Annotated in this window: 40 protein-coding genes; 19 read left to right on the forward strand and 21 right to left on the reverse strand. The window is 58.3% G+C overall.

Annotated elements, in window-relative coordinates:
* A partial coding sequence (locus HUJ17_RS07200) for a PhzF family phenazine biosynthesis protein (protein WP_290510060.1) occupies window positions 1–898 on the forward strand: 898 nt, incomplete at its 5' end.
* Between the two features lie 238 nt (window positions 899–1136).
* On the opposite strand, the gene HUJ17_RS07205 is transcribed toward HUJ17_RS07200, so the two are convergent.
* The 6 genes from HUJ17_RS07205 to HUJ17_RS07230 all read right to left on the reverse strand — a co-directional run bounded on the left by HUJ17_RS07205 (window position 1137) and on the right by HUJ17_RS07230 (window position 8664).
* The gene (locus HUJ17_RS07205) at window positions 1137–2180 is read right to left on the reverse strand and encodes a 3-deoxy-7-phosphoheptulonate synthase (protein WP_290510061.1); all 1044 of its coding nucleotides are present in this window, start codon (window positions 2178–2180) and stop codon (window positions 1137–1139) included.
* A 536-nt stretch (window positions 2181–2716) separates the two neighbouring features.
* A complete protein-coding gene (locus HUJ17_RS07210; RefSeq protein WP_290510062.1) occupies window positions 2717–3337 on the reverse strand; it encodes a hypothetical protein in 621 nt (206 codons plus the stop codon).
* 64 nt (window positions 3338–3401) lie between these two features.
* Entirely contained in the window at window positions 3402–5168 is a 1767-nt protein-coding gene (locus HUJ17_RS07215; protein ID WP_290510063.1) for a DUF1302 domain-containing protein, read from the reverse strand.
* Between the two features lie 526 nt (window positions 5169–5694).
* Window positions 5695–6897 carry an acetyl-CoA C-acyltransferase gene (locus HUJ17_RS07220; protein ID WP_290510064.1) on the reverse strand — a complete coding sequence of 401 codons (1203 nt, stop codon included), beginning with the start codon at window positions 6895–6897 and terminating at the stop codon, window positions 5695–5697.
* Between the two features lie 77 nt (window positions 6898–6974).
* Window positions 6975–7895 (reverse strand): SDR family oxidoreductase, encoded by a 921-nt coding sequence (locus HUJ17_RS07225; RefSeq protein ID WP_290510065.1) that lies wholly within the window; start codon window positions 7893–7895, stop codon window positions 6975–6977.
* Between the two features lie 298 nt (window positions 7896–8193).
* Complete coding sequence (locus tag HUJ17_RS07230; protein WP_290510066.1) at window positions 8194–8664, reverse strand: MaoC family dehydratase; 471 nt, start codon at window positions 8662–8664, stop codon at window positions 8194–8196.
* A 214-nt stretch (window positions 8665–8878) separates the two neighbouring features.
* Between HUJ17_RS07230 and HUJ17_RS07235 the strand changes: the two genes are divergently transcribed.
* A complete protein-coding gene (locus tag HUJ17_RS07235) occupies window positions 8879–9505 on the forward strand; it encodes a TetR/AcrR family transcriptional regulator (protein ID WP_290510067.1) in 627 nt (208 codons plus the stop codon).
* Between the two features lie 156 nt (window positions 9506–9661).
* Here the strand turns inward: HUJ17_RS07235 and HUJ17_RS07240 are convergent, their stop codons facing one another.
* A complete protein-coding gene (locus HUJ17_RS07240; RefSeq protein WP_290510068.1) occupies window positions 9662–10435 on the reverse strand; it encodes an enoyl-CoA hydratase-related protein in 774 nt (257 codons plus the stop codon).
* Window positions 10436–10616: 181 nt separating this feature from the next.
* On the opposite strand from HUJ17_RS07240, the gene HUJ17_RS07245 reads away from it, so the two are divergent.
* From HUJ17_RS07245 to HUJ17_RS07265, 5 genes are all read left to right on the forward strand, one after another.
* Complete coding sequence (locus tag HUJ17_RS07245; RefSeq protein ID WP_290510069.1) at window positions 10617–11294, forward strand: histidine phosphatase family protein; 678 nt, start codon at window positions 10617–10619, stop codon at window positions 11292–11294.
* 51 nt (window positions 11295–11345) lie between these two features.
* Window positions 11346–12554, forward strand: a complete 1209-nt coding sequence (locus HUJ17_RS07250) for an acyl-CoA dehydrogenase family protein (RefSeq protein ID WP_290510070.1) — start codon at window positions 11346–11348, stop codon at window positions 12552–12554.
* 77 nt (window positions 12555–12631) lie between these two features.
* The gene (locus HUJ17_RS07255) at window positions 12632–13678 is read left to right on the forward strand and encodes a phosphotransferase family protein (RefSeq protein ID WP_290510071.1); all 1047 of its coding nucleotides are present in this window, start codon (window positions 12632–12634) and stop codon (window positions 13676–13678) included.
* Between the two features lie 134 nt (window positions 13679–13812).
* The gene (locus tag HUJ17_RS07260; RefSeq protein WP_290510072.1) at window positions 13813–14577 is read left to right on the forward strand and encodes an SDR family oxidoreductase; all 765 of its coding nucleotides are present in this window, start codon (window positions 13813–13815) and stop codon (window positions 14575–14577) included.
* A gap of 164 nt (window positions 14578–14741) precedes the next feature.
* The gene (locus HUJ17_RS07265) at window positions 14742–15512 is read left to right on the forward strand and encodes an SDR family NAD(P)-dependent oxidoreductase (protein ID WP_062817951.1); all 771 of its coding nucleotides are present in this window, start codon (window positions 14742–14744) and stop codon (window positions 15510–15512) included.
* Between the two features lie 243 nt (window positions 15513–15755).
* On the opposite strand, the gene HUJ17_RS07270 is transcribed toward HUJ17_RS07265, so the two are convergent.
* The 3 genes from HUJ17_RS07270 to HUJ17_RS07280 all read right to left on the reverse strand — a co-directional run bounded on the left by HUJ17_RS07270 (window position 15756) and on the right by HUJ17_RS07280 (window position 20552).
* On the reverse strand, window positions 15756–17804 hold the full coding sequence (locus HUJ17_RS07270; RefSeq protein WP_290510073.1) for a TonB-dependent receptor: 2049 nt from the start codon (window positions 17802–17804) through the stop codon (window positions 15756–15758).
* Between the two features lie 196 nt (window positions 17805–18000).
* Window positions 18001–18939 (reverse strand): metal-dependent hydrolase, encoded by a 939-nt coding sequence (locus HUJ17_RS07275; RefSeq protein ID WP_290510074.1) that lies wholly within the window; start codon window positions 18937–18939, stop codon window positions 18001–18003.
* A gap of 188 nt (window positions 18940–19127) precedes the next feature.
* Window positions 19128–20552, reverse strand: a complete 1425-nt coding sequence (locus HUJ17_RS07280; protein WP_290510075.1) for an aldehyde dehydrogenase family protein — start codon at window positions 20550–20552, stop codon at window positions 19128–19130.
* 286 nt (window positions 20553–20838) lie between these two features.
* Between HUJ17_RS07280 and HUJ17_RS07285 the strand changes: the two genes are divergently transcribed.
* Complete coding sequence (locus tag HUJ17_RS07285) at window positions 20839–21639, forward strand: IclR family transcriptional regulator (protein WP_290510076.1); 801 nt, start codon at window positions 20839–20841, stop codon at window positions 21637–21639.
* A gap of 24 nt (window positions 21640–21663) precedes the next feature.
* The gene (locus tag HUJ17_RS07290) at window positions 21664–22119 is read left to right on the forward strand and encodes a PaaI family thioesterase (protein ID WP_290510077.1); all 456 of its coding nucleotides are present in this window, start codon (window positions 21664–21666) and stop codon (window positions 22117–22119) included.
* 365 nt (window positions 22120–22484) lie between these two features.
* Here HUJ17_RS07290 and HUJ17_RS07295 read toward each other — a convergent pair whose 3' ends face one another.
* The 11 genes from HUJ17_RS07295 to HUJ17_RS07345 form a co-directional block, all read right to left on the reverse strand.
* The gene (locus HUJ17_RS07295) at window positions 22485–22931 is read right to left on the reverse strand and encodes a chemotaxis protein CheX (protein ID WP_290510078.1); all 447 of its coding nucleotides are present in this window, start codon (window positions 22929–22931) and stop codon (window positions 22485–22487) included.
* A 10-nt stretch (window positions 22932–22941) separates the two neighbouring features.
* Window positions 22942–23766 carry a protein-glutamate O-methyltransferase CheR gene (locus tag HUJ17_RS07300; RefSeq protein ID WP_290510079.1) on the reverse strand — a complete coding sequence of 275 codons (825 nt, stop codon included), beginning with the start codon at window positions 23764–23766 and terminating at the stop codon, window positions 22942–22944.
* Window positions 23763–24878 carry a chemotaxis response regulator protein-glutamate methylesterase gene (locus HUJ17_RS07305; RefSeq protein WP_290510080.1) on the reverse strand — a complete coding sequence of 372 codons (1116 nt, stop codon included), beginning with the start codon at window positions 24876–24878 and terminating at the stop codon, window positions 23763–23765. Before HUJ17_RS07305 ends, HUJ17_RS07300 begins: the two co-directional genes overlap by 4 nt.
* Window positions 24875–25267 (reverse strand): response regulator, encoded by a 393-nt coding sequence (locus HUJ17_RS07310; RefSeq protein WP_290510081.1) that lies wholly within the window; start codon window positions 25265–25267, stop codon window positions 24875–24877. Before HUJ17_RS07310 ends, HUJ17_RS07305 begins: the two co-directional genes overlap by 4 nt.
* A gap of 15 nt (window positions 25268–25282) precedes the next feature.
* Window positions 25283–26485, reverse strand: a complete 1203-nt coding sequence (locus tag HUJ17_RS07315) for a methyl-accepting chemotaxis protein (protein WP_290510082.1) — start codon at window positions 26483–26485, stop codon at window positions 25283–25285.
* Window positions 26486–26524: 39 nt separating this feature from the next.
* Window positions 26525–27301, reverse strand: a complete 777-nt coding sequence (locus HUJ17_RS07320) for a group 1 truncated hemoglobin (RefSeq protein WP_290510083.1) — start codon at window positions 27299–27301, stop codon at window positions 26525–26527.
* Window positions 27302–27327: 26 nt separating this feature from the next.
* Window positions 27328–27801: a chemotaxis protein CheW gene (locus tag HUJ17_RS07325; RefSeq protein WP_290510084.1), complete on the reverse strand. Its 474-nt coding sequence runs from the start codon at window positions 27799–27801 to the stop codon at window positions 27328–27330.
* Entirely contained in the window at window positions 27791–30022 is a 2232-nt protein-coding gene (locus tag HUJ17_RS07330) for a chemotaxis protein CheA (protein ID WP_290510085.1), read from the reverse strand. Before HUJ17_RS07330 ends, HUJ17_RS07325 begins: the two co-directional genes overlap by 11 nt.
* A 55-nt stretch (window positions 30023–30077) precedes the next feature.
* Complete coding sequence (locus HUJ17_RS07335; protein WP_290510086.1) at window positions 30078–30473, reverse strand: response regulator; 396 nt, start codon at window positions 30471–30473, stop codon at window positions 30078–30080.
* A gap of 388 nt (window positions 30474–30861) precedes the next feature.
* On the reverse strand, window positions 30862–33993 hold the full coding sequence (locus HUJ17_RS07340) for an efflux RND transporter permease subunit (RefSeq protein WP_290510087.1): 3132 nt from the start codon (window positions 33991–33993) through the stop codon (window positions 30862–30864).
* Between the two features lie 27 nt (window positions 33994–34020).
* Complete coding sequence (locus tag HUJ17_RS07345) at window positions 34021–35217, reverse strand: efflux RND transporter periplasmic adaptor subunit (protein WP_290510088.1); 1197 nt, start codon at window positions 35215–35217, stop codon at window positions 34021–34023.
* 159 nt (window positions 35218–35376) lie between these two features.
* Here HUJ17_RS07345 and HUJ17_RS07350 point away from each other — a divergent pair, with 159 nt between their 5' ends.
* From HUJ17_RS07350 to HUJ17_RS07395, 10 genes are all read left to right on the forward strand, one after another.
* The gene (locus tag HUJ17_RS07350) at window positions 35377–36021 is read left to right on the forward strand and encodes a TetR family transcriptional regulator (protein WP_290510089.1); all 645 of its coding nucleotides are present in this window, start codon (window positions 35377–35379) and stop codon (window positions 36019–36021) included.
* 316 nt (window positions 36022–36337) lie between these two features.
* A complete protein-coding gene (locus HUJ17_RS07355; RefSeq protein WP_290510090.1) occupies window positions 36338–38029 on the forward strand; it encodes a long-chain fatty acid--CoA ligase in 1692 nt (563 codons plus the stop codon).
* A 125-nt stretch (window positions 38030–38154) separates the two neighbouring features.
* Window positions 38155–39018 carry a branched-chain amino acid ABC transporter permease gene (locus tag HUJ17_RS07360; protein WP_290510091.1) on the forward strand — a complete coding sequence of 288 codons (864 nt, stop codon included), beginning with the start codon at window positions 38155–38157 and terminating at the stop codon, window positions 39016–39018.
* Entirely contained in the window at window positions 39018–40082 is a 1065-nt protein-coding gene (locus HUJ17_RS07365; RefSeq protein WP_290510092.1) for a branched-chain amino acid ABC transporter permease, read from the forward strand. Before HUJ17_RS07360 ends, HUJ17_RS07365 begins: the two co-directional genes overlap by 1 nt.
* Window positions 40075–40842: an ABC transporter ATP-binding protein gene (locus HUJ17_RS07370; RefSeq protein WP_062817931.1), complete on the forward strand. Its 768-nt coding sequence runs from the start codon at window positions 40075–40077 to the stop codon at window positions 40840–40842. The genes HUJ17_RS07365 and HUJ17_RS07370 overlap by 8 nt, the downstream gene beginning before the upstream one ends.
* Window positions 40829–41536, forward strand: a complete 708-nt coding sequence (locus tag HUJ17_RS07375; RefSeq protein WP_103917936.1) for an ABC transporter ATP-binding protein — start codon at window positions 40829–40831, stop codon at window positions 41534–41536. Before HUJ17_RS07370 ends, HUJ17_RS07375 begins: the two co-directional genes overlap by 14 nt.
* Before the next feature lie 60 nt (window positions 41537–41596).
* Window positions 41597–42784 carry an ABC transporter substrate-binding protein gene (locus HUJ17_RS07380; protein WP_290510093.1) on the forward strand — a complete coding sequence of 396 codons (1188 nt, stop codon included), beginning with the start codon at window positions 41597–41599 and terminating at the stop codon, window positions 42782–42784.
* Between the two features lie 406 nt (window positions 42785–43190).
* Window positions 43191–45278: a 3-hydroxyacyl-CoA dehydrogenase NAD-binding domain-containing protein gene (locus HUJ17_RS07385; RefSeq protein WP_290510094.1), complete on the forward strand. Its 2088-nt coding sequence runs from the start codon at window positions 43191–43193 to the stop codon at window positions 45276–45278.
* Between the two features lie 128 nt (window positions 45279–45406).
* Window positions 45407–46603, forward strand: coding sequence for an acyl-CoA dehydrogenase family protein (locus tag HUJ17_RS07390; RefSeq protein ID WP_290510095.1), 1197 nt, complete (start codon window positions 45407–45409; stop codon window positions 46601–46603).
* A gap of 10 nt (window positions 46604–46613) precedes the next feature.
* Window positions 46614–47756 carry an acyl-CoA dehydrogenase gene (locus HUJ17_RS07395; RefSeq protein WP_103917933.1) on the forward strand — a complete coding sequence of 381 codons (1143 nt, stop codon included), beginning with the start codon at window positions 46614–46616 and terminating at the stop codon, window positions 47754–47756.
* Window positions 47757–48083 lie beyond the last annotated feature (327 nt).

The following is a 48083-nucleotide window of genomic DNA, read 5'->3' on the forward strand; positions in this document are numbered from 1 at the left end:
TCTCGATTATGCGCTGCTTGATGTATTTGCCGATGCTCCATTTCAGGGCACACAGATTCCTGTGGTGAAGCTGGAGGGTGTGGACACTAGTGATGCCAGCAAGATCGCGATTGCCAGTGAGTTTCAGCAGACGGAAACGGTGTTTATCGAGCCGGGCAAGGATATGCCGGTGAGTGTGTTCAATGGCAAGGGGCAGCAGTTGTTCGGGGCCCATACCATTCTGGCGGCGTCTTTTGTGGCCCATGAGATGGGGCTTGCCAAGGATGAAGGGGCTTTTGCGTCGTTTCTTTTCAGGCAGAATCAGCAGTTGATCGAAAGCTTTATTGATACCGGAAACAGTACATCAGGCTCGATCCAGTTTGCTCGGGTGCTGACGCCCACGGTTGATCGCTATACCCCGGAAATTCCCCGCCTGGCCGCGGCACTGAATATTGATGAGAAGCATATCTCGTTCAGTAAGTACAAGCCCATGGTGGTCAGTGTGGATACGCCTACGTTGATCATTCCGGTTACCAAACCCGAGCATGTGTTGGCGGCGAGTTTGAATGCGGAGCGGTGGGCCGATCTGTTTGGTGGTGTCTATACCTCGGAATTGTTCCTGTTTGCACCCGGGACTATTACTGGCAGTTCGGAATTTCATGGGCGCTTGCTGAACCCGAACCTTCCTCGGGATGTATTTCCGCCCATCGGTAATGTGATGCCGGAATTTATTGCTTATCTGGCGGAGCAGCAGGATACCGCTGCGGGGACGCACACTCTGTCTATTGATCGCGGAAGCCCTGATACCAGAAAGAGTATTCTGCATGCGGAGTTCGACAAGAAGCCGGGCAAGGAAGTGAAGTGCCGCATCGGCGGTAACGTGATCAAGATGGGGGTAGGCGAGCTGCTTTACAGCTGATTTCAGTGACCTGCTATTTATCGTTCGTTGGACTGGTTCTTCAGATAAACAATAAATGCCACCACGGCAATGCCGCAGAGAAACAACACGAAAGCGGTAATTAATTGTTCCAGTGTCATGGTGCAGCCCTCCTGTCTGTTATGTCGACATTATCACGGCACCGGCGCCTTTACCGAATAGGCGCCGGTTTCGTGATTTGCATCAATCTTTTCCGGTAAATTCGTCCCTCCTGACCTCTCTAATCAATGCCACAGAGTAACTGCTCCGTCCTGTCCCAGCCCAGGCAGCCATCGGTGATGGAGAGGCCGTATTGCAGGGGTTTCTGCAGTGGCTGTTTGCCGTCTTGCAGGTGACTTTCCAGCATCACGCCGGCGATAGGGTTTTCGCCGCTGGCGCGCTGTTGAAGCAGATCATGGAGTACCTCTGGCTGTCTCAGTGGGTCTTTGCCGCTGTTGGCATGGCTGCAATCCACGATCAGTCGGTGGTTGCGACCTTTGGCTTGCAGGGCGCCCACGGCTTGGCGAATGCTGTCGGCATCGTAGTTGGGGCCATGGTGGCCACCGCGCAGTACCAGATGGGTGTCCGGGTTGCCGGCGGTTTGTAGCAGCGCACTGTGCCCATTGTCGTCGATGCCCAGGTGCGTGTGTGGATGCTCGGCGGCGCCCATGGCGTCACTGGCCACGTCGATACTGCCGTCGGTGCCGTTCTTGAAGCCCACTGGTATGGGCAGGCCGCTGACCATTTCCCGGTGGATCTGGGATTCGGTGGTGCGGGCGCCGATGGCAGCCCAGCTGAGCAGGTCGCCCAGGTAGTCGGCAGCCATGGGATGCAGTAGCTCGGTGGCAAGCGGCAGGCCCAGCCGGGCCAGGTCCAGCAACAGGTGGCGAGACACGTTCAGGCCGGTGGCGATATCGTTGCTGCCATCCAGGTGCGGGTCGTAGAGCATGCCTTTCCAGCCCACGGTGGTGCGGGGCTTTTCCACGTAGGCGCGCATTACTAGGAAGAGCTTGTCGTCCAGCTGACGGGACAGTTCGCTCAGACGATGGCCGTATTCCAGCGCTGCTTTCGGGTCGTGAAGCGAGCAGGGGCCAGTAATAACAAGCAGGCGGTCATCGGTGCCATTGAGAATATCGCGTACGGTTTGGCGATGTGCCTGAATCTGTGCTGCCAGCCTGGCGTCCACCGGCAGGCGCTCACGCATTGCGCTGGGGGAGGGCAGTGGTAAGCTGCGGCGCGAATTGATGTCGGAGGGGCTAGCGATGTTGCTCTGTGTCTGTTGCATGGTCGTTCCTTAACGTTCTGTGCGCAATTATCGTCGCGCGTGATTCGATCGTAGTGTTCGCTGGAGCGGGCGTTGCCACTGGCTAAATCGCGATTCTTTGTGGTGCTGGCTATATCGATACATGCTGTTTGTCCTCTGCGGTGCTGTTGTTTGGGCAATAAAAAACCCCGGGCGGGATACCGACCGGGGTTTTCATGATTCGGCAGGCGTCCCGTAGCGGGCGCGCCTGGGTAACGGTCAGGCGCGCGAGCGGCTAAACCAATACCCATAACAGAAGGCAGCGGGCACAACCGTGCCGACCGGCTTGCGGTCTGCATTGATGCTGTGATTGTGCAGGGCTGCTTTCATGGTGAAATCTCTTTGAATTCAGTTCTCAAGCCTAGCGATGGCGCCGGCCAGAAGCAAGAGGGCGGGCCTCTCTCCTTGATAGGTGGTCAATATGCCGGGTCGGCATGACAGGATCGTGACAGGACAAGGCAAAAAAATGCCCACCGAAGTGGGCAAGGAAGGTGGAGACAATCAAGGAGAAAACAGGATCAGAAGATATCGGCCTTGCCGATGGCGTTGGTGATGACCTGGGCAAAGTGGTCTGCCCCTTTTTCCAGGCCCTTGAAACCGCCGGTGTTGAAGCTGACGGTGTTGCCCTGCCAGATAATCGCTTGCTGGTCCACGTCCCACAGGTCCAGCCGGACCTCGTAGATGTCCTCATTCACGAAGAAGTCTTCACTGTACACCTGAGGGCGCATGGTCATGGTCCCGGCGACAGGTACCGCGGCGCCGGGATCACCTTTTACTTCCAGGGTTTCGCTGCGCTGTTCTTCCAGGTGAATGGCTAGGGCGCTGTCGAAGCCGTTTTCCTTCATGCGTTCTGCCAGATAGTCACGGCTTTTGCCCTCGATGCCTTTGTCACCAAAGACCGTATGGGCGGCGGTGGCCTTGATGCCCCGTTCGGCAAACTTGGCGACGATGGCATTTTCCAGGTGACCACGCAGTTCATGGGCTGCCAGAACGCCAACCACCACTGATTGATAAGGCCCTTTGGGATCTTTCTCCACCCCGGTCTGGGTACTGACCACGCGGGTGTCATGGTAGCCGGTGGCACAGGCGGCGAGCAGCGCAGCGAACAGGGCCACCATGGCGAATTGCAATTTTCTCATCGTTCCATCCTCATTCTGTTTGGCAGGCCCCCTTGGCGCGAGGCCTGCAGTGTCCGTTGCGTTCTCAGAAGTTGTAGGTTGTGCTCAAGGACAGGTAATCCCGGTCGTTGACTACGCTATAGCTGGCATCGTTATAGGTGGTGTAGGACAGGTCGGCGCTGAGCTTCTTGTAGCCCATGCCGATACCCAGGCCCAGGCTGCGCTGGTCTTCCTGAAGGGCGTCATCACTGGAGTAGCCTTCTACACCGTGCTGCAGGGTCAGTGACGGAGTCAGTGTCACCGGGCCAATGGCATTTGCATAGGTGGATTTCAGCGTCAGTTGGTAGCCCCAGCTGAAGTCAGTCACATAGCCGTCCTCGCCCAGCTCACCGACACCGAAGTTGGTGTGGCGGCGAAAACGCATGTCTTCCTGGTCCGGCAAATCCTGAATGAATTCCGAGCCGACCTGGGCAGAAACGATGGTTTTCTGGGCGCCCAGTACTTTGGGGATAACCGTGGTAAAGGTGAATTCGGCACGCTGAATATCGAACTCCTTGAAGCCGGTCACTTCGTTGCCCGAGCCATAGACATAATCAATGGTGTCCTGGGGAACGGTAGCGAACCCCTGGGCTACTGCGGCAGGCACGCCGTTGGCTTCCAGTACCCGGGCGGTGGTCATGTCCGGAGTGTTGATCTGGACCGGCATGTCAGGCAGGTAGCTCAGGTTCATGGCTAGGTTGCCGACCCCTTCAAAGGTCTTGTCGGCGGTCAGGCCGATCACCTGGATGTCTTCCGGATACTCATAGAAGTAGGCAATGTCGTTGCCGGCTGTAATCCCCTGTGCCAGCGGGCTGTCTTCCTTGGTCACCGAGTAGATTGGCAGACGCATGTGGTAGTTAAGGAAGTAGGCACCCACCTTGGCCTTGGATTTTGGGAAGGCATAGTCGAATTTCAGCCCGTACTGACCACCATCATCAGGCTCTTTTTCGTCCCGGCGTGGAATGTAGACGCCATTTTCGTAGGCGGTCTTGTTGGGAATAATCACCGAGCTGGAGAAGGTGGCATCACAACCGACAGCGGTGTTGTCGAGAGTGGAAAAGAAGGTGCCGCAGCCATCCAGGTTCGCGGCCCGCCACTCATACTGGTAGAAGGATTTCATGGAGAGCCGGTCGGTAAACTTGTAGTCAGCGGTCACCATGCCAGAGGGCTTGAGGAACTCGGTGTACTCGGCACCGGGGCGATGCAGGGCCGCCAGGTCGATGGCGTTCAGTGCACTGAGGGAGCCCCGGGAATACAGGCTGCGTCCCCACAGCAGAGTCTGACGACCCGCCTTCAGCTTCAGAGGCTGCTCATTGACCTGAAAGGTGCCGTGGACAAAGACATCCTGAAAGGTGGCTCCCTGGAATTTGGAGTTGCGATCAAAGCCGTCGTCGCTGAGCGGCTCGCCGCCGACAAATTCATTGGGGAAGTTGCCGTGGGGAACATCCTTCTCTTTCTGCACGTAGTCATACCAGCCTTTGGCTCGCACAAAAAGACCATAGTTCTTGTACTGCAGGTTGACGTCGCCCACTGCCTTGGCAACGGCAGATACCACTTCACCACCATCATAGTTCAGGTTGCCATCGTCAGAGACGGCGGAACCGGAGGTGCCGCCGGGGGTATCACCAGCAAACAGGTTTTCCTTGCGGGCAGACTCCATACGGGAAATAGCGCCCACGGAGGCTTTCAGGTTCCATTTGACGCTGAGGTCTTCATTGAACTGTTTTTCGCCAGCCATGGCCGGGGCTGCGGCTGTCAGCAGGCCCAGAGCCAGGGCACTGCTGCAGCCAACAGCGATCGCTTTACTTCGCATTATTTTGCTCTCCCACTACCCGGTGATGAGCCGGGTAGAAATTCCGTTTGTTGTTGTGAACGTTGTTGTAGCGCACTTGTTGTCACGCCCGGTCCCATCGGGCGTTAAAATCTTGACCCTCGCTTTTTATTTTTTTGAACCATTATTTCAAAAAGCGATGCGTCGGATTCAATTCATACATACCGGTGGGTATGTGGTCAAGACAGACCAACGTCGAAGTTGGGGGTAAATAGGGGGCGAAAAGCCTGTTTCTGGAATAAGAGCGCGAGTTTTTATGGGATTTTCGTGATCCAAGATCAGGGGAGAGAAACGATATCAAAGGTCGTGTTTACTATTTTCGGCGATTCGTTACCCAGGGTAACAAATAAAAGAAGATTTCATTTTAGCGTTATTTGTGAGCTTTGACACATTTCCTAAAGAATTCCATCGCAGAAAACACAGTAAGGTTTAGCCCGGCAGTGGACCCTGATCATGAAGAAAAAAAGGGCGCCGTGTGGCGCCCTGAAGGGGAAGTCAGAGACAGAAATCAGAACACTTCAAACAAGCCAGCGGCACCCATGCCGCCGCCAATGCACATGGTCACCACCACATACTTCACGCCTCGGCGCTTGCCTTCGATCAGGGCGTGGCCGGTCATGCGGGCTCCGGACATGCCGTAGGGGTGGCCGATGGAAATGGCGCCGCCGTTCACGTTGTATTTCTCCGGGTCGATGCCCAGGCGGTCGCGGCTGTACAGGCACTGGCTCGCGAAAGCTTCGTTAAGCTCCCAGATGCCGATGTCATCCACGGTGAGACCGAAACGCTTGAGCAGCTTGGGTACCGCAAAAACCGGGCCGATACCCATCTCGTCCGGGTCGCAGCCAGCGACGGCCATGCCGCGGTAGGCCCCCAGTGGTTGCAGGCCCAGGCGCTCGGCTTCCTTTGCTTCCATCAGCACGCAGGCGCTGGCGCCGTCGGAGAGCTGGGAGGCGTTGCCCGCGGTGATGAAACCGCCTTCCTGGACCTGTTGACCCCCTTTGAAGACGGGCTGCAGAGATTGCAGGCCTTCCAGGGTGGTTTGCGGTCGATTGCCTTCGTCTTTGCTCAGGGTGACTTCCTGATCGGAAATCTCTTTGGTCTCCTTGTTCATCACTTTCATGACGGTGGTCATGGGCACGATTTCGTCGTCGAACTTGCCGGCTTGCTGGGCAGCCGCGGTGCGCATCTGGGACTGGTAGGCGTATTCGTCCTGGGCATCGCGGGAAACGCTGTAGCGGTCTGCGACGATCTCGGCGGTTTCCAGCATGGACATGTAGATGTCCGGGCGGTGCTGTTTCAGCCAGGGATCGGCGGCACGGAAGGTGTTCATCTTGTCGTTCTGTACCAGAGAGATGGACTCCAGCCCGCCGGCCACGGCCACATCCATGTTGTCGACGATGATTTCCTTGGCGGCGGTGGCGATGGCCATCAGGCCGGAGGCGCACTGGCGGTCCATGGACATGCCGGACACGCTGGTGGGCAGTCCGGCGCGCAGGGCGCATTGGCGGGCCACGTTGCCACTGGTGCTGCCCTGCTGCAGGGCGGCGCCCATGATCACGTCCTGAATAGTCTCCGGGTCGATGCCGGCGCGCTCCACGGCGTGTTTGATGGCATGGCCACCCAGCGCCTGGGCCTGGGTGTCGTTGAAGGCGCCCCGGTAGGCTTTGCCAATGGGGGTGCGGGCGGTGGAAACGATGACGGCTTCTCTCATGATGCCTCTCCAGATTGATATTCGGTCGATGTCTCGCTGCAGGAGTTTGCCTGCAGCCGGTTGATCAGCAGCTGCGTTTAACCCAGCTTGATGCCCTTGGCCTGGGCTGCCTTGGTGAGAATCTTGGTCACATGGTCGCCGCCGGCGAGAATTTCCCGGGCGTTGTCCATATTGCCGATCTGCTCGAAATGGGCGGCGACGCCATCCACATTTCGCTCGTCTTCATCAAGGTAGACGCCTTCGCTTTCCATCAGGCGAACCATGGCGTAGCAGCCGGCACCTGCCAGTACGATGCGGTGGGTCGGTGCTTTGTTACTACACAGGAACAGGACCGCTGGGGTGATTTCCTTTGGCTCCAGCATGGCCAGGACTTCCGGGGGCATCAGGTCTTCGGTCATACGAGTGGCAGCGGTGGGCGCAATGCAGTTGACCTTGATGTCGTACTTTTCCCCTTCGATACAAAGTGTATTCATCAAGCCGGCCACGGCCATCTTGGCAGCGCCGTAGTTGGCCTGACCGAAGTTGCCATACAGGCCAGAGGTGGAGGTGGTCATGACGATACGGCCATAACCCTGTTCGCGCATGATCGGCCAGACCGCGCGGGTACAGATTTCGGAGCCGGTCAAATGCACGGCGATGACCTTGTCCCAGTCGTCCTGGGTCATTTTCACAAAGCTCTTGTCGCGCAAAATACCGGCGTTGTTGATCAGCACATCAATGCGCCCCCAGGTATCCATGGCCTGTTTCACCATGGCGTCCACCTGTTCCGGACTGGACACATCGGCGCCGTTGGCAATCGCTTCACCACCGGCGGACTGGATTTCCGCGACGACCTGCTCGGCCGCCTCGCTGGAGCCGCCGCTGCCATCGCGAGCACCGCCGAAGTCATTGACCACGACCTTGGCGCCCAGACGCGCCAGCTCTAGCGCATGGCATTTTCCCAGGCCGTTACCGGCGCCGGTGACGATGGCTACCTGGTTATCAAAACGGATTGTCATGCTTCTCTCTCCCAATAATCTTCATAAAATACCCTTTTGTAGGAGCGTCGCTCTCGGCGCGAACCGGAACGAAGTGCATAAACCCAAAACCTGAAAGGCGGACTTACCACAGAGGGCACAGAGATCACTGAGGAAAAGACAGGTTTTCTCGGTGTGCTCTGTGTGCTCTGTGGTGAAAAGGCTTTTGATTCTGGGTTCGGTTATCGCGCCGCGAGCGACGTTATGCGCTTCGCTTACCCTACGAGCCGACCTACGGTCGTTACTCCGCTGCGCTACGTTCCTACAGCGGCCTGTTAAATCAAGCGGGTACAATCGCCAGGCTCAGCCATTCGGCGATCAGGGCGGGTTTGTCCTGGCCTTCGATTTCCACTGTCACACCATGGCGCAGTTGCCATTCGCTCTTTGAGCGTTGCTTCACTTCCAGCAGGGTAAAGGTGCCGCGCACCTTGCTGCCTTCACGCACCGGATTCATGAAGCGAACCTTGTCGAAGCCGTAATTGATGCCCATCACTTGGCCCTCGATGGTAGGGAGCACATCCATGGCCATGGCGGACAGCAGTGACAAGGACAGGAACCCGTGGGCGATGGTGGTGCCGAAAGGGCTTTCCTTTGCGGCGCGTGCCGGGTCCGTGTGGATCCATTGGGGATCTTCGGTCAACTCAGCAAAGCCGTCGATGCGCTGCTGATCCACGGCTCGCCACTGGGACACACCCACAGCTTCACCGGTTTTTGCCTGCAGCTCCTCAATCGTAATTTGCGCTCTGCTCATGTGGCTCTCCCTGTAGAGGCGCGAGCGCGCCATATTTTCAGAATATAGTTTTAAAAATAACAGTATGGAGGCGGCGTAATTGGCCGTAAAGGGTGAAAAACGCCATGAAGGGCGAGAATTCCGTCACTGGGGTGCGGGAGGGTCAATGGTGGGGCGCGTCGGTTATGTCACTATTTTCCTCTTAAACGGGTCTGCACCGTGATTGAGGAGCACCATGCCAGAACAAAGCGACGCCCTGCTGACCGACCCCCGCGATGCCATTCTTGACGCGGCGGCCCTGTGCTTTATGGAGCGGGGCTTCAATGCCACCAGTATTGACGACATTGCCCGGCGACTTTCTGCCACCAAGGGCATGGTCTATCACTACTTTGATTCCAAGGCGCAGCTCTTCTTCGAAATTCATCATCGGGCCATGGATGCGCTGTTTGAAGAGCTGGAGCCGGTTGTCGGTTCCGATCTGCCGGCCGCGGAACGTTTTACCGAAATGGCTCGCTGCTATGTGCGCACGCTGATTCGTACCCAGCCTTATCAGCGAACGGTCTCTGAAGCGGTGCAGATGTTGCTGCGCAGCAGCACCACCGAGGCCCAGCGGGCCCAGCTAGAGCGCCTGCAGGAACGACGCAAACGCTGCGAAGGGCTGTTCCTGACAGTGCTGGAAGAGGGCATTGCCAACGGTTCCATGCGTGCGGCTCGTCCGAAGATGTCCATCAAACCTGTATTCGGCGCCATGAACTCGGTGATCAATTGGTACCAACCCCGCGACACGGAAACGCCGGCTCAACGGCAAGATGTGGTGGATGAAGTGGTGCTTGTGGCGCTGCGGGGAGTGATGGCGAGTTAATAATGGACAATTGAGAATGGATAATGGATAACGGCGCGAACAACGCTGGTCATTGTATCCAGTTTAGAGGCCGCGCCCAGCCTATGGGCGCGGCCTTTAATATTTGCAAAACACGAGGGGCTTAACCGCGCGTTATCAATTATCAATTCTCCAATATCAATTGCCTTTCAAGAACCCCGCAAACCGCTCCCTTGTGTCCTCGCTGAACATCCGCTCCGCAAACAGCACACTTTCCTTTTCGATCTGTGTCTTGATGGCTTCATGGCTCTGACGCAGTAGTTGCTTGGTCATGGCCATGGCGGTCGGCGATTTCTCGGCCAGCCGGTGCGCGAGGGTCAGGGCAGTGGTCTCCAGTTCATCCGCAGTTACCCGGTAGGCGACCAGGCCGCAGCGTTCCGCTTCCTCTGCTGTCAGGGTATCGCCGGCCAGCAGCAGGCGGTTGGCATTCTGGCGACCGATCAGGGCAGGAAGCAGCAGGCTGGAACCGGCTTCCGGGACCAGCCCCAGGTTGATAAAGGCAGTCTGGAAGCGGGCATCGTCGGCGGCCACCACCAGGTCCGCATGGAGCAGCAGGGTGGTGCCGATACCGGTGGCATTGCCCTGCACGCCAATCACCACAGGTTTGTCCAGGGCCATCAGGGCGTGCACCAGCACCATGGCGGGGCTGAGCTTGCCGCTATCCCGGCTGGCCGGGTCCGCATTGAGAAAATCGCCGATATCGTTGCCGGCACACCAGGCCCGACCATTGCCGGTGAGCAGTAGCACGTGCAGATCGTCCCGCTTTGCCAGATGTTCAACGCCTCGGGTCAGGTCCTGGTACATGCTGGCGGTCATGGCGTTGAGCTTGGCAGCCCGGTCCAGCACCAGATGCAGCACGGCACCCTGTTCCCGGGCCTGGACGCAGCCGCTGGTGAGAGTCAGATCGGTCATGGAAGTCTCCGGCAAGTGGGGAAGCTACCGAAGATATCGAAACAGCATTTCGAATAACAGCCAAATCGTCATGCATCATATTCATTCTGCCAGATTCAGAATATCAATTTCACTAACTCGCGGGCCTGCACTAGGCTGGGGTCATTGCGAATTGCTCTCTTGCCCGTTGTAAGGATTCCACATGGCCCAGTTCTATCTTGTCCGCCACGGACAGGCATCGTTCGGCACCGATAACTATGACCGTCTTTCTGAGCTTGGCCATCAGCAGGCCCGGTGGCTTGGCGAGTATTTTGCCGAACGGGACATGGGCTTCGATGCGCTGGTTTCCGGCGATCTGGTGCGCCATCGGGAAACCGGTGCTGGAATCTGTGAAGGGCTGGGCGTGGCGTTGCCGGAAGATATTCACGCCGGGCTTAATGAGTTCGATTTCCAGTCTATCGTCGATGCCTACCTGACCCAGTACCCGGAACAGGCACCCGGGGAAGGGGCGCCAGTGGCGGCATTCTACAAGGCGCTGAAAACGGCCATGAAGCATTGGCGTCTGGACGAACTCACCGGTGATCTGCCGGAAAGCTGGCAGTCCTTTTCTGACCGGGTACTGGCGGCTCGCCATCATATTCAGCAGCAGTACAGCGACAGGGATCGCATTCTGATTGTCAGTTCCGGCGGTGCCATGGCCATGTTTCTCAAACATGCCCTCAACGCCGCCGATGACACGGTGGTGGAATTGAATCTGCAGATTCGCAACAGCAGCGTTACCCACGGTTTCTTTAATAACAAGGTGGTCCGTATGGCCAGTTTCAACAATGTGCCGCACCTGGACCGTCCGGATCGGTTCGAAGCCATTACCTATTTTTAATTTTTAACGCAGCACCAAGACTGTAACGAACAAGCGATAAGGGAGAGTTTCATGGATTTTCAATACACGGAAAAAGTGCAGGACCTGATCAACCAGGTTCGCCATTTCATCAATACCGAGATCCGTCCGGTGGAAGGCCTGTACCACGAACAGCTGGAAAAAAGCCCGTGGGAAACGCCGCCGGTGATGGAAGAGCTGAAAGAGAAAGCCCGCGCCAAGGGCTTGTGGAACCTGTTCCTGCCCAAGGAATACGGGGATTACAGTGCCGGCCTGAGCAATCTGGAATACGCTCCGTTGGCCGAGGAAATGGGGCGAAGCCGGATCGCTTCCGAAGCGTTCAATTGCGCCGCCCCGGATACCGGCAACATGGAAGTGCTGGCCAAGTACGGTAACGAGCAACAGAAGAAAGACTGGCTGCAGCCGCTGCTGGAAGGCCGTATTCGCAGCGCCTTTGCCATGACCGAGCCGGAAGTGGCGTCATCCGATGCCACCAATATCGAAACCCGCATTGAGCGTGACGGCGACGACTACGTAATCAATGGCCGCAAGTTCTATATCAGCGGTGCCATGCGCAAGACCTGCGAAATCATGATCGTGATGGGCAAGACCGACCCGGACAATCCGAATCGCCATGCGCAGCAGTCCCAGATTCTGGTGCCCACCAATACACCCGGGGTCAATATCGTGCGCCCGATGCAGGTATTTGGTTACAACGACGCGCCGGAAGGCCACGCGGAAGTGGTCTTCGAAAACGTGCGGGTGCCCAAGGAAAACATGATTCTGGGTGAAGGCCGTGGCTTTGAAATCGCCCAGGGTCGCCTGGGGCCGGGCCGCATTCACCATTGTATGCGCCTGATCGGTGCTGCCCAGGAGTCCTTCGAGCTGATGGCCAAGCGCGTCAACGAGCGTGTGGTGTTCGGCCAGCCCATGAGTAAACAGGGCTCGGTGCGTGAAGATCTGGCGCGTTCCTACTGTGAAATCGAGCAGGCACGGCTGATGACCTTGAAGGCGGCAGACACCATGGATCGCGAAGGTAACAAAGTCGCCAAGGATTTGATCGCTATGATCAAGGTGGTGGCGCCCAATATGGCGTTAAATGTCATTGATCGGGCGATTCAGGTCCACGGGGCGGCGGGCCTGAGCCAGGATACGCCGCTGGTCAACTTCTTCAGCTATGCCCGCACCTTGCGGTTGGCGGATGGACCGGATCAGGTGCACATGATGCAACTGGGCCGCAACCTGGCCAAATACTTCGCCTGAGAAGCGGTGTTTGCCCGGGGTGTTTTGCACTCCGGGCTTTGCCTATTGCGCAGCAGACAGAATAACAGGAGAGCTCCATGTCCCAGGTGGATACGCTGGATACACAGAAACTGGCCGAATACCTTGAGCAGCACATCGATGGCTTCAACGGGCCCATCGAGGCTGACAAGTTCGAAGGCGGCCAGTCCAACCCCACCTTCAAGATCACCACACCGTCCGGTGCTTATGTGTTGCGCCGGCAACCGCCGGGCAAGCTGCTCAAGTCAGCCCATGCGGTGGATCGCGAGTTCCGCGTCATGGCGGCCCTGAAAGACACGGATGTGCCGGTGCCACGGGTACTGCATCTGTGCGAAGACAGGGACGTAATCGGTTCCATGTTCTACGTGATGGAGTTCTGTGAAGGCCGCATTCTGTGGGGCGCCTCGTTGCCGGAAGTCGGTGAGGGCGAAGCGGGCAATGCTACCCGCGCTGCCATGTACCAGGAAATGAATCGGGTGTTGGCAGCTCTGCATAGCGTGGATCTGGATGCGGTAGGACTGACGGATTACGGCAAGCCCGGCAACTACTTCGAGCGGCAACTGGGTCGCTGGACCCAGCAGTACGAAGCCTCCAAGTTGCAGGACATCCCGGCCATGGACGAGCTGATCGCCTGGCTGCAAGCCAACCAGCCGGAAGACGACGGTCAGGTATCCCTGGTACACGGCGACTTTCGTCTCGACAACATGATGTGGCATCCCAGTGAGCCGAAAGTCATCGCAGTACTGGATTGGGAACTGTCCACCCTGGGACATCCGCTGGCGGACCTTGCCTATCAGTGTATGGGCATGCGCATGCCACAGCGGGGCGCCAAGATGGCGGGCCTGCAGGGTGTGGATCGCAAGGCACTGGGGATCCCCACGGAAAAAGAGTATGTCGATCAGTACTGTCAGCGTCGCGGCATAGACCGTATCGACAACTGGGAATTCTATCTGGCCTTCAGTTTCTTCCGCCTTGCTGCCATCTGTCAGGGTGTGGCGAAACGGGCCGTGGATGGAAACGCGTCCAGCAAGGAGGCGGCTCAGGTTGGCGCGCTGGTCGAGCCACTGGCGTTAATGGCCGTACAGATCATCAAAGAAGGGGCGTAAAGCAGCCTCAAGCTTCAAGGAAAACCACGTTGCCGCTGCGGCGCGGTTTTTTTCCGTTTTTCGAATGGCTACAGGGTCTGCTCGCGTTGAAGCTTGCGGCTTGTAGCCTGACGCTTTATATCGGGAGAGTAGTAATGAGTACCACCCTTTTTAATCTTGAGGGCAAGATTGCCCTGGTCACCGGCGCCAGCCGGGGAATTGGTGAAGAGATTGCCAGACTGCTGGCGGAGCAGGGCGCCCACGTGATCGTCTCCAGTCGAAAGATCGATGGCTGTCAGGCGGTGGCAGATGCGATCAAGCAAGACGGTGGTAGCGCCGAAGCGTTTCCCTGCCACATCGGCGAGATGGCGCAGATCCAGGCGATCTTTTCCCATATCCGCGACGTGCACGGCAAACTGGATATTCTGGTCAACAACGCTGCGGCCAATCCTTTCTTCGGGCATATTCTGGACACGCCGGTGGATGCCTTCGACAAGACCGTGGATGTGAACCTGCGCGGTTACTTCTACATGTCCGTGGAAGGTGCCAAGCTGATGCGCGAACACGGTGGCGGTGCCATCGTGAACACGGCGTCCGTGAACGGCCTGACCCCGGGTGATATGCAGGGTATCTACTCCATCTCCAAGGCGGCGGTGATCAGCATGACCAAATCGTTTGCCCAGGAATGTGCCCAGTTCAACGTGCGGGTCAATGCCTTGTTGCCGGGCCTGACCAAAACCAAGTTTGCCGGTGCCCTGTTTACCAACGAGGACATTTACGATTCCGCCATTAGCCAGATCCCCATGCGCCGCCATGCCGACCCGAAAGAGATGGCGGGCACCGTGCTGTATCTGGTTTCCGATGCGTCCAGTTATGTGACCGGAGAATGCGTTGTGGTCGATGGTGGGATGACCATCTAATAGCTACGAGCTACGAGCTAGAATTGGGAAAGCCAAAGAGTTCCTGAATTTGGTGTTTTCTTTTCACCTGGAAGCGCGGGCAATGCGTAATTTGGTTAGCACGGCCATGCCCGTGTTGTGGCTTGAAGCTTGAGGCTTGTAGCTGTTCGACGAAGGAGAACACAATGGATCCAATCCTCGATTTTACCGGCAAGACGGCACTGATCACCGGTGCTGCCAGCGGCTTCGGCAAGTTGCTGGCGGAAGAGCTGGGCAAGCGTGGGGCCGCGCTGGTGCTGGGGGACATCAATATGGATGCCCTGAATGCGCAAGCCGAGGGGCTTGCGGAGCAGGGTGTCAAAGTGGCGGCGTTGCGTTGTGATGTGTCCCGCGAAGCGGACTGCAAGGCCATGGTGGAAACGGCCCTGGCGCAGTTTGGCCACCTGGATATGGCGGTGAACAATGCCGGCATCGCCCATGGTTTTATCCCTTTTGATCAGCTCACCGAGGAAGTGCTGGACCAGCAGGTGAACGTGAATGTGAAAGGGGTGATGTTCGGTATGAAGCATCAGATTGCTGCCATGAAAGAAAACGGTGGCAGCATCGTTAACGTAAGCTCCATGGCCGGGCTTGGGGGAGCACCCAAAATCGGCGCCTATTCCGCTGCCAAGCATGCAGTGATTGGCCTGACCAAAACCGCCGCCGTGGAGATGGCGAAACGCAATATCCGTGTCAATGCGATCTGCCCGTTCTATACCCATACGCCCATGGTGGATGAAGGGGAGCTATCCCAGGACAAGGCAGCAATGCATGCCATGCTGGCGTCCGGCTGCCCCATGAAGCGGCTGGGCCAGCCGGAGGAAATCGTCACGGTCATGCTGATGATGTTGTCGCCGGCCAACAGCTACATGAATGGCCAGGCCATTGCCGTGGATGGTGGTGTGTCTGCGTTCTGATTGATGTTGGCGGGAAGAAAGGCAAAGCCCCTGTCGTGAAAATGTGGCCGGGGCTTTTTTATGTTCGCAAGCACCGTGGTTTTCAGCACGTAGGGTGCACTGAGCCTAGGGCGAACTGCACCGATCCGGCGTTTGATGGTGCAGTTCGCCCTAGGCTCAGTGCACCCTACGTTTTACCCAGACCTTGGCGGTCGATACACCCCATGATGTGCCATACACGTCTAGCTCCCGCAAGAACGGGAGTTACCAATCCAGCGTGATGCCAGAGTAATAGGTTGTGCCCGGGCCGGGTTCGAAGTAGCCGCGGTTTTCTACTGGCCGGTCGCTGTTGGCGTTGATGCGCAGGTTGCTGTAGTAGTCACGGTCCAGCAAGTTGTTGATGCCGGCAAACAGGGTCAGCGTTTGTTGGTTCAGTTTCCATGCCTTGCCCCCCCGCAGGTTCACCAGCCACTCGCTGCCGACCCGCGTACGATTGGTGTTTTCCGCATAGCGGTGGCTGCCCAGTATCGACTCCACTGATGCAAACAGGCCGCTTTCTGCCTGCCAGTTAACCTGTGCAAACAGCTGATGCTGCGGGATGCCAGGTAACCGGTTGCCGCTCACATCCACATTCTGCTGGCTATCGAAAAACTCCTGGAAACGAAAGTCGGACCAGGTCCACGACAGGGCCAGGGTCAACTGGTCGGTGGTGGCATGTTCCAGCCCCAGCTCCAGGCCATCGCGGCGAGTCTTTCCGGCATTCTGGTAAAAGGTGCGGCCGGCGATCTGGTAGGGGGTGATTTCGTCCTCCACGTCCACCCGGAACAGGGCGGCTTCGTAAAAGAGACGATCACCAAGCGCGCCACGGGCGCCCACCTCCCGGTTCATTGCGGTTTGCGGTTCCAGGTCCGGATTGAAACCACCCGTTCCGGAAGGGTTGGCCAGTTCGGTAAAGGTAGGGCTTTCAAAGGCAGAACTGACCGTTGTGTAGAGCGTGTGGGCGGGGCTGACTTGCCAGCTTAGCCCAGCACTATAGCTGTTTTCTGCAAATTCACGCCGACCACTGTCGTTGCCATCTGTCAGCAATGCATCGTCGATGGTCATGCGCAGTCGATCTGCGCGCCCACCGATTGTGAGCATAAAGCGGTCGGACAAGTGACTGTCCAGTTGCAGAAAAATGCCGTCGGCGCTGGCCTGTTGTTCTTCGTCAGCAGTGATGGCGGTGATGTTGCCAGTGGGGCTGACCGACCGGCGACCACGGTTGTCTTCCTGACGATCCAGATCGACGCCCAGTAACAGCCGGTGTGGTAGCGTCAATACGGTAAAGGGCAGGGTGTAATCCAGCCGAGCGCCGTAAAACAGCCGGCTGTAATCAATCAGGCTGCTACCGGGGAAGGGCAGTTGCTGGCGAAAATCCCGCTGGCTGACAAAGGTGCGGGCGTTGAGCAGGCCGTTAACGAAAGCCGTATCTCGGTAATGCAGCCCCAGCCGTTGCTGGTCCACCTGCTGACCGGCATCCAGCCGGGAGGCGAAGCGGCTGGCTTGCCGCTGGTCCTGGTGGGCTTGTTGACGGGTCAATCCACCGGGGTCTTGTGCAACAGGGGTATCCATGGCGCTGAGGAAGACCGTGATCGACCTGGTGTCCGCCAGATCCCAGCCCGCCTGACCGGTGAACTGATATTTGCGGACTTCGCTCTGTTCGCGAAACCCCTCGTAATCCAGAGCTGTCAGGCTGAGAGCGTGATGGCCCTGATCATGACGGCCTGTGGTCTGCACATTGGCTTGTTTCAGCCCGTGGCTGCCGCCGATCACCGACACGCTGGCGCTATCATTGCGGGTTTTCCCGGAGTGAGTGGTGATGTCCACCACGCCACCGGTGGCGTTGCCGTAGAACAGGGAGCTGGGGCCACGCAATACGGTGAGTTGTTCCACTGCAAACAGATCAATGCTGTCCAGTTGCGACTGTCCGTCCGGCAGGGTTTCCGGGAAACCATCCACGTTAATGCGCAATCCTCTGACCCCGAAGGGTGAACGGGAACCAAAGCCCCGTGATGAAAGACGTAACCCCTGGGCAAAGTTGTAGCGGTTCTGCAGATACAGGCCGGGCACCTGGTTGAGACTTTCATCCAGTTGCAGACGGGGCTGGCCCCGCAGATTGCTGTCGGCATCGACAATGGTCACTGCAGCCGGGGTGTCGGCCAGGGGCCTTTCCATGCGGGTGCTGGTGACGGTCACCGGCTCGAGTGTGGTTGGTTCGGCAAACAGGCTTAACGGAGCCAGTAGCGGGAAAACGGTTAAATAACAACGCTTCATGAATCTCATCCCAGGGTTGCTACTGTTCTACAGGACGCTGCTGTGGAAGCAAGTGAAGAAACACAGAAATAGCTGGGTGGATAGTAGGGGGCACTGAGCCTAAGGCGAACTGCGCTCTACATGTTCCGTGGAGCACAAAGCTTGCAATAAAAAAGGGCCGCATAAAGCGGCCCTGAAAGGAGAGAAACAGAATGGGTCAGTGGGCTTTCTTCTTGCCCTTGCGCTGGCTGGCCTGGGCGTGTTGCTCGGTGAGAAGGCCCTGGTCGCCGAAGAGTTTTTCCCGCCATTCGTCCAGCAGCGCGTCGGTGTCATGCTGGGACGGATGGAAATCGCGCTTGAAGAAGTCCAGGTACTGAGGGGCCAGCTTGGTGAACAGGCCCTTGCGTCCGAACAGGAACTTGATGCCGTTCCAGTTGTTTTTCACGTTCAACAGGCGACCATCGGAGGCCAGCATACGCGCCTGAAAGACACCCAGCACCGCGAAGAAAATCACCGTGGTGGGGATCATGGCGCCGGCGCGGATAGCGTAGTTGCCGCTGACTTTCTCGTACACGTCATAGGCAACGGTCTTGTGCTCGTTCTCTTCCAGAGCGTGCCACAACCACAGTTTTGCGGTGGCATCGTCGAGAATGCGGGCCTGGTGTTCCGGCTCACGCAGCAGCTGCTCGGCAATGATGGCGGTGTAATGCTCCAGGCAGACGGTGGCGGCCAGTTGGAAGATTTTCGGAGTGCGTTTCTGCACCAGGCCGAGCAGCTTGCCCAGCGACTTGTCCAGCTTGTCGGTGGGGTAGCCGAATTTCACGCCCATCTCGTTCCAGGCTTCATGCTCTTTACTGTGCATGGCTTCCTGGCCGATAAAGCCCGCTACCTGAGCTTTCAGTTTGGCGTCGGTGACCTCTTTGCGGTAGTGGCGCACGGAGTCAACGAAGAAGGCTTCGCCTTCCGGAAACAGGGCAGACAGGCTCAACCAGAAAGCGCTCAGAAAGGGGTCATTATCGTAGAAATAGCGCGTCGTGGTCTTGTCGTCGAACTGGAAGTCCAGCCGACGAGGAGGGATGTTCACGGTGGCGCCAAGCGGCACCTTCTGTGCGCTCTGCTGACCGGCTTTGATATTGCTCGATGCTGTTGTTGTCATGTGTCCTCCTGGTCCCGACCGGTTATTACCGGTGGATGTCAAACTGTGACATTAAAGAATGTCACGATACTCAGGGTTACAGCAGGACAGGTAAATGGCACTTTCGCGCCCCAGCCGGGGCGCTAGTGCCAGTACACAAAACAGGCCACTTTGTGTCCGTAAATGACGGGTGAAGCTTTGGGTCGGGATCAGCCCGGCAGGAACAGCGACTGGGTCTCTAGGAACTCTTCCAGTCCGAAGCGGCCCCATTCGCGCCCGTTACCGGATTGCTTATAGCCGCCAAAGGCGCCCTGCAGATCCGGGCCTGCTCCGTTGATATGCACCATACCGGTACGTAATCGGGCCGCCACCGCACGGGCTGCGCTGTCCTCCCCGAACACATAACCAGAGAGGCCATAGTCCGAGTCGTTGGCAATGGCGACTGCCTCGCCCACATCCTGATAGGGGATCATTACCAATACCGGGCCGAAGATTTCCTCGCGGCCAATGGTCATGGTGTTGCTGACCTGGCTGAATATGGTGGGGCGGGCAAAATAGCCGGCTTCCAGTCCCTCAGGCTTGCCAGTGCCACCCGCCACGAGTTTGGCCCCTTCTTGCTCGCCTTTTTCGATCATTGATTGCACCCGCTGGTACTGGCGGCCGTTGGCAATAGGGCCGATGGTGGTGTCTTCGTTCTGCGGGTCGCCCACCACAATACTGCTGCACGCAGCGGCCGCAATCGCCTCTGCCTCTTCCAACTGGTCGGCGGGTACCAGCATCCGCGAAGGCGCGTTACAGCTCTGGCCGGTGTTGTTCATCATCGCCCGTACCCCGTGGGTAACGGCCTTCTCTAGATCACAGCCAGGCAGCAAGATGTTGGCAGATTTGCCACCCAGCTCCAGGGATACCCGTTTGATGGTGGCGGCGGCCTCGCGACTGACGGATTCTCCGGCCCGGGTGGAGCCGGTCAGGGAGACCACATCGATACGCGGGTCACTGGACAGTAGCGGGCCGACCTTGGCGCCATCGCCGTGAACCATATTGAAGACCCCGGCTGGCAGGCCTGCCTCGTGGATGATCTCAGCCAGCAATTGCGCCGACAGTGGGGCAAATTCACTGGGCTTGAGCACCATGGTGCAGCCGGCGGCGATGGCTGGTGCTACCTTGCACATCACCTGGTTCATGGGCCAGTTCCAGGGAGTGATCAGGGCACAGACCCCGGCAGCGGCCCGCCGAATCTGGGCCTGGCCGAGCTGTTCTTCAAAAGGGTAATTGCGGGCTACGGCCAGGGTGGTTTTGAGATGGCCGAGGCCCATGGGGGCCTGTACCTTGCGTGCCATGCTGATGGGCGCGCCCATTTCCCGGCTGATGGCCTGGGCGATCTCTTCCAGCCGGGCCTGGTAGCCCTCGGCAATCCGCTCCAGATAGCCGAGGCGTACTTCCAGGGGTTCGGCGCTGAACGCCGGAAAGGCCGCCGCCGCGGCATGGATGGCTGCATCGATATCCGCTGCGCCCCCCATGGCCAACTCGCCCAACGAGCTTTCCGTGGCCGGGTTTATCACGGTATGACTGCTCGCGCCATTGACCGGGTTGACCCATTCACCATTGATATAGAACTGTTGCAGCGAGCCCATGGGGATGTCCTTTTGTCGGTTGCTTATTGAGTCAGAATACCCACAATACAATAATGAAACGAAGTTTTAAAATATTGACCGCTCGGTCCGTGGCATGACATGGTTAAGTTGCCTGCAATGCAGATCCCATTGTGCGTGAGGCCTTGGGGCATGGCCATGACTGACTTATGCAGGTGAAACCGCTTTTTGCTATATTTGCGCGGTGAATACATAACTATAAGTGGAATCTATGCCCGCTGTGCCGGGGAACGGTTCCCGATCCCGAAGCCTGAAAGGAAATACAACAATGCGCAAAGCTGTTGCCGACGTGGGCACCAACGACAAAGACCGGAATTTCGTCACCGCCCTGGCGCGGGGGCTGGATATCCTCCGCTGTTTCGGCCCGTCCGATGAATACCTTGGCAACGCGGAGCTGGCCAAGCGCACGAATATCCCTCGTCCTACGGTATCGCGCATGACAGCCACATTGACCCAGCTCGGTTACCTGCGCTATGTGCCGCAACTGGAGAAATACCGTCTTGGCCCAGGTGTACTGGATCTGGGCTACCGTTATCTGGCCAGCGAAGGGGTACGGGAACTGGCGCGTCCCTTTATGCAGGAACTGGCCGATGCCACCGATTGCATGGTGGCTATCGGCGCCCCGGATGGCGCCCAGGTAACCTACATTCAGGTCTGTCAGGGCAATGGCCCGCTGGTGCTGCGCCTGAACATCGGCTCCCGTGTGCCGATGGCCACCTCGGCGCTGGGGCGGGCTTTTCTGGCGGCGACTCCGGAATCCGAGCGCGAGCAATATTACGAACAGATCCGCCGGCAGGACCCGGCGGCCTGGCCGGAACTGGAGCGCAGCCTGCAGTCCGCCTATGAGGAGTATCAGCAGTACGGTTTCTGTATTTCTGACGGCGAGTGGAATCGGGATGTGAGCGGTGTTGCCGTGCCGCTGATTCTGGATGGCGGTGCCCAGGTGGTGCCTTTCAACTGCGGTGGTTCGTCACTGCGTCTCAGCCGTCGTACCCTGATTGAAAACCTGGGGCCCAGACTCAAGGATGTGGTAGCCCAGGTAGAACAGATGGTGCAAGGGCGGGCCTGATCCCGCTTCTGCCGAGGACAATACATGCCAGCAGTACCGCCGTCCGTGTTTTCCATGGAAGACGCCAATGCGCGTTTCAATAACGGGTTTCCTGCCCTGATCGGGCTGCATTTCCTGGAGTGGGAAGAAGGCAGGGCGGTACTGGGTCTTCAGGTACGCCAGGAGCACTTGAATCTCGGCAACGTGATTCATGGTGGTGTGCTCGCCACGTTGATGGATGTGGCCGGTGCCTGTGCGGGCACCTACTGTCCCTACCCTGAGAGAGTCCGCAAGGCGGTTACCCTGTCCATGACCACCACCTTTACCGGCCAGGCTGGTGAGGGCTTGATCCGTGCTATCGGCACACGTCGTGCTGGGGGTTCCAGAATCTATAACAGCACCATGGAAGTGTTTGATGAGCAGGGGCAGCTACTGGCAATCGGGGAGGGCACGTTCCGGTTGCGGTCGAGTAGTGCGGGGCCGGATGGTGAGCCGGTCTGATGCGAGCAACACTCGTTGTATAAGGAACGACAGAGCGCTTCTCTGGATTTCTACGAAGCCGCTGTAGGAGCACCTCTTGAGGTGCGAACCTCGCGGAGCGAGGAAATCGTCCGCAGGGCGATCAGGAGCGCCAGGTGTCGCCAGAGTGATCTGCTGCCACCTGCATAGCCTGCGTCCTCGCCCAGGCTCGGATTCGTCCCTCAAGAGGAAAATATTCGCTGCGCTCACCCTTCGGGCCGCACTGAACTACGTGCCGTTACTCCGCTACGCTCCGTTCCTGCAGTGGCTTTGTAGATGTCACGGTGCTATGCGTGGTTGCTAGAAGCTCGTAGCTAGCCACTAGTCGCTTATTTTGATTCTTCGCCTCAATGCTCCGCCGGCTGCAGGCTGATTCGCAGCATCCCCTGACGATCATCGAATAACTGTACATCTACATTGTTGCGATGCTCGCTGGGTAGTACCGCCAGTGGCACAGGCAGCGATAGCTGGCTGGGGCCGGGCAGGATGGCCTTGATGTTCCCGGCAACGATGTTGGTCAGTTCGGTGAGTGCGTCGATCACATCTTCTCCGGTCACCGCGTCATCTTCCTTCCTGAACATCTGGCCGGCGATCCGCTGGCCCAGGCTTTCGCAGGTGCTGACGGTCACACTACCTTTCCACTTTCCCGAAATCGAAATCTCTGCGCCATTGTGAATCATCGGGGGCGGGCCGCTCTGGGCACGCACCGGAATTTTCAGGAAATCACTGAGCACATTGGCGCCGATACGGGCAATTTTCTGTGACAGTATGGCGGGTTGTGACGACATATCCATGTGAGCACCTTCAAGCGGGTTGGTAAAAAGGGCGATGACTTCCGGGAATGGCCGGGACAAAGCCAGCGGATTTTTCCAGGCTTTCGGTGGAGCCAAGCAGCAGGTAACCGTCATTGGCGGTATGTTTGCGCACTCGGCCCAGTACCCGCTGGCGGTCCTCCATGGAAAAGTACAACAGCACATTGCGCAGCAGTACGATGTCGAACACGGGCAGGTTGTCCGGCCATTCCCGGACCAGGTTGATTTTCTGAAAGCTGATTCGCTCGCGAATTGCCGGTTTGACCTGCCAGTCCAGGCCCTGCTGTTCGAAATAGAGCGCCATGTTGCGGGCGGGCAACCCCCGGTTCATCTCGTTCAGGCCGTAACAGCCCTGTTGCGCTTTGTTCAGTGCGGACTGGGAGAAATCGCTGGCGACCAGGGTGACCTCCCAGTCTTTCAATTGCGGGAAGTGTTGGTCCAGCAGCATGGCCACGCTATAGGCTTCCTGACCAGTGCTGCAGGCAGCGCTCCAGATGCGCAAGGTTTTGTCGCGCCGTCGCTTTTCAAGCAGGGAAGGGACCATGGTGTCCAGAAAGCTCTGGCTGAGAATCGGGTCGCGGAAAAAATAGGTTTCGTTGATTGCCATGGCTTCCACCAGCTCCGTCCGCAGTGCATCGTCAGCGACAGTGGAGGCTTTTTCGATCAGCGCATTGATGTCGCCATGGGTGTGTTGTTTGGCTAGGTTCTGCAACCGGGCCTCGGCCAGATACACTTTATCCGGCGGCAAGCTGAGCGCGATCTGGTCACAGAGGAGGTTGCACAGGGTTAAGTAGCTGTGTTCGTTGATACAGCTCATCCGTGTACCTCGGGATTCATGGCGGCTCGCTGTCGTGCACGAAACGTGGGTCGGCCCCGGTTAACCCGTCGCATAATCTCCGCAGCCATGTCTTGCAACGGAAGCTCCGCGCAGGCGAGGCCGGCTCGTGATACGACCCCAGGCATGCCCCATACCGCGCTGGTGGGTTGGTCCTGTACCAGTATTTGTGCGCCGGCCTTGGCCAGTTGGCGACAGCCTTCCAGGCCATCCTGGCCCATACCGGTCAACACCACGGCCAGCACATTGGGACCATAGGCTTTGGCTGCACTGGCAAACAGAATATCCACGGCGGGTCGGCAGAAGTTCACCGGCTCGCTGCGCTGGGGAGCGACCAGGGTGTGGTCACCAACCTTATCCACGGTCATGTGATAGTCACCGGCGGCCAGCCAGACCTGACCCGGTTCGGCACGTTGGCTACTGTCGCATTCAGCCACGCATAACGATGCGTTCTGGTCCAGGCGTGTGGCCAGGGCGCGGGTAAACACCGCCGGCATGTGCTGCACCACCAGAATTGGAACCGGGAAATCACCGGGCAGGGCCGGGATCAGTTGACCCAAGGCTCGTGGCCCGCCCATGGAGGCGCCAATTACCACCAGATCCACCCGCGATGGAATGCGGTGATGCTGGAGCTGTGATGCTACGGGACGGGGGCGAGGTGTCGGTGTTACTGATGGTTTGCTGTCCCGTCGCAACAGGGTTTTGATTTTTCCCAGCAGGCTGTTCTTGATGTAGTCACGGGCTTCTGCGGCAGTGCCCACCATGGCGGGTTTGGGCACATAGTCGCTGGCGCCCAGCGACAGGGCCTCGATGGTTACCATGGCGCCGCGCTCGGTAATGGAGCTGAACACCAGCACCGGCAGTTCCGGGCGGCTTACCTTCAGCTCCTTGAGCATTTCCAGTCCGCCCATACCGGGCATTTCCACATCCAGGATTAGCAGATCCGCTTCTACCCGCTGCAGACGATCGAGGCCCTGTCGTCCATCGGAAGCTGTGCCCACCACAACGATGTCAGGATCTTCTTCCAGAATCTGGGTGAGGATATGCCGCACTGCGGCAGTATCATCCACTAGAAAGACACGAATGTTACTCATGCTCTCTCTGCTCTCTGCAGCCCCATCATTTCCAGCTTGCAGGCAAGGGCCTCAGAGGAAAACGGTTTCATCAGGTATTCATCGGCGCCGGCGGTCAGGGCTTCCACCATCTGGCCCACTTCCGCTTCACTGGTAACCACCAGTAATTTCATATCGCTATAGCAATGCTTCTGTCGCACCGCGCGGATAAATTCCAGGCCATTCATGACCGGCATGTTCCAGTCCACCAGGGCCAGAGTGGGGATGGTGTCATCCCCCTCCAAGAGGGTGATGGCCTGCTGGCCATCACCGGCTTCGGTAGTTTCATAACCCAACTGCTGAAGCAGGTCGCCCAGGATCAGGCGCATGGCCCGGGAGTCATCAATGACCAGTGCTTGTGTGGTAGCCATGATTTTGGTCCCTCATTATTTCTGGTTGTCCGCGCGTCCGGTGCGCTCTGCATCCACCACCAGGGTCTGCAGGTCTGCGGCCAGTTTGGCCAGATCGGTGGCTGCCTGACGCATGCTGTCCACACCGGCATTGGTGCTTTTCGCCGCTTCGGCAACGCCACCGATATTACCGGCTACTTCGTTGGTGCCCTTGGCGGCGTCGGCGACACGACGGCCCATTTCGTTAGTGGTAATGGTCTGTTCTTCCACCGCGGAGGCAATGGAGCCCTGAACCTGGCTGATATGGTGAATTACCTCACTGATACGGGCGATGCCTTCGATGGCGCCTTTCACATCCACCTGGATGGCCTCGATCTTCTGGCCGATGTCCTCGGTGGCGCGGCCGGTTTCTTTGGCCAGTTCCTTCACTTCATTGGCGACCACGGCAAAGCCTCGACCGGCATCCCCGGCGCGGGCAGCTTCAATGGTGGCATTGAGTGCCAGCAGGTTGGTTTGCTGGGCAATGCCGGTAATCACCTTGATCACTTTGCCAATCTCCGCGCTGCTGGTGCCCAGGCTGCTGATGGTGGTGTTGGTACCTTCGGCAATGCTCACAGCCTCGTCGGCCACGCGGGCGGCGTCGGTAGCGTTCTTGGCAATTTCCTTGATGCTGGCACCCATTTCCTCGATACCGCTGGATACTGCCTGCACGTTTTCATTGATGTCTTCGGCGGTGCGGACTGCGGAATTTGCCTGGCTACTGGTAACGCCGGCGTTGGAGCCCATCTGGTCACTGGTGGCAATCATTTCCTCGGAGGAGGTGGCCAGCACTTCCACGGTGCCGCGAATACGCTCTTCCAGAAGCACTTTCTCGGTGATGATTTCCCAGGTGAGCATGGGGCCCACATAGTTACCTTCCGCGTCGTAGATCGCGTTTACCAGCAGGTCGGCTTTCTCGTCACCAATATTGATACGTGCGCGATAAGGCAGGTTGGTGGGATCGGACAGAATGCGGCGCTGGTGTTCTGGCTGTTTGTGGAAAACATCAATGTTGGCGCCCAGTAGTTCGCTTGCCTTGATGGGCAGGTAGGATTCCAGCTTTTCCATAGTGGCCGTGGCGGCCGGATTCAGATAGATGATTTTCAGATCCCGGTCACAGAGGAAAACATTGGTGGGCATCTGGTCCACCATGTTCATCACACGCCGGAATTCGTTCTCCTGGCGCAGCTCTGTGGTCACGTCTTCCCAGCAAACGGTGTAGCCGATGATTTTTTCTTCCTAGCTAATCACCGCATTGATGCGGGTGCGCAGGGTCACGCCACCGAAGTTGAAGTCGGCAGAGTGGGGCATGGCCTTGGGGTCACGGAGAATGGTTTCCACCCGTTTCGGGTCGCGGTGAAAGCGGTGAATATGGCCGTTGAGGATATCCTCGATCTTGACCCCGAAGGTCTTGAAGATTGGTTGTGCAATGGTCGACAGGGTTTCTGCAGCACGTGGGTTGATGTAGACGATGTTGAGATTGGTATCAGCGACAAACACGTTGGCTTGCAAGCTGGCCATGGTGCTTTTTACGCCTTCCAGGCTGTCTGTGACGGACTTGCTGGTGTCCACATCGCGAAGGGCGTTGTCGTTATGGGTCGGCTGGCTGCTGCCGTTGGTTGTGTCTGTGGCGTTTTCGTTCACGATGTCCCCCTTCAATGGCGCAACGGTATTCATGATGGTATCGACGTGGTCAGACTCCACACCCAGAGACTCCAATGTCTCTTTCAGGTGAACGGCTACCCGGTCGAAGTTTCTGGCGGTGATATGCAGGTTCTTGTGGGCATCGGCCATGGACGGACCTTGATAAATCTTCGGCCCGCCCAGGGCCTGGGTGAAGAACTGCACTTGGGATTCTTCCAGGCCTTTGCGTTGTTTGTGGCGGAAGTAAGGGGCCAGAGCCTGGTCTTCCAGCACCCGGTTGTAAAACTCGGTTACCACGGCTCGGACAGCGGCTTCGCCACCTACCTGGCTATAGAGAGAGTTGTCGTTTGCGTGATCCAGATTATCTGTCATTGCTGTCTATCCCCGTGTTGTCCTTGTTATTGCAATACTGAGTGTGACGCGCGACTGGCTGAGCGGCTGCACAGTTCGTCCGCCAGCAGGGTGTCCAGGTCCAGTAACAGATAAAGCGTGCCCTGGACCGGGAAAACGCCGCGCATGAATTTTCGTGGTGCCCCCTTGAGTGTTTCCGGTGGTGGTTCGATCTCTTCTGGCTGCACGCTGACAATGTCACCAATGCGGTCCACCATCAGCCCCACCTGTTCGCCACCGTGATTGATGACGATGTTGATGGTGTCTTCTTCGTCGCTTTCGCCGGGTAACCGCAGCACCTTGCGCAGGGCGATGGCCGGCACGATACGTCCGCGGATATTCATCAGCCCGAGTACTCCGGGAGGTGCCAGCGGAATATCGGTAATCTGGTGGTTGGCGAGCACTTCCTGAACATTGTCGACCACCACGCCGTAGTGCTTTCCCGCAACGGAAAACGTGCAGATCAGTTGTTTAGTTTCCATTGCTGTCCTCACTTCTTTGCTTGCCATGGAAGCGGCTGAACAAGGCTTCACAATCGATAAAGTCCGTCACATGGCCTTGCAGGATGCCAGCGCCAAGGATGCCTTCGGTCTGGGCGCTTTGTTGTATGGCAGCTTCGTCGTCACTGACGATATCGATGATGTCGTTGACCACCAGGCCCACTTCGCCGAAGTCGGTGGGTTGCACCACAATGCGGATAATCTCTTGGTCAGCCGGAGTGCTACGGTTGGCGTCGCCAAGACGAATCAGCGGCAGAATGCCACCCCGATACTGAATCACTTCCCGGCCGGCGGAGTATTCGATCAGATCGGTACTGATTTCCTCCAGGCGTGACACTCTCGACAGGGCGATGGCGGAGCGGCCAGTGCTGCCATCCGGGCGTACCAGCAGGTAGCTCTCGGCGGCGCGAATGGGTTGGGTTTCTGCGTCTAGCGGGTTTTCCAGCTGGCGCAGTTTGCGCTCGTGGCGGGTAACACCCGCAAAGTCGGCCGTGGACTTAACATCCAGAATCAACGCTACCCGGCCATCGCCCATGATGGTGGCGCCGGCAAAACAGGGGTTGTCCTTGAGGAGTCTACCCAGGGGTTTGACCACGATTTCTTCCGTATCGCGAACGTCATCCACCAGCAGCCCGAATTCCTGCTGGTCGGCGGTGAGCACCAGAATGAACTGATCTTTATGGGTTTCCTTGTCGCCCATCTGCATCAGAGAGCGCATGTCGACCAGTGGCAGCAATCTGCCCCGAAGCCGATAGACCAGGGCATCGTGGACTGTCTCGATATCCTTTTCGAGACGGTCGGCCTCCACGTAGACCACTTCCATCAGGTTGACCTGGGGAATGGCGAAACGCTGATGCAGGCAACGCACGATCAAAGCAGGGACAATGGCGAGGGTGAGCGGGATTTTCAGTTTCAGTGTGGTGCCACGGCCGGGGATGCTCTTGATATCAATGGAGCCGCCGATGCGCTCCACATTGGTTCGCACCACATCCAGGCCCACGCCGCGGCCTGACAGATCGCTGACAGTGTCCGCAGTGGAGAACCCGGGTTCGAATATATAGCGGATCTTTTCCTGTTCGGTGAGCTGTTCCGCCTGCTCTGGCCGTACCAGCCCGGCTTCCATGGCACGCCGGATAATTTTGTCACTGTCCAGCCCCGCGCCATCGTCGCTGACTTCCACGGTGACGTTGCCGCTTTCGTGATAGGCACTCATGGTCAGGGTGCCGGTTTCCGGTTTGCCTCTGGCGCGGCGATGTTCCGGCGTCTCGATGCCATGATCGACCGCGTTGCGAACCAGGTGAATGAGCGGGTCGCGAATGGCTTCGAGCAGACTGCGATCCAGTTCTGTGTCCCCGCCCCTGAGTACCGGAGTTACCCGTTTGCCGGTTTTTCTTTCCAGATCCAGAAGCAGGCGAGGGTAGGTGGACCAGGCATTTCGAATGGGCTGCATGCGGGTCTGCATCAGCCCTTCCTGCAGCTCACTGGTGACCATGTTGAGACGCTGGGACAAGTTGACCAGTTGAGCGTCGTTCTGGCTGGCGGTGTGCTGCAGTAGCTGGTTGCGGGTGAGCACCAGTTCGCCTACCACATTCATCAACTTGTCCAGCAGCACCACATCCACGCGTACGGTGGTGTCGCTCTTTCCTGTCTGCTGTGGGGTGGTGTTTTCCTGCTCTGTTTTTTCCGGTGAGGAGCCGTCGCTCACCGGCATGACATCTTGCTCGCTGGTTGTCGCCGGTTCTGCTGGCTCAGGCTTTGTCGGTTCAGGGGTTTCCTGTGCGATTTGAGGTGAGCTGGTGGCAGCGTCATTTTGCGTACGGGAGGGGATCAATGCATGTAACCGGTCAATCAAGGCCTGTGGTGCCGGCTCACCGTCTTTACCATCATTGTGGATACGCTTGAGGAAAACACGGATTTCATCCACCCCGTCAAGCAGCGCGGTGGCATGTGGCAGGTCCATGTGCTGATCTCCGTCGCGCATGGCGCCGAGGATATCTTCCAGGGCATGGCTCAGGGTTTCCAGCTGTGTGAAGCCGAAAAATCCGCAGGTGCCCTTGATGGTATGGATTGCCCGGAAGGCGCTGGCAATACGTTCACTGTCCTGCGGTGAGCGTTCCAGCGCCACAATGTCCTGTTCCAGTTGCCCCAGATTTTCATCACTTTCGATCAGAAAACTTTGCAGTGCCTTGTCGTTTTCCTGCATTGGGCCTTCTCCCCTTGAACCTGTCATGCATTGTTATTGGTATCGACGTTGCTGTTCAGCCGGCGGCGAGTTTGCGCAATGAAGCCAGTCGTAAGATGGAACGCAGATCAGCGTCATGCGGGGGTTTGACAAGATAGTTGTCGCACCCGGCCTGACGACCGGCCAGATGAGCTTCTGCGGAGGTCTTGCTGGAGAGCATTGCAATGCGAGCCGGGCTGCCTTTCTGGCGCAGAGCGCTGCAGGCCTCGAGGCCCCCCATGACTGGCATTTCCACATCAAGGAAGATCAGATCAAAGGGACGTTTTTCGGCGCATGCCAGTGCCTGGCTGCCATCGGCAGCCTGGACAATGTCCAGTTCATAGCTGCCGGTTGCCAGTTCGTGCAATTTGGCGGTGATAAGGCTTCGTATGGCGGTGCTGTCGTCCACCACCAGGATGTTGAGTCTGTCCATGACCCTTCCCTGTGTCGCTGCTACTTCCATTACGTTCCCCGGATCTCGGTTGAGATCTGTGAAGCAGCGTATGCCGCTTCCCCCATTAGAGAAGGCGCAACTATTTTTATATGTGCAGATAAGGAAAACGAAAGAGGTTGAGGACGAACGGTGTTGTTTTGTCGATGTTCGCCAATTACCCGATCAGTGTCTTTTTTTCCAAATCTGCTTCACAAAAATTGTCATGCCTATGTTGGTGCTATAAGTACCATGGTTCGATTCACGCAAGCTTCACGCAGGGGACAGACGAAAATTGAGGAGCGACGAACGGGCGTCGGTAAGGGGATGTGGAAGGGGGGAGAAATGCCAGGCACACGGAAAAGGTGTGCCTGGCAGTTATGAAGAGGGGTCAATGGGCCGTTTTTTCTTTTGGCTTGCCATTCAGCGGAACGCCGGCGAGCTTGCGTACCACCACATAGAATAGCGGAATAAAGAAAATCGCCAGCACCGTCGCGGTGAGCATGCCCCCGAATACCCCCGTACCGATGGCGTTACGGGCGCCGGCGCCGGCGCCAGTGCTGATCATCAGCGGGGTAACCCCGAGCATGAAGGCCAGTGAGGTCATCAGGATGGGGCGTAGCCTCATGCGTACCGCTTCCAGGGTGGCCTTGACCAGGTGCTCGCCTTTCTGCTCCAACTCCAGGGCAAATTCTGCAATCAGAATGGCGTTCTTTGCTGAAAGCCCGATGGTGGTGAGCAGGCCGACCTGGAAGAACACATCGTTCTCCAACCCGCGGAAGGTGGCAGCCAGTACGGCACCGATCACGCCGAGCGGTACCACCAGCATTACCGCGAAGGGAATGGACCAGCTCTCGTAGAGCGCTGCCAGGCAAAGGAATACCACCAGCAGGGAAATCGCATACAGGGCCGGTGCCTGATCTCCGGACTGGCGTTCCTGATAGGACAGGCCGGTCCATTCGGAGCCGAACCCGGCTGGCAACTTGGCGGTAAGTTCCTCCATGGCATCCATGGCGTCGCCGGTACTGTAGCCTGGTGCCGCGTTGCCCTGGATGTTCACCGAGGAAACGCCGTTGTAACGCTCCAGTTTGGGTGAGCCGTAGGTCCAGTGGCCGGTGGCAAAGGCGGAGAATGGCACCATTTCGCCCTGGTTGTTGCGCACATACCAGTCATCAATGTTTTCCGGCAGCATGCGATAGGGGGCGTCAGCCTGTACATACACCCGTTTTACCCGGCCCCGGTCGACAAAGTTGTTCACATAGCTCGAGCCCCAGGCAATCTGCAGGGTGCTGTTGATATCGCTGATGCTGAGCCCCAGCGCCTTGGCTTTCTGTTGGTCAATATCCAGTTGATATTGTGGGCTGTCTTCCAGTCCGTTGGGACGTACCCCGGCCAGGCGAGGGTCCTGGCTGGCCATGCCCAGTAACTGGTTACGGGCCTGTATCAGTGCCTCGTGACCGCGACCGGCCTGGTCCAGCAGCTGAAAATCGAAGCCACTGGCGTTACCCAGTTCAGGGATCGAAGGCGGGTTGAGGGCAAAGATCATGGCTTCACGAATGCTGGCAAAGAAGCCCATGGAGCGGCCCACTACCTGGTTGACGCCATCCGTTTCCAGGTTCCGTTCGGACCAGTCCTTCAGGTTGATGAACGCCAGCCCGGCATTCTGGCCCTGGCCGGTAAAACTGAAACCAGCCACGGTGAACAGGCCATCAACGGCGGAGGTCTCCTCGTTGAGATAGTAATTCTCCATCTTCTTCAGCACGTCCACGGTCTGCTCCTGGGTGGAGCCGGCCGGCAGTGTGACCAGGGTAAACATCATGCCCTGATCCTCTTCCGGCAAGAAGCTGGAAGGCAGGCGCATGAAGGAAAAGCCCAGCACACCGACAATCACCACATAGATCAACAGATAGCGGCCACGATGGCCCAGGATTTTTTCCACCCGACCCTGGTAGGCCAGGCTGCTGCGATCAAAGGTGCGGTTAAACCAGCCGAAGAAACCCTTGTTGGTCTGGTGCTCTGCATCCTTGGCCTTGAGCATGGTGGCACACAACGCCGGGGTGAGGATCAGGGCAACCAGCACGGACAGCACCATGGCGGACACAATGGTGATCGAGAACTGCCGGTAAATCGCCCCGGTGGAGCCGGGGAAGAATGCCATGGGGATAAATACCGCTGACAGTACCAGGGCAATACCCACCAGGGCACCGGTGATCTGGCCCATGGATTTACGGGTGGCTTCCTTGGGGGGCAGGCCTTCTTCGTGCATAACCCGTTCCACGTTCTCCACCACCACGATGGCATCGTCCACCAGCAGACCAATAGCCAGCACCATGCCGAACATGGTCAGGGTGTTAATGGAGAAGCCGAAGGCGGCCAGCACACCGAAGGTGCCGAGCAGGACCACCGGCACCGCGATGGTGGGAATCAGGGTGGCGCGGAAGTTTTGCAGGAACAGGTACATCACCAGGAACACCAGCACGATGGCTTCGAACAGGGTATGTACCACTTCCTCGATGGAGATCTCCACGAACGGAGTGGTGTCGTAGGGATAATCCATTTCCATCTTGTCGGGGAAGAAAGGCTTCAATTCTTCCAGGCGGGCGCGCACCGCATCAGCGGTGTCCAGCGCGTTGGCGCCGGAGGCCAGGCTGATGGCCAGGCCGGCGGCAGGCTGGCCGTTATAGCGTCCCACCACGTCATAGTTCTGGGCTGCCAGTTCCACCCGCGCCACATCCCGCAGGAACACCTGGGAGCCATCCGGATTTACCTTGAGCAGGATGTTCTGAAACTGCTCGGTATCTTCCAATCGAGTCTGGGCGATGATGTTGGCATTGAGCTGCTGGCCTTCCACCGCCGGGGCGCCACCGAGCTGACCACTGGCGACCTGGTTGTTCTGTACCTGAATCGTCTGGGTGATGTCCTGAGGCGTCAGATCGTACTTGTTGAGCTTGTTGGGATCGAGCCAGATGCGCATGGCGTAGGGGGAGCCGAACAGCTGGATCTTGCCGACACCGGGTACCCGGCTGATCGGATCCTGCACATTGGAGGCCACATAGTCCGCCAGGTCGGCCCGGCTGAGGCTGCCGTCCTCGGAGGAAAATGACACCACCATCAGAAACGAATCCGAGGATTTGCTGACCTGCAGACCCTGCTGCTGTACTTCCTGGGGCAGTAGTGGGGTAGCCAGTTGCAACTTGTTCTGCACCTGCACCTGGGCGATATCCGCGTCGGTACCCGGGGCGAACGTCAGCGTGATCTGGGCGTTGCCAAAGGAGTCGCTGCTGGAGCCGATGTAGAGCAGGTTATCGATGCCCGTCATCTGCTGCTCAATCACCTGGGTGACCGAATCTTCCACGGTCTTTGCCGAGGCGCCGGGATAGTTACCGGCAATGGTCACCGCTGGCGGGGCCACTGCCGGGTACTGTTCCACCGGCAGGGTATAAATAGCCAGGGCACCGGCCATCATCATGATGATGGCAATAACCCAGGCAAAAATCGGGCGGTCAATAAAGAATCTGGCCATGGTATTCCCGTTTCTCGTTACGTCGCGTTATTGCGCTGAGCGTTGATCCCCGCCTTGAGTGGCGGGGGCCTGGGAGGCTTGAGCCTGCTGTTGGGTATCCACGGGGCTAACCGGAATGCCGGGCTGGATTTTTTGCAGCCCATCCACGATCAACCGGTCTCCGTGTTCCAGGCCGCTGGCGATCAGCCACTGACTACCCACGGCCCGTTCGGTGACCACGTTCACCTTCTTCACCATATTGTTCTCGTCGATGAGCATGGCGCTGGCCTGGCCGGTGGGGTCACGGGTAATGCCTTTCTGGGGAACCAGAATGGCATCTTCGCGCTGGCCCTCGGGCAAGCGACCGCGGACAAACATGCCCGGTAGCAGATCACCATCCGGGTTGGGGAAGAGGGCGCGCAGGGTCACCGAGCCGGTGCTTTCGTCCACTGCGTATTCGGAGAATTGCAGGGCGCCGGCCTTGCTGTACTCGCTGCCGTCTTCCAGGATCAGGGTAATGCGTGCTTCATCATCGCTGACCTGCTGCAATTCGCCGGCTTCCATGGCCTGGCGCAGACGACGCAGCTCAATGCTGGACTGGGTCAGGTCCACGTAAATGGGGTCCAGCTGGCGGATGGTGGCCAGGGCGTTGGCCTGGTTGGCGGTGACCAGGGCGCCGGCCGTGACGGTGGAGCGCCCGATGCGGCCGCTGATCGGCGCCTCAATGGTGGCGTAGTCCAGGTTGATCTGCGCGCTTTTCAGGTTGGCGCGGGCGGCGGCCACCGCGGCCTTGTTCTCGTCCAGGGCCGCTTTGGCTTCGTCATATTCCTGTTGGCTCACGGAGCGGCGTTCCAGCAGGGTCTTGAAGCGATCCACGCGCAGGGTGTTGGAGTTCAGGGTGGCCTGGGCCCGGGCCAGCTCCGCCCGTGCAGAGTCCACGGCAGCCTGGTAGGTCCGGGAGTCGATCTTGTAGAGAGGTTGCCCGGCTTCCACCTTCTGGCCTTCTTCGAACAGGCGCTGTTCGATCACGCCGCTTACCTGCGGGCGCACTTCGGCAATCTGGTGAGCGGTGGTGCGCCCGGGCAGCTCCCGGCTGAGGGTGGTGGATTGAGCCTTTACCGTAATGAAGCCAACCTGCGGCGCCTGTTGCTGCTGTTGCTGTCCGGCCTGGTCGCCGTCACTGCAACCGCCGAGCTGCAGGGCAAGGGCGCCTGCCAGGAAGGAGAGAATCAAACCGCTGCGCATAATCACCTCTAGTTTTAATACACGCCGTCAGGCACCGGCTCGGTGAGCGGGCGCTGCTTGCAGGAAATATGAATCAGGTTCAGTATATACATTCAGTGATGTATGTATAGACCCGAACGCGGAATCCATTTGATTTTTTCACGCCCATAAGAGTCTCCCATGGTCAGGCGAACGAAGGCAGAAGCGCTGCAAACCCGGGCTCAGATCCTGGATGCCGCCGAGCAGGTTTTTCACCGTAAAGGGGTACTGTCCGCCTCTTTAAAAGATATTGCCAGCGAGGCCGGGGTGACGCGAGGGGCGATCTACTGGCACTTCAAAAACAAGCATGATGTGTTCATGGCCATGGTGGATCGCAGTCGCTTGCCATTCGACAGTCTGGCGGAGCGGGCAGAGGATGTCAGCGAGCCGGATCCACTGGGGCGCCTGCGCGAGTTTATGGTCTTTCTGTTACAGCAAGCGGTCTGTGATCCCGGCCAGCGACGGCTTTTCGAGATCATGTTCCAGAAATGCGAGTTCAGCGGTGAGAATGCCGATTTGCTGGATCGCCAGCGTGAAGCCTGTCGGGACTCCTCCGCGCGGTTGGCGCGGACCTTTGCCAACGCCATTGCCCGCGGCCAGCTCCCGGAAAGTCTGGATACGGGAAAGGCCGTTAGCTGGTTACACAGCCAGCTCACCGGCGTGATCATGTACTGGCTACTCGATCCAGAGGTGCTGGACCTGGAGCGGGCAGCCACGGATTTTGTCGATACCTGCCTGTTCGCCCTGCAGCATGCTCCCTCCCTGCGTCAGCGTCCCGGAGATTGATACCGGCGCCTGAACATCCCATTGAAATACCGGTCCGCATTTCCGACAACTGGTCTGTGCAGACCACATACCCGGTGGTATGTTTTTGGTCCCTCCCCGAAAAACCCCTTTTCCAGCCTTTGTCAGATTTCGTTTCAAAAAACGAAACGTCATTCCAAAATAGTATTGACGGCCTTCCCGAGCCATGTCAGATTGACTGGCGAGTCAACATCTTGTTTCCGCTGAAGGGCGGTGGGACCGCCGATTCCCTTCAGCATTCGCTACAGCAGCAACACAAATAAAAGGCGCTTATAAAAGCGCCGCGGGAGAGCACAACATGTTTGATCGGCACTATGCGGTCTGGCCGGAGAATATGCCGCGCCACCTCAGCCTGCCGCAGACCAGCCTCTATACCAATCTGGAGGTTTCGGCCCTGCGTTATCCCCACCGGGATGCAATCAACTATTACGACAGCCCCATCACGTTCGCGGAGCTCAAGCAGCAGGTGGATGCCCTGGCGGGTTACCTGCAATCGCTGGGCGTGGAGAAGGGTGACCGGGTGCTGCTGTTCATGCAGAACGCCCCCCAGTTCATCATCAGTTACTACGCCATCCTCCGTGCCAATGCCATTGTGGTGCCGGTGAACCCCATGAACCGGGCCGCCGAACTGGAGCATTACCTGGAGGATACCGATGCCGCCGTGGCCATCTGTGGCCAGGAATTGTTGCCGGCGGTGGCCCCGGTGGTGGGCATGGTGAACCTGCGCCATGTGATCGTGGCGGCCTACAGCGATTACCTCACCCGTGACACGGACCTGCCGCTGCCCGCCGAGGTGGAAGCGCCGGCGGTGGCGCTGAACCATCCCGCGCACATTGCCTGGAAAGACGCCATTGGTGCCGGTGAATCCCCCGGCGAACTGTTGGTCGGCCCGGACGATCTGGCGGTGTTTCCCTATAGCTCCGGGACCACCGGAGCGCCAAAGGGGTGCATGCACACCCATGGTTCGGTGATGGCCACCTGTGTCCAGGGGGCGATCTGGAGTCATGGCACCACCGAGTCGGTGACCCTGGCCACGCTGCCGTACTTTCATGTAACCGGCATGCAGGGCTCCATGAATACGCCGATCTATGGCGGCTCATTGATCGTCTTGATGACCCGCTGGGATCGTCGCGTGGCGGCCACGCTGATTGAGCGTTACAAAGTCAGCCGCTGGGTGAATATCGTCACCATGGCCATCGACCTGCTCTCCGATCCGGACGTGGAGAAATACGACCTGTCTTCCCTGGAGAATATCGGTGGCGGCGGGGCGGCCATGCCCGCGGCAGTCTCCGACAAACTCTTCCAGATCACCGGACTGCGTTACATGGAAGGCTATGGCCTGTCCGAAACCATTGCCGGCACCCACATCAATCCCACCGATAACCCCAAGTCCCAGTGTCTGGGGATTCCGGTATTCGATATCGATTCACGCATTGTGGCAGTGGAAGACGACGGCCAGACCGGCAGGGAACTGGGGCCGGGTGAAGTGGGGGAAATCCTCATCCATGGCCCACAGGTGTTCCAGGGCTACTGGAAGCGTCCCCAGGAAACGCAAAAGGTGTTTGTCGAGCTGGATGGCAAGCGTTTCTTCCGCACCGGTGATCTGGGTTACCACGACGAAGAGGGCTATTTCTTCATCGTCGATCGGGTCAAACGGATGATCAATGCGTCCGGCTTCAAGGTCTGGCCCGCCGAGGTGGAAAGCCTCATGTACCGCCACCCGGCCATCCAGGAAAGCTGCGTGATTTCCACTCCCCACCCCCGTCGCGGTGAAACCGTGAAAGCCTGTGTGGTTCTGCGCAACGAGATGAAAGGCACGCTCACCGAGCAGGCCATCATCGACTGGTGCAAGGAAGAAATGGCCGCCTACAAGGTGCCAGAGGTGGTGGAGTTTCGCGATGAGCTGCCCCGTTCGCCCACTGGCAAGGTGATGTGGCGAGCCCTGCAGGAGCAGGAATGGGCCAGTGAGCAGAAACAGCAGGCTTGCTAGCACCCCGTCAGCACCACAATAAAACCTACGCGGCAGCGCTACGTCGCAGGGGCTGACATAACAAAGGAAAAACGGGAAACGCCAATGCCACTGAGCGGCGGTTCCCCCATACAGGAGGCTTTGCCTTGGACTTATTCATGCAGCAAGTGCTTAACGGCCTGACGCTGGGCAGCATCTACGGGCTGGTGGCCCTGGGGCTGACCCTGGTGTACGGCATTTTGCACGTACCGAACTTTGCCCACGGGGCGCTCTATATGGTGGGCGCCTATGTGTCCTACGTGATCATGGTCGATGTTGGCGCCAACTATTGGCTGGCCATGCTTGGCGCCGCCGGTGCTGTGGCGTTGCTGGCGGTGTTGTGCGAGCGACTGGTGTTCAACCCCTTGCGTGATGCGCCGCCAATCCACGACAAGATTGCCGCCATCGGCATCATGCTGTTTCTGGAAGCGCTGGTGCAGATGCACTGGGGCGCGGAATTCCGCCGCATGCCCACGCCTTATACCGGTATCGTCGAATTTGCCGGCCTGACCATGCCGGCCCAGCGGGTGCTGATTATTGTCGGTGCGTTCACGCTGATGGCGGTTCTGCACCTGTTCCTGAAGAAGACTATGACCGGCTCCACCATTGTGGCCATGGCCCAGAACCGGGAAGGGGCCTTCCTGGTAGGGATCGATGCCAACCGGGTGGCGATGATGACCTTTGCCATCTCCGGGGTGCTGGCGGCGGTGGGGGCCACCCTGTTCGCGCCGATTAACCTGGTGTATCCGGCCATGGGGCATCTGCTGATCATGAAAGCCTTTGTGATCATCATCCTCGGCGGCATGGGTTCCATTCCCGGTGCCATTGTCGGCGGCTTGATCATCGGTTTTGCGGAAGCCTTTGGTGGCTTCTACATCTCCACCGACTACAAGGACATCATCGCCTTCGCCTTGCTGGTGGTGATTCTCTCCATCAAGCCCATCGGTCTGTTCACCAAGGGGGTGCGCTAATGAACGCCCTGCACAAGATTTCCGATTTTTTCATGACGCCGGCGATGAAGATCGTGATGATCGTCGCGGCACTGCTGTTCCCCTTCGTGGCGAGCAATGAATACCAGATCTACGTGATGGCACTGGCGTTTGTCTGGGCCATTGCGGTCTACGGCATGAATATCATCACCGGGCTTTGTGGCCAGTTGAATCTGGCCCATGGCGGCTTCTTTGCCATCGGCGCCTATACCCTGGCGATTCTCACCGTGGATCATGGCTGGGCGTTCTGGTGGGCCTTCGTGGCAGCGGGTATTGCCGGTGCCTTGTTGGGTTTCCTGGCCGGGGTGGTGTCGTTGCGCCTGAAAGAGCACTACTTCGCCATCTTTACCCTCTGTGTGGGCTTCATCATTTATCTGTTGATCGATAAATGGGAGGAGCTGACCCACGGTGCCCTGGGCATTATCAATATTCCGGCGCCGAGCGGATTCGGCCTGGTGGATTTCACCGAAACCACGCCGTTCTATTACCTGGCTCTGGTGTTCATGGTGCTGTCCATCTGGCTGGCGGCGCGGATTGCCAACTCCCTGCTGGGCCGCAGTTTCCGGGCCATTCGTATCAGTGACGAGCTGGCCGCGTCCCTGGGTATCAACCTGATGCGCAACAAGGTACTGGCATTCGTGCTGTCCACCACCTACGCCAGTGTGGCCGGTGCGCTGTATGCCGGCATGGTGCGCTTTATCGGCCCGGCAGAAGCCGACGTAGTGCATACCTTCGACATGATTACCTTCCTGCTGGTGGGTGGCATCGGCACCCTGATGGGGCCGCTGTTCGGCACCCTGGCGATTACCTGGCTGACCCAGTCCCTGCAGTTCCTGGAAGAGTACCGGATGATCGTGTTCGGCCCGCTGCTGGTGGTGCTGGTGATCTTTTTCCCACGCGGTGTGGTGGGCACCTTCCTGACCTGGCGTGGTCGCCGTCTGGCCGCAGCTCATGAAACCGCCCAAAAGGAATCTGCCAGCGAAAAAAAGTCGCAGACGAAAAAGGCGGTAACACCTCGCAATCAGGAGGCCGGTAACCATGCTTAAGATCAATAACCTGACCAAACGGTTCGGTGGTCTGGCGGCGGTGAACAACGTCAGCATCGAATTCGACGCCAACAAGATCAACGCCATCATCGGCCCCAACGGTGCGGGGAAAAGTACTTTCTTCAATCTGGTGGCCGGCGCCATGGCGCCCACGGAAGGCTCCATCGAATACCAGGGTATGGATATCACCGGTATGGCTTGTGACCGCATTGCCCGGCTGGGTATCGCGCGGACCTTCCAGACCACCTCACTGTTCGATGAATCTACTGTGCTGGACAACCTGATCGTGGGCCACCGTCTTCGCACCCAGTCGCGCCTGTGGGACGTGATCATCAACTCAAAGCGTCTGCGTGATGAAGAGAAAAAATGTCGTTCCCGGGCCCAGGAAGTGCTGGATTTCGTCGGCCTGTCCCATATCGGTCATCGCATTACCGCGGACATCAGCCAGGAAGAAAAAAAGCGTGTGGCCTTTGCGCTGGCCCTGGCTACCGATCCGGAGCTGGTGCTGCTGGATGAGCCCGCCGGCGGCATCAACCCGGAGGAGACCGAGAACCTGGCAGCACTGATCCGCAAGATGGTGGAGCACGGCGTCACCGTCTGCCTGATTGAGCACAAGATGGACATGATCATGAGCCTGGCGGACAAGATCATGGTGCTGGACCACGGTGAAAAAATTGCCGAAGGCACCCCGGAACAGATCCGCAACAATCCGGTGGTAATCGAAGCCTATCTGGGGAGTGATGACGATGCTGCAGCTTAACGATGTGGAAGCCCGCTACGGCAGCTTCAAGGCCCTGGAAAAAGTCTCCATGACCGTGGGCGAGGGTGAACTGGTGGTATTGCTGGGCGCCAATGGCGCCGGCAAGAGCACCCTGTTCAATACCATCAGCGGCTTGCTCAAACCTACTGCCGGCAGGATCTCCCTGAATGGCAAGGATGTCACCGGCCTGAAGCCCTCTGGCCTGGTACAGAGTGGCGTGGTGCAGTGTCCGGAGGGACGCAAGCTGTTCCCGGAAATGTCGGTGCTGAAAAACCTGATGCTGGGTGCCTATGTGCATCGCCGGGACAAGGTCGCCATGAAGAAGACGCTGGACCAGGTGCTGGCGTTGTTCCCGATCCTGGATGAGAAGAAGGATCATCCCGCCGGATCCCTCAGTGGCGGCCAGCAACAGATGGTGGCCATTGGTCGCGCCATGATGGGGCGGCCGAAACTGCTGCTGCTGGACGAGCCTTCTCTGGGGCTGGCCCCGCTGGTCGTGAAGCAGATGTTTGAAACCATCAAGGGCATCAACGAACAGGGCACCACCGTGTTGCTGGCGGAGCAGAATGCCTTCGCCGCACTGAAAATTGCTCACCGCGCCTACGTGATCGAAAACGGTCGCCTGGTGATGGAGGGTGATAAAGACGCGATGCTGGGTAATGAAGAAATTCGCAAGGCCTACATCGGGGCCTGAGGCGATCACCCGCAACGTGTGCGCTACACAACAAGATTGAAATAATAACGGGAGAGTTTCATGAGCAACGGAAAAAATACACTGGTTAAGCGCTTCTGCCGTCTGGCCTGCGCCAGTGCCATCGCACTGGCTGCCAGCGGCGCACAGGCGGCCGAAACCGTGACCATCGGTTTCACCGGGCCACTGAGTGGCGGTGCCGCCTTGTACGGGCAGAACACCCTGGAAGGCCTGCAAATGGCTGCCCGGGAAATCAACGACAAGGGTGGTTTCAAGGTGGGTGATGACACCTACGAGATCAACCTGGTATCCCTGGATGACAAGTACGCCCCCAGTCAGGCGGCGGTGAACGGCAAGCGCCTGGTGCAGCAGTACAATGCACCGGTGATCTTTACGCCGCACTCCGGTGGCACCTTTGCGTTGCAGGCGTTCAATGAACGGGATGATTTCCTGGTGATGTCCTATACCTCGGTGCCCACCGTGACCGAGAAGGGCAATGAACTGACCGTGCGTATCCCGCCCACCTTTACCGGCTACATGAAGCCGTTCACCAAGATCGCCATGGAACAGAATGGCAAGAAAGTGGCCATCGCCAATGCCACCCATGACTACGCCAAGTACTGGACCAAGGCATTCGTACCCACCTGGGAAGCCATGGGCGGTACCGTGGTGGCGGATAACCCCATGGACTACAACAAGTCGGCGGACTTCTATACCGGCGTCAGCAAGGTGCTGGCAGAGAAGCCGGACGTGCTGTTCATTGGCGGGGCCTCCGAGCCCACGGCGTTGGTGGCCAAGCAGGCCCGCCAGCTGGGCTTCAAAGGGGGCTTCGTGATCATGGACCAGGCCAAGATGGGCGAAATGTCCAAGATCATTGGCGGTTACAAGATGCTGGAAGGCTCCGTGGGTGTGGTCCCGCTGACCATGTACGAAGAGCAGGGCGCCAAGGATTTTGTCGCCAAGTACCACACGCAGAATGACGGCAAGGATCCCACCACCGAAGTGGCCTACAACTATTTCGCCATGCATACCGTGGTTCAGGCCATGAAGGAAGCCGGTACCGTGGAGGACGCCAAGGCAATCCGGGCGGCCATGGGCGATGCGCTGAAAAGCCTGGCGGAGGAGCATAACCCCTACGGCGTGACCGAAATCGATGCCAAGGGTGGCATGATGGCCGATCCCAACATCGCTACCGTCAAGAAAGGTGGCACCGTTGAGCTGCAGCGTATTTCCGAGGTGCTGGGCGAGTAACCTGGCGAGGAGGGGAAGCAGGGCGCCTGGCGCCCTGTTTTTTCGTCTTCTTCAGATAATGAAATATTATTCCAAAATAATTGAAAGCGGTCCGCCTTTGCTTATACTGGGGGCAGTTAACAGTTATGTGCGTCGCCATTAGGCATCGCAGATCAGTGTTATCAAGCGGCAATGAAATACCTGTGCAATAGCAGTGCGCCCTCTGCCGTCGGAGCGTAGCGCAGTGGAGCATCGACCGCAGGTCGGCCCGAAGGGTGAGCGGAGCGAATAACGTCGCTGGCGGCGCGATAACAGTTTCATTGCCGGGTAAATAATACGTCGAGATTTCATCTTCCTGACCCGGCGTCAGACCGGGCAGGTGCTGCCTGGCTCTACCGGAGCATGGCAGTTCAACGAGGAGAGTACTATGAGTCATCCGGTCAGCCTCAGTCGCGATAGCGATATTGGCGTAATCCGAATCAACTATCCCCCCGTCAATGCGCTGGGCCATGGGGTCCGGGAAGGACTGCAGAACTGTCTACGCGAGGCCCTGGCGGACGATGGCATCAAGGCGGTGGTGGTGATCGGCGAGGGCAAGACCTTCCCGGCCGGCGCCGATATCCGTGAATTCGGCAAGCCGCCCCAGCAGCCGGTACTGCCCGCGGTGATTGATGAATACGAAGCCAGCGACAAGCCGGTGATCGCTGCCATCCATGGCACCGCCCTGGGTGGCGGGCTGGAAGTGGCGCTGGGCTGCGATTATCGCGTGGCCCTGGACAGCGCCCGCCTGGGCCTGCCGGAAGTGAAGCTGGGCCTGCTGCCCGGTGCCGGTGGCACCCAGCGCCTGCCGCGTCTGGTGGGGGCACAGAAAGCCCTGGAAATGATCGTGGGCGGCAACCCCATCAAGGCAGCCGAGGCCCGGGAGCTGGGTCTGGTGGACGAGGTGGTCAGTGGCGATCTGCTGGATGGCGCACTGGCCTTTGCCCGCAAGCTGGTGGCCGATGGCGCGCCGCTGCGAAAACTCTCCGAACTGGACGTGCCCGGGGACACCAGTGCCGAGCTGTTCGAGCATTTCGAGCAATCCATTGCCAGAAAACAGCGCGGCTTCAAGGCGCCGTTTTCCTGTATCAAGGCGGTCAAGGCAGCGGTGGAGTTGCCCTACGACAAGGGCGTGGAGCGGGAACGGGAGCTGTTCTTCAAGCTGCTGGTTTCCAGCGAATCCGCGGCCCAGCGTCATGTGTTCTTTGCCGAACGGGAAGTGGCCAAGGTGCCAGGGCTCGACAAGGATACCCCCAAGCGCGAGATCAAGCTGGCGGCGGTGATCGGCGCGGGCACCATGGGCGGCGGTATCGCCATGAATTTCGCCAATGCGGGCATTCCGGTGAAGATTCTCGAGGTGAAAGAAGAGGCCCTGGAAAAGGGCATCGCCATCATCCGCAAGAACTACGAAAACACCGCGAAGAAAGGCCGCATTACCCAACAGCAGGTGGAGCAGCGCATGGCGCTGATTCAGCCCACCCTCAGCTACGACGATCTGAGCGATGTGGACCTGGTGATCGAAGCGGTGTTCGAGAACATGGACGTAAAAAAGGCCGTGTTCAGTGAGCTGGATCGGGTCTGCAAACCCGGCGCCATTCTCGCCACCAACACCTCCACCCTGGACGTGAATCGCATTGCCAGCTTCACCCGCCGTCCCGAAGACGTGATGGGCATGCACTTCTTCAGCCCCGCCAACGTGATGAAGCTGCTGGAAAACGTGCGTGGCGAAAAAACCTCCGATGAAGTGATCGCCACTGTCATGGACCTGAGCCGTCGCATCGGCAAGGTCGGTGTGCTGGTGGGCGTGTGCCATGGTTTCGTCGGCAACCGCATGCTGCACAAGCGCCAGGCGGAAGCCATCGAGCTGGTCAACGAAGGGGCCAGCCCGGAGCAGGTGGACAAGGTACTGTTCGATCTGGGCTTCCCCATGGGGCCGTTTGCCATGTCTGATCTGGCCGGTATGGATGTGGGCTATCGCATCCGCGAGGAACTGCGCAAGGAAGACCCGGATAACGCGCCGCCGCGCAACTGGACTGACGAACTGGTGGAAGCCGGTCGTCTCGGGCAGAAGACCCAGGCTGGCGTTTTTGACTATAAAGACGGCGACCGCACCCCTGTTCCTTCACCGGCTGTTGAGAGCATTATTGCTACATATCGTAGTGATAACGGGATTAACCCCCGTGAAATCAGCGACCAGGAAATCCTGGAGCGCTGCATGTACGTGATGGTCAACGAGGGGGCGAAGATCCTGGAAGAGGGCATCGCCGCCCGCCCGCTGGATGTGGATGTGATCTGGATCTACGGCTACGGCTTCCCGGTGTACCGCGGCGGTGTGCTGTTCTGGGCGGACCAGGTGGGTGTGAAAACCATCCACGACAAGATCAACGAGATCTATCAGCAAACCGGCTCGGATGCCTGGAAGCCGGCCAAACTGCTCAGCGACCTGGCAGAGCAGGGCAAAGGCTTTTACCGCTGAGAAACGAATGTTGTAACCCGTCGTTGGAGCCTTGCTTGCAAGGCGAAGATTGCAGAAAAAATTCGCCTTGCGAGCAAGGCTCCAACAGTGGTTGCGAAGCAAAGAACAACCTTTCAAGAGGTTCAAAGATGGATATCAACTACACCCCGGAAGAACTGGCGTTTCGCGATGAAGTGCGCGCCTTTCTGGATGAAAAGCTGCCCAAGGACATTGCCAGCAAGGTCAAGAACAACCAGCACCTGGGCAAGGAAGACACCATCCGCTGGCAGAAAATCCTTAACGAAAAGGGCTGGATGGCCATGCATTGGCCCACAGAGCACGGCGGCACTGGCTGGTCTCCCATCCAGAAGCACATCTTCGAGGAAGAGTGCGCCGAGTATGGCGCCCCTACCGTGCTGCCTTTCGGCGTGAACATGGTGGCGCCGGTGCTCATCAAGTTCGGCACCGACGAGCAGAAACAGAAATACCTGCCGCCCATCCTCAGCAGTGATGTGTGGTGGTGTCAGGGCTACTCGGAGCCGGGTGCCGGTTCTGATCTGGCCGGCCTGAAAACCAAGGCGGTTCGCGAAGGCGACCACTATGTGGTTAATGGCCAGAAAACCTGGACTACCCTGGGGCAGCACGCCGACTGGATCTTCTGTCTGGTACGTACCGATCCGAATGCCAAGAAACAGGAAGGGATTTCCTTCCTGCTGATCGATATGGAGACCCCGGGCATCACCGTACGTCCGCTGATTACCCTGGACGGCGAGCACGAAGTGAACGAAGTGTTCTTCGACGACGTAAAAGTGCCGGTGGAAAACCTGGTCGGTGAAGAGAACAAGGGCTGGACCTGCGCCAAGTACCTGCTGACTTTTGAGCGTACCGGTATTGCCGGTGTGGGCCAGTCCAAGGCGGCGCTCAAGCACTTGAAAGAGGTGGCTCGCAAGGTACAGCAGAACGGCAAACCGTTGATTGAAGACCCGCTGTTCCGCAACCGTCTGGCGGATGTGGAAATGGAGCTGATGGCACTGGAAATGACCAACCTGCGTACCGTGGCCGCAGCCCAGGCGGGCGGTGTCCCCGGCGCAGAAAGTTCTTTCCTGAAAATCATGGGCACCGAACTGCGTCAGGAAATTACCGACCTGTTCCGTCGTGCGGCGGGTCCCTACGCCCAGCCGTTCCTGCCGGAAACCTTTGACGCAGATTACGACGGTGAAATGGTGGGCCCCGACTTTGCCAACAGTGTTTCCACCAAGTACTTCAACATGCGCAAGCTGTCGATCTTCGGCGGCTCCAATGAAATTCAGAAGAACATCATCGCCAAGATGATTCTGGGACTGTAAGGAGACGACCATGGACTTCAAACTGAGCGACGAACAACGCATGCTCGAGGAAACCGTGGGCCGTCTGGTTCGCGATGGTTACCCCTTCGACGTACGCGAAAAAGCCCGCACCAGCGAGCTGGGCTTCTCCAAAGAAATGTGGCAGCAGTTCGCCGAACTGGGCCTGCTGGGCGTACCGTTTTCCGAAGATTTCGGCGGCTTCAATGGTGGCGGTCCGGAACTGATGGTGGTGGCGGAAGGTTTTGGCCGCGGCCTGGTGCTGGAACCCTATCTTGCCACCGTGGTGCTCAGTGGCACCCTGATCAATGCCCTGGGTAGCGACAGCCAGAAAGAGGCATTGATCAGCGCCATCGTTGGCGGTGAATTGCGCCTGGCCCTGGCCGCCTATGAACCGGAAGGTCGTTATGACCATACCCATGTGGCGACAACGGCGGAAAAGAGCGGCGATGGCTATGTGATCAGCGGTAGCAAGGCGGTGGTCCTGCACGGGGATAGCGCCGACAAGCTGGTCGTGATTGCCCGTACCGCTGGTAATGCCAATGACCGCAATGGCCTGTCCGCCTTTGTGGTGGATGCTGCCGCCGAGGGCGTGAGCCGTCGCGGTTATGAAACCATTGATGGTCTGCATGCGGCGGAAATTAGCCTCAACAAGGCGCCGGCGGAGCTGCTGGGTGAAGAAGGCAATGCCATTGACGCCCTGGAGAAATCCCTGGCGCTGGGTATCGTTGCCCTCTGTGCGGAAGCCACCGGCGCCATGGAAGTGGCCTGTGACCACACCTTGAACTACATCAAGGAACGTCAGCAGTTCGGCGTGCCCATCGGCAAGTTCCAGGCCCTGCAACATCGCATGGTGGAAATGCGCATGGAGCTGGAAAAAGCCCGTTCCATGACCATTCTGGCGGCCTGCTCCCTGGAGTTGTCGGCACCGGTGTGTGCCAAGCGCCTGGCGGCGGCCAAGGCGATCATCGGCAAGTCCGGTCGCAAGGTGGCGGAAGAAGCCATCCAGCTGCATGGCGGCATGGGCATGATGGAAGAAACCGCCGTGTCTCATTACGCCAAGCGTATCGTGATGATTGACCACCAGCTTGGTGATCTGGGCTATCACATGCAGCAGCTGGAAAACCTGCTGGATGTGGACGAAGACGCCGCGTAACGCAACACACCAAGGCGGCTTCGGCCGCCTTTTTTGATGATAAAAAATATTTCTTAGCCGTAGGAGCGTCGCTTGCGGCGCGATAAAGGCCAGTTGCAAGTATCAAGTTTCAAGCTGCAACGCGAATAAAGCTCAATGGCAATTCGAGGCATCAGTCCCGCGCTCAACCTGCCATCGCGGGCAAGGCCTTTGAGATTGGTGGTACATTGATCGCGCCTTGCAACTTGTCACTTGAAACTTGCTCCTGCTTTCCATCGCGCCGCAAGCGACGTTCCTACAGGTAGGTTTGAAATCCGGGAGAGCACCATGACGATCAATCGCCAGATT

This window comes from Alcanivorax sp. (assembly GCF_014762765.1).
Taxonomy (GTDB): domain Bacteria; phylum Pseudomonadota; class Gammaproteobacteria; order Pseudomonadales; family Alcanivoracaceae; genus Alcanivorax.

Coding starts and splice junctions, on each gene's coding strand:
- HUJ17_RS07270 (WP_290510073.1), bottom strand. CDS start 17,804: ATGAAGCGTTGTTATTTAACCGTTTTCCCGCTACTGGCTCCGTTAAGC.
- HUJ17_RS07385 (WP_290510094.1), top strand. CDS start 43,191: ATGAGTCATCCGGTCAGCCTCAGTCGCGATAGCGATATTGGCGTAATC.
- HUJ17_RS07265 (WP_062817951.1), top strand. CDS start 14,742: ATGGATCCAATCCTCGATTTTACCGGCAAGACGGCACTGATCACCGGT.
- HUJ17_RS07220 (WP_290510064.1), bottom strand. CDS start 6,897: ATGAGAGAAGCCGTCATCGTTTCCACCGCCCGCACCCCCATTGGCAAA.
- HUJ17_RS07330 (WP_290510085.1), bottom strand. CDS start 30,022: ATGCAGGAAAACGACAAGGCACTGCAAAGTTTTCTGATCGAAAGTGAT.
- HUJ17_RS07300 (WP_290510079.1), bottom strand. CDS start 23,766: ATGAGCTGTATCAACGAACACAGCTACTTAACCCTGTGCAACCTCCTC.
- HUJ17_RS07290 (WP_290510077.1), top strand. CDS start 21,664: ATGCCAGCAGTACCGCCGTCCGTGTTTTCCATGGAAGACGCCAATGCG.
- HUJ17_RS07335 (WP_290510086.1), bottom strand. CDS start 30,473: ATGGACAGACTCAACATCCTGGTGGTGGACGACAGCACCGCCATACGA.
- HUJ17_RS07250 (WP_290510070.1), top strand. CDS start 11,346: ATGGATTTTCAATACACGGAAAAAGTGCAGGACCTGATCAACCAGGTT.
- HUJ17_RS07280 (WP_290510075.1), bottom strand. CDS start 20,552: ATGGGCTCGCTGCAACAGTTCTATATCAATGGTGAATGGGTCAACCCG.
- HUJ17_RS07375 (WP_103917936.1), top strand. CDS start 40,829: ATGCTGCAGCTTAACGATGTGGAAGCCCGCTACGGCAGCTTCAAGGCC.
- HUJ17_RS07230 (WP_290510066.1), bottom strand. CDS start 8,664: ATGAGCAGAGCGCAAATTACGATTGAGGAGCTGCAGGCAAAAACCGGT.
- HUJ17_RS07210 (WP_290510062.1), bottom strand. CDS start 3,337: ATGAGAAAATTGCAATTCGCCATGGTGGCCCTGTTCGCTGCGCTGCTC.
- HUJ17_RS07345 (WP_290510088.1), bottom strand. CDS start 35,217: ATGCGCAGCGGTTTGATTCTCTCCTTCCTGGCAGGCGCCCTTGCCCTG.
- HUJ17_RS07285 (WP_290510076.1), top strand. CDS start 20,839: ATGCGCAAAGCTGTTGCCGACGTGGGCACCAACGACAAAGACCGGAAT.
- HUJ17_RS07380 (WP_290510093.1), top strand. CDS start 41,597: ATGAGCAACGGAAAAAATACACTGGTTAAGCGCTTCTGCCGTCTGGCC.
- HUJ17_RS07225 (WP_290510065.1), bottom strand. CDS start 7,895: ATGACAATCCGTTTTGATAACCAGGTAGCCATCGTCACCGGCGCCGGT.
- HUJ17_RS07235 (WP_290510067.1), top strand. CDS start 8,879: ATGCCAGAACAAAGCGACGCCCTGCTGACCGACCCCCGCGATGCCATT.
- HUJ17_RS07215 (WP_290510063.1), bottom strand. CDS start 5,168: ATGCGAAGTAAAGCGATCGCTGTTGGCTGCAGCAGTGCCCTGGCTCTG.
- HUJ17_RS07355 (WP_290510090.1), top strand. CDS start 36,338: ATGTTTGATCGGCACTATGCGGTCTGGCCGGAGAATATGCCGCGCCAC.
- HUJ17_RS07255 (WP_290510071.1), top strand. CDS start 12,632: ATGTCCCAGGTGGATACGCTGGATACACAGAAACTGGCCGAATACCTT.
- HUJ17_RS07395 (WP_103917933.1), top strand. CDS start 46,614: ATGGACTTCAAACTGAGCGACGAACAACGCATGCTCGAGGAAACCGTG.
- HUJ17_RS07305 (WP_290510080.1), bottom strand. CDS start 24,878: ATGAGTAACATTCGTGTCTTTCTAGTGGATGATACTGCCGCAGTGCGG.
- HUJ17_RS07245 (WP_290510069.1), top strand. CDS start 10,617: ATGGCCCAGTTCTATCTTGTCCGCCACGGACAGGCATCGTTCGGCACC.
- HUJ17_RS07275 (WP_290510074.1), bottom strand. CDS start 18,939: ATGACAACAACAGCATCGAGCAATATCAAAGCCGGTCAGCAGAGCGCA.
- HUJ17_RS07240 (WP_290510068.1), bottom strand. CDS start 10,435: ATGACCGATCTGACTCTCACCAGCGGCTGCGTCCAGGCCCGGGAACAG.
- HUJ17_RS07260 (WP_290510072.1), top strand. CDS start 13,813: ATGAGTACCACCCTTTTTAATCTTGAGGGCAAGATTGCCCTGGTCACC.
- HUJ17_RS07340 (WP_290510087.1), bottom strand. CDS start 33,993: ATGGCCAGATTCTTTATTGACCGCCCGATTTTTGCCTGGGTTATTGCC.
- HUJ17_RS07350 (WP_290510089.1), top strand. CDS start 35,377: ATGGTCAGGCGAACGAAGGCAGAAGCGCTGCAAACCCGGGCTCAGATC.
- HUJ17_RS07390 (WP_290510095.1), top strand. CDS start 45,407: ATGGATATCAACTACACCCCGGAAGAACTGGCGTTTCGCGATGAAGTG.
- HUJ17_RS07205 (WP_290510061.1), bottom strand. CDS start 2,180: ATGCAACAGACACAGAGCAACATCGCTAGCCCCTCCGACATCAATTCG.
- HUJ17_RS07295 (WP_290510078.1), bottom strand. CDS start 22,931: ATGGATATGTCGTCACAACCCGCCATACTGTCACAGAAAATTGCCCGT.
- HUJ17_RS07325 (WP_290510084.1), bottom strand. CDS start 27,801: ATGGAAACTAAACAACTGATCTGCACGTTTTCCGTTGCGGGAAAGCAC.
- HUJ17_RS07320 (WP_290510083.1), bottom strand. CDS start 27,301: ATGACAGATAATCTGGATCACGCAAACGACAACTCTCTCTATAGCCAG.
- HUJ17_RS07370 (WP_062817931.1), top strand. CDS start 40,075: ATGCTTAAGATCAATAACCTGACCAAACGGTTCGGTGGTCTGGCGGCG.
- HUJ17_RS07365 (WP_290510092.1), top strand. CDS start 39,018: ATGAACGCCCTGCACAAGATTTCCGATTTTTTCATGACGCCGGCGATG.
- HUJ17_RS07310 (WP_290510081.1), bottom strand. CDS start 25,267: ATGGCTACCACACAAGCACTGGTCATTGATGACTCCCGGGCCATGCGC.